Source organism: Janthinobacterium sp. GW821-FHT03C08, from assembly GCF_059420905.1.
On record NZ_JBWKUP010000021.1, the window covers coordinates 56,343 to 98,890 of the forward strand.

Sequence of the window (42,548 nt, forward strand, 5' to 3'; positions counted from 1 at the left end):
GCTTAGTTTCCTTTACCGGCAACGGCGGCGCTGCTGCTGGCGACGGCAGCCGCCGGCACGGCCTTGGCGGCCGTCAGCTCCACTTTCTGGCCATCCTTGAAGGTCGAGCCGGGCGTGCGCAGCACGGTGTCGCCGCTGGCCAGGCCGCTGGTCACTTCCCACTGGCCCGTGCGCACGTCGCGCGCGCCGATGCGCAGCGTGGTCTTATGCAAGGCCTTGTCCTTGACCTTCCACGTGTACGTCACGTCGCCCGCCTTCACGAGGGCCGAGTCCGGGATCATCAGGGCGCTGACGGTTTCCGTCTCGATGCGCCCTTCCGCATACAGGCCAGCCACGCGCGGCTGCTCCTTTTCGACGAAATCGACCAGCACGGCCACCTGGCGCGTGACGGCGTTGGCGGCAGGATCGACGCGGCGCACCTTGCCCGCAAAATCCTGTCCCGGATAACCATTAATGCGGAACAACACCGGCTGGCCCACCTTGACGACGCCGATCTTGTCGGCCGATACCAGGCCTTCCAGGCGCATGCTGGTCGGATCGATGACCTTGATCAATTCCTTGCCGATTTGCGCCGTATCGCCATTCGATACCTTGCGCTCGCTCACGATGCCGTCGAACGGCGCGCGCACGAGGGTGCGCTGCAGTTGCTGGCGGGCCTGGGCGGCGCGGCTCTTCGCGGCCGACAAATCGCTTTGCGCATTGTTGCGGCGGATTTCCGCGTCTTCCAGCGCCTGCGTCGACGTCATGCCCGAGGCGCGCAGGGTTTTCATGCGCTGGAACATGCGTTCGGACTGCTCCAGCACCTGGCCCGAGGCGCGGCTCGCCTCCTCGGCCGAATTGAGGCTGTCGCGGATGGCCGTCTCGTCCAGGCGCACCAGCACGTCGCCGCGTTTCACGGCTTCGCCATTTTCCTTCATGACCTGGATCACCACGGCCGATACTTCGGCGCGCAGGTCGGCATTGCGTTCAGGCTGCACGGAACCGGTGATGACGGGGCCCGAGGCCAGCGCATTGCTCTGGATGGTCAGCACGTCTTCCGGCGAAACGAGCAGGTTGACGGCGGCGCCGGCCTGTTCCTTGCCATCCTTGCCACTGCCTTTGCCAGGGTCCTTGGATTCTTTGCCACAGGCGGCCAAGGCAGAAGCGATTGCCAGAACAAACAGGGTTTTGCGCAACATGGGTAATTCTCCGGATAGATAGCACCGCCACCAGCCCGCCGGCCCGGATAGGGTGACAGGTGATGGCCGGCATTTATTTTTATTAAAACCACAAGCGCCAAAGTATCCATGAGCGTATCCGGCCATGTCAATCGGCGGATTCCTGTAATGCTTTAATCAATGGATGAAACGTAGTTTTTACGCCCTGAAACGCAAAACCCAGCCTTAAGCGGGGTTTTGCATGGCCGAAGAAGCGCGCTCAGCGGCTGAAAACGTAGTTGACCAGGAAGCCGATCGCCACGCCCGTGCACAGGCCGCCGGCGATTTCCACCAGGGTATGGCCCATGCGCTCGCGCAAGGTCTTGTGCGCGGCGCTGGACGCTTCCCCGGCCAGGCGGTTGATGGCGGCCGCCTGCTTGCCCACGTGCTGGCGCAGGCTGTTGGCGTCGATGATGACGATGAAGGCCAGGGTCACGGCCACGCCGAAGGCGGGATGGCCGATGCCTTCGCGCAGGGCGATCAGGGTGGCCATGCTGGAGACGACGGCGCTATGGTTGCTGGGAAAGCCGCCATTGCCGACCAGGCCGAAAGCCCATTGGCGCGTGCGGGCGCTGTTGATCAGGAATTTGATCGGTCCGACCAGGATCCAGGTGATCAGGGGCGTGACGAGGTAAGCGATATCCACGGGGTATTCCTTTTTATATATGTAGGGTGGGTGTGCCAGGGGAGGCAGGCGCGCCGCAATTATCGCAGATCGCCCGCGCCAGCAGAACTGTCCTGCCCCGCCGTATAAAACGCCGCCCCCGGCGGCAACTAATATAAAATCATGGCATATACAACAATTGACGTATATCAACACTGGGCACGCAGCGCGGCGCGGCGCCCACAGTCAAACGTCTTTCCACACAACGGGGTATCCATGCGGCATTTCAGAATTTCCTTTTTCGTTACTTTTGTCCTCATGGCGGTGTCCGGCTGGTGGGGCTACAGCCATGGCGGCACGGCAGGCATGATCCAGGCCCTGTGGATCACGGGCGTGCTGGGCATCATGGAAGTGTCGCTGTCGTTCGACAATGCCGTGGTAAATGCCTCGGTCTTGCGCCACTGGAATGAATTCTGGCAAAAACTGTTCCTCACGGTGGGTATCCTCGTTGCCGTCTTCGGCATGCGGCTGCTGTTTCCGCTCGTCATCGTGTCGGTGGCCACGGGCCTGGGCCTGGTCGATGTGTGGACCATGGCCACCACGACGCCGGACGTGTATGCCAAGCACCTGACAAACAACCACGCCCAGGTGGCGGCCTTCGGCGGCGCCTTCCTGCTGCTGGTGTTCCTGAACTTCCTGTTCGACGACGAGAAGGAATTGCACTGGCTGGGCTGGGCCGAGGAAAAAGTCAATGCGCTGGGCACCGAAAGCCTGGCCGTGCTGATCACCATGGGTGCCGTGGCCGCCTGCGTGGCCATGGGCCCTGCGGAAGAAAAATACAGCGTGCTGGCGTCGGGCATCGTCGGTATCGCCGTCTACATCGGCGTGAACTGGATCAGCGGCTTGCTGGAAGAAGGCGAACCGGACCTGCAGGATGACGGCGAAGAAGGCGCGGCGCCCGCGAAAAGCGGCAATGGCGACCTGGTGAAAACCGTGGCGCGCGGCAGCATCGGCGGCTTCCTGTACCTGGAAGTGCTGGACGCCTCGTTCAGCTTTGACGGCGTGATCGGCGCCTTCGCCATCACCAACGACGTCGTCATCATCATGCTGGGCCTGGCCATCGGCGCCATGTTCGTGCGCTCGATGACGGTCTTCCTGGTGCACAAGGGCACGCTGGACGAATTCGTCTACCTCGAGCACGGCGCCCATTATGCGATCGGCATCCTGGCCTTGATCATGCTGGCCTCCGTCAAGTACCATATTCCGGAGTGGTTCACGGGCCTGTCGGGCGTGGCCTTCATCCTGGTCTCGCTGTGGTCATCCTTGCGTTATCGCAAACGGCACGCGGCACAAGCTTGAAATCGGGGGTTTCGCCCCCAATTGAGAGAGTGATGGCACGAGCGCCCTGCGCTCTTCCCATGCAGGCATGTTTAAGTAACTTACTGAAAAGGAGCACCACATGGCAATCAGTTTGCAAAAAGGCGGCAACGTCAACCTGAGCAAGGAAGCACCGAACCTGAAGAAGATCATCGTCGGCCTCGGCTGGGATCCTCGTTCGACCGACGGCGCCACCTTCGACCTTGACGGCAGCGCCTTCCTCCTGAAAAGCGACGGCAAGGTCCGTGGCGACTCTGACTTCATCTTCTACAACAACCTGAAATCGACCGACGGCGCCGTCGTCCACACGGGCGACAACCAGACCGGCGAAGGCGAAGGCGACGATGAGCGCATCGAAATCGACCTGACCCGTGTGCCGGCCGACATCGACCGCATCAGCATCACCGTGACCATCCACGACGCCGACGCGCGCCGCCAGAATTTCGGCATGGTCTCGAAAGCCTTCATCCGCTGCCTGAACGCGGAAGGCGAACGCGAAATCGCCCGCTATGACCTGTCCGAAGACAGCTCGACGGAAACGGCGATGATCTTTGGCGAAATCTACCGCTACAACGGCGAATGGAAGTTCAAGGCCATCGGCCAGGGCTTCAACGGCGGCCTGGGCCCCCTCGCCCGTTCGTTCGGCGTGAATGCCTAAGATTCACGCTCGGTAAACCTGCTGCGCCGCTCATGGAGCGTGCCCGCGACGGTTTTCCGCGGTGAATTGTACTTTTGTCATATCACTACTGCCGCCTGCACAGTTCAGGCGGCTTTTTTTTGGAGATTTATCATGCCAGTATTTAGTGTCACCGGCGACGTCGATCCTTTCCTCCACGTCAGCATGAAACAGGGCGAAACCATCTATTGCGAGTCCGATGCGATGGTGATGATGGAAACGGCGCTCGATTTGAAGGGCAAGATGACCGGTGGCCTGGGCAGCGCCATCATGCGCCGCTTCGCCAATGGCGAGTCGTTCTTCCAGCAGCACATCGAAGCGGTGCGCGGCAGCGGCGACTGCCTGCTCTCGCCCACCCTGCCGGGCGCCATCGAAGTGGTCGACGTGGGCGCGCGCCAGTACCTGCTCAACGACGGCGCCTTTGTCGCCGCCACCTCGGGCACGGAGATGAAGGTGCGCACGCAAAGCCTCGGCAACGCGCTGTTCGCCCAGTCGGGCGGCTTCTTCGTCATGGAGACGGCCGGCACGGGCCAGGTGGTGGTGTCGGGCTTCGGTTCCATGTTCCAGCTCGACGTCGAGCCGGGCAAGGATGTCGTGATCGACAATTCCCACGTGGTGTGCTGGGACAGCAGCCTGAAATACGAGATTTCCATCACCACGGGCGGCGGCGCCAGCGGCGGCGGCATCGGCGGCTTCCTCGGCAATATCGTCAACAGCGTGACCAGCGGCGAAGGCATCGTGCTGCGCTTTTCCGGCTCGGGCAAGGTGTTCATCTGCTCGCGCAACCGCGATGCCTTCCTCAAATGGACAGCCAGCGGCAAGGCTAGCTAGAGGCACCTGACCAAACCTACTACGCGTCGGCATAGGCGGCCTGCGATGCTCACCGTACTTTAGTACGGTTGTGCTTCTCGGCCACCTCTTCCTTCCGCTCGCTACGGTTTTGTCAGGCGCTGTTAGTTTGTTGCTCAAAGTTGTAGTTCAAAAAAAATTCTAAGGCCAGGTTAAGTCTGGCTGGCTAGAATCCCCGCGCGCGCACCTGCGCGCGGCTTCCCCTTTCTTTACCCGGTCCCCGTACATGCAAAGAGTCTGGTTCAACAAAACATTTTCCTCGGTCGCCACGGCCATGCGCCTGATCCGCGAAGCCGATCTGGCCGCCACCGGCGGCCAGCCGCGCTATCACATCGTCTGCAGCAACACGAACGCGCATGCGGCCGCCTTCCTGGCGGCCCACGAATACGCCGTCGAACCGGCGGGGCTGACGGGTCTCAATTATGTCGAGTGGTGCCTGGAATTCTGCCGCGACAGGGGCATCACGATTTTCTGGCCCGGCAAGGAAGCGGGCCTGATCGGCAGCGCCAGCGCGCGCTTCGCCGCCATCGGCACGCGCGTGCTCAGCGTGGCCAGCGAAGCTACCTTGGCCTTGATGCACGACAAGGCGCGCTTCTGCGATGGCCTGGACCTGCCCATGGCGCGCCCGGCCGACTACCGCGCCGTGACCACCATCGCCGAATACGACGCCGCCTACGCCGAGCTGCGCCCCTTGCACGGCAAGCTGTGCATCAAGCCCTCGGAATCCGTGTATGGCCTGGGCTTTGCCGTGCTCGACGAAGAGCGTTCCAGCGCCCAGCTGCTGCTGGCCGGCGCCGCCTACCAGGTCAATGCGCAGGAGCTGCGCAGCGGCCTGGCGCAGATGGGAACCTTCAAGACGCTGCTGCTGATGGAATACCTCGATGGCCACGAATACAGCGCCGACTGCATCGCCGACCAGGGCACGCTCATGTGCGCCGTGCCGCGCAAGAAGCTGCACGGGGGCGGCAGCGGGCAATTGATCGAACTGCACGCCGACCTGCTGGACGCCTGCGCAAAGCTGGCGCGCGACTACCGCCTGAATGGCGTGTTCAACATCCAGTTCCGCGAAGGCGCGCACGGCCTGGCTTTGCTGGAGATCAATCCGCGCATGTCGGGCGGCATCGGCATGGCGTGCGCGGCCGGCCCCAACCTGCCCTACCTGGCACTGGCCGGCTTCGACCAGGGCTATGACAAGCTCACGGTGCCCGCCATCCGCGAAGGCATGCGCGTGGCCGAAGCCGCCTACGCCGTGGAGCTGCCATGAACCTCGTCAAGAAGCAGATGCCCACGGGCGAACTGACCCTGAAGGTGGACGAGGCGCGCTTTCCGCTGGACTGGCTGATCGGCTTTGCCGCGCGCGCCAACGCCAAGCGGGGCTTTCTGTTCCTGTCCAAGGTGCTGGGCAAGCACTGGCCCGTCACGCCGCGCGCCATGCAAGCCATCCACGACGACCTGGCCGCGCAGATCCCCCCCAGCCTGCCCGGGCCCGTCGTCTTCATCGCCATGGCGGAAACGGCCGTGGGACTGGGCCAGGGCGTGTTCGAGGCCTGGCTGCGTGCCAATCCGAACGGCAAGGCGCTGTTTTTGCACAGCTCGCGCTACCGCGTGGGCACTGTGCCCTTCTTCGAATTCGAGGAGTCGCACAGCCACGCGCCGCGCCAGTTCCTGCACCTGTCCGACGCGGCCAGCGCGCTGTTTTCCACGGCGCGCAGCCTGGTGCTGATCGACGATGAAGCGTCGACCGGCAACACCTTCGCCAACCTGGTGCAAGTGTGCCGCGCGCGCTACCCGCAGCTGGAAAAGCTGCACCTGGGCGTGATCACCAACTTCATGGGCCAGGCCGCCAACGCGGGCCTCACGCAGCGTTTCGGCCTGCCCACGACCATAGGCGCGGCGCTCTCCGGCCACTACGCCTTCCAGGCCGGCGCTGCGCCGGCACCCGTGGCGGCCAGCGCCCAGCGTTTCGAAGCGAATGCGGAACGGGGCGCCAGCCCGGCTTTCGGGCGCATCGGCGTGGGCCGCGCACTGAGTCCACCGCAAGGCCTGGCCGTGCAGCTGGCGCAGGAAATCGGCGCCGGCGACTCCGTGCTGGTGCTGGGCACGGGCGAATTCATGCACCCGTCCTTCCTGCTGGCGCGCGAACTGGAAAGCCTGGGCAAGAGCGTGGTGGTGCAGTCGACCACGCGCTCGCCCATCCTGTCGTGGGGTTCCGTCGGCCATATCGTCCACTGCAACGACAATTACGGCGAAGGCATCGCCAATTACCTGTACAACGTGGCGCCTGGCCAGTACCAGCACGTTTTCATCTGCCATGAAACCCCGGCCAGCCCCGCCCTCATGCAACTCGCCGGCCAGTTGAACGGCCGCCTGTTCCACTTTCAGTCAGAGACCAAAATTGAAGAAATTCCTGTTTGTTGACCTGGACGACACACTGTTCCAGACCCCGAAAAAATGCCCCGGCGAGACCGATTTGCAAGCGGCCGCCTATTTGAAAAATGGCGATGCCTGCTCGTTTACGACGGCGCGCCAGCGCGCCTTCTTTGAGTTTGCGCAAAGCGGCATGACCCTCATCCCCGCCACGGCCAGGAACGGCGACGCCTTCCGCCGCGTCGACCTGCCGTTTACCAGCTACAGCGTGCTCGATTACGGCGGCATCGTGCTGCAGCCGGGCGGCGCGCTCGACGCCGGCTGGCTGACGCTGATGCAGGACGACATGCAGACGGCCCTGCCCGGCCTGCGAGACGCCATGCGCATCATCGACGATTTCCAGGCCAAGGCGGGCATGCCCTCGCGCGCGCGCCTGATCGAGGACTACAACACGCCGTTCTACATCGTCGTCAAGGACCATGAAGCGCGCGGCGAACGCCTGGCCGACATCGAGGAACAGGTGCTGCAGCAGTGGATCGCCACCGAAGGGTCCGACTACTTCATCCACCGCAACGGCAACAACCTGGCCGTGCTGCCCAAGACCCTGAACAAGGCGCGCGCCGTGGCCTACCTGCGCGCGGAACTGGAAGCCGAGCACGGGCCCATCCTCAGTTTCGGCATGGGCGACAGCCGCTCGGACGCCCGCTTCATGGCCGCCTGCGACTACGCCATCGTCCCCAGCGGCACCCAGCTGGCAGCCCTCACCGTGGCGGCGCTATGAGCGAAGCCACGCAGCATTTCAGCGGCAGCTACCGCCAGGAAGACGTGGAGTTTCTGCTCACGCCCATGGCGCTCGAACCCATACTCGACCTGGCTGAAAAAGAGCGCTTGATCCAGTCGGGCCAGCGCCACTACAGCGAGATGCTGTCGCCCGAGTCCTTGCCCTCGCCCGCCTACCTGGCCCTGTTCCAGAGCGCGTTCGCGGCCAACCGCCTGCAGATGGCGCGCGACTGCCTGCGCCTGGCCGCCCTGATCGCGGCGCGCCGCGCGGGCCCCATCACCCTGGTGTCGCTGGCGCGCGCCGGCACGCCCGTGGGCGTCATCCTGGGGCACTTGCTGCGCCGGGTGTTCCAGCGCGAGTGCCGCCACTATTCCGTCTCCATCATCCGCGACCGCGGCATCGATGCCAACGCCCTGCACCACATCCTGGGGCAAGGCCATGCGCCGGAATCCATCGTCTTCGTCGACGGCTGGACGGGCAAGGGCGTGATCTCGCGCGAGCTGCGCCAGACCGTCCACGATTTCAACGCGGCCAATGGCACGGCCATCGATGGCGGCCTGTTCGTGCTGTCCGACCTGGCCGGCACGGCCGCCTGCGCCGCCTCGTCGGGCGACTACCTGATCCCGTCAAGCATCCTGAATGCCACCGTCTCGGGCCTCGTCAGCCGCTCGGTGTTGAATGAAGCCATCGGCCCGGACGACTTCCACGGCTGCGTGTACTACGCGCAGTTCGAGCAGCACGACCAGTCGCGCGATTTCGCCGACGGCCTGGTGGCCGACGCCGTCGCCATTGCCGCCAGCAGCGGCATCCCGCTGGCCGAGGCGAGCGATGCGCCGGCCATGGCGGCCCGCTCGCAAGCCTATATGGCGGCCGCGCAGCAGCAATACGGCATCAGCGACATCAACCTGATCAAGCCGGGCATCGGCGAAGCGACGCGCGTGCTGCTGCGCCGCGTGCCCGAGCGCCTGATCGTGCGCGACACGAATGCCCCGGACGTGGCACATTTGCTGCTCCTGGCGCAGGAAAAAGCCATACCCGTCACCGTAGAACCGGCGCTGCCTTACCAGGCGGTCGCCCTCATCAGGAGCGCAGTCGATGGATAACAACTCCCTACACCCGCAAAGCGAGCACAAGGCGGCGCTGGGCGCCTCCATGTACGTGCCGACCACGCACAAGGACTTGCTGGCGATCGCCAACGGCGACAAATTCAGCCATTTGCGCTCGGTCATCCTGTGCACGGAAGACGCCATCGCCGAGCGCGACCTCAGCTACGCGCTGTTCAACCTGTCGCTGGCGCTGCAAAACATGGGCGCCGCATCGGATACCCTGCGCTTCGTGCGCGTGCGCAACCTCGAGGTGCTGGCGCGCGTGCTGGCCATGCCCGGCGCCGACAAATTGAGCGGCTTCGTGCTGCCGAAATCCACGCGCCACAACTTCGCCGCGTATTTCGACCTCGTGCGCCATACGCATCACCTCTTGATGCCGACGCTGGAAACGGCGGAGGTGTTCGACGACGAGGAAATGAAGCTGTTCCGCATCGTGCTGTCGGCGCCCGAGGTGCGGCGCCGCATCCTGGCCCTGCGCATCGGCGGCAACGATCTGCTGGCCCTGCTGGGCCTGCGCCGCCCCACCAGCGGCACCATCTATTCGACGCCGCTGGGCCAGGTCATCGGCCGCCTGGTCACCATCTTCAAGCCGCACGGCTTCCAGCTGACGGCGCCCGTCTTCGAGCACCTGTCGCAGGGCAGCTGGCTCGATGCGGAAGTGGCGCAGGACATGGCGCACGGCATGATCGCCAAGACGGCCATCCACCCGGACCAGGTGCCGCAGATCGAGCGCCACTACCAGGTGGCGCAGTCGGACATCGAACTGGCGCTGCGCATCATCGACCCGGACAGCCCGGCCGTGTTCCGCATGCAGGAATCGATGTGCGAAGTGGCCACGCACAGCAGCTGGGCCCTGCGCATCATCGAGCAGGCGCGCCTGTTCGGCATCCGCCATGCCGGCGACAGCGCCGCGGCGCCCGCCCCCCATTTGCATCACTCCTTGAATACTCAACTTTCCAGCGACGAAGGGACTGCACGACCATGAGCAATTTCACACGTGGACAAAAAGGCAAACTGGCGGACCTGGGCTTGAACGGCCCGTTTGCCGTCACGCTCGATATCGCATCGGGTTCGATGGAAGTGGACGTCAGCTGCTTCGGCGTCGATGCGGCCGGCAAACTGTCGGACGACCGCTACATGGTGTTCTACAACCAGAAAAGCGCGCCGGACAACGCCGTCACGGTGGCGCTGAACGGCCCCCGCTCCGTGTTCCAGGTGGACCTGGCCCGCCTGCCCGCCTCGATCGACAAGCTGGTGTTTACGGCGGCGACGGAACAGGGCAGCATGCGCGCGCTGGGCAACTCCAGCATGACGCTGGGCCAGGCGGCCACGTTCGCCTTCACGGGAACGGACTTCCAGGACGAAAAAGCCGTCATCATCGGCGAACTGTATCGCCGCGACGGCAGCTGGCGCTTCGGCGCCGTGGGCCAGGGTTTCGCGGGCGGCCTGGCGGCGCTGCTGAAGCACTTCGGCGGCAGCGAGGCAGCGCAATCTTCTCCGGCGCCGGCTCCCGTGCCTACGCCGGCGGCACCGCCGCCGGCGAATAAAATCTCGCTCTCAAAAATTCGCCTGGAAAAGCGCGGCGACAAGATTTCGCTCGACAAGCGCGACAGCGGCGGCTATGGCCGCATCAGGATCAACCTGAACTGGAACCAGAACACCTCGCAAGGCCAGGCGCCCGCATCAAAACTGGACACGGGCTTCCTGGGCAAATTGTTCAACAAGCCGGCCAGCCGTTCCGGCGGCATCGACCTCGACATCGGCTGCCTGTTCGAGATGAGCAATGGCGCCAAGAGCGCCGTGCAGGCGCTGGGCAACAGCTGGGGCGCCTACGACCGTCCGCCGTACATCCACCTGGAAGGCGACGACCGCACGGGCAGCGTCAGCAGCGGTGAAAACATCTTCATCAACGGCAGCCATTTCGACCAGATCAAGCGCGTGCTCGTCTACGCCTTCATCTACGAGGGCGTACCGAAATGGGCCGCCACGGATGGCGTCGTGACGATCGAGATTCCCGGCCAGCCGACGGTGGAAGTGCGCCTCGATACAGACAGCCCGCACGCCATGTGCGCCATCGCCATGCTGGAAAACCACGGCGGCAACCTGCAGGTGACAAAATTGGTGGAATACTTCGGCGGCCAAGGTAAAATCACGGCGCACCAGGCCATGGACGAGCGATACAACTTTGGCCTGAACTGGAAAGCCGGCCGCAAGGACTGAGGGAACGCTTAAAAAAGTCCATGGCGGCGTTGCATTGCCTTGCCCTGAACATTTTTAAGCATCCCCATTTTTTTACCTAGACAACCCTACCATGACCCCTACGACCAAAAAAGTCACCTTCGCCTTCGTCATCTTCCTCGTGGCCGGCTTCCTGCTGCTGGCGGCCTACACGTGGATGGCCCTCAGCTTCTCGTACTCGGAAGGCGAACGGGCGGGTTACCTGCAAAAGTTCTCCAAGCGGGGCTGGATCTGCAAGACATGGGAGGGTGAGCTGCTGCTGACGGCCCTGCCGGGCACCATCCCGGAAAAATTCCAGTTCAGCGTGCGCGACGAGGAAGTGGCCAAGCAATTGACGGCTGCGGCCGGCAAGCGCATCCTCGTCACCTACAGCCAGCACAAGGGCGTGCCGACGCAATGCTTCGGCGAGACGGAATACTATGCCGACAAGGTCGTCCTGAGCCAGTAATAGAGACAGCAATACCACCGCAAGTCCAGCAACTTATGCAGCATCGCGCCGGCCAGCCCATCTCGCGCCGGCGCCCCTCCCCGCTCTCCAGCCGCATGGCGTGCCTCACGCATTCCCGCTTTCTTATACACTATCGCAATTAGTTCTGACTGGAACTGTTCATTGCTGTAGGAAAAACACACGCTGCTTGCGCTAGCGCAGCACGTCCAGCCAGCCTGCCGTTAGCGTGTATCACCACTCCCGGAAATACCATGCGCATACGCCCCGTCGCCCTGGCCTTGCTGGCCGCCTCGCTTCCCCTGTCCGCCCAGGCACAGGATATCTCCGGCATGGCCGGCGTCCTGCAAGTCAACGCGACCAATGAGCGCACCTTTGTCGCCGCCATCAGCTACACGCAGCCCGTGGGCAACTACAGCGCCGTCAGCCTGTCGTATATCAACGAGGGACACCCGCAAAACCATCACCGCGACGGCATGGCGGGCCAGTTCTGGCTGCGCACGAAAAAGGTGGACGAGGGCCTGATGCTGGGCGCCGGCGTGGGCCGCTATTTTTTCTTCGACACGGCCAGGATCGACGACGGCCTGCACAATTTCGACAATGACCACGGCTGGGGTTCCATCGTCAGCCTGCAGGCGCGCTGGCAGTTCGACAACCGCTGGTATGCGCAAGCGCAGCTCAACCGCATCAAGCCCGACGGCAAGGACAACACCACGCATCTGCTGATCGGCGCCGGCTACCGCTATGAGGGCGTGCCGGGCGCCAAGCTGCACTTGCAGAACTGGGCGCACGACGACACCTTGACCTTATCGAGCGGCCACACCATCATCAACAGCTTGCGTTCGGAAAGCGCGCGGCCGTTCACGCTGGAATACCGGCGCGCGGCGGGAAAATACGTGGACTGGACCGTCACCGCACTCGATGAAGGCAACACCGACCTGGCGCACCGGCGCGGCGCAGCAGCCCAGCTGTGGCTGATCCGCTCGCTCAATGAAAAGGTGGAATTCGGCATGGGCGGCGGGCCGTATGTGGCGTGGGATACGCGCGACACGCAGGGCCACGGCATGCGCCTGACCGGCTTGCTGTCGGCCGTGGCCCGCTACCACATCGACCGCCGCTGGGTGACGCACGTGGCGTGGAATCGGGTCATCACCGATTATCATCGCGATGCGGATGTGTTTTTGGTGGGGGTAGGACGGAAGTTCTGATGGAAAAACGTAAAAAATCTCGCTCTTCCGCTAAAGTAACGATACCGAACAAAACCGTAGCGAGCGGCAGTGATTTGTGGCTGAGAAGCGCAACCGTACTTCCAGTACGGTGAGCATCGCCAGCTGCAAAGCGCGCCGCGCAGTAGGTTTGGTTCGGTATCCTGCCTAGCGCGAACGCCAGACCGCGCCCGCTTCATTCGGCTGCGTCAGGCGCTCGATCACTTCGCGCGTCAGGCTGGCCGAGCTGACTTGCTCCGCCTTGGCGCGGGCGGCGGCCAGGGAGCTGGAAAACGCGCCTTGCTGCTGCTCCAGGCTGGCGCGCAGGGCGGCCAGTTCGCTTTCCTGCTGCTGCGCGCGGGCCATGTCCCGTTCCAGCAATTGCTGCTTGGCCGCGGCCATGGCGCGCGTGGTGTCGGCCGCCTTGCGCTGCAGGGCCGCATGGGCCTGGGCGCTGGCCAGCAAGGCTTGCTGTGCTTCCAGCTTGTCGCCGGCGGCTTGCTGCGCCGCCAGTTCCAGCTGCTCGCGCTGGCGCATGGCGTCGAGCGCCTGCTGTTCCATGAGCGCGCGCGCTTCGGCGGCCGCCGTCGCCTGCTTTTCCGCTTCCAGGCGGCCGGCGATGGCTTGGGTGGCGCGCTCCTCGGCGCTGCTCGTCTGGCGCTGCTGCACCAGTTTTTGCGCGATCAGGGCAAGCGACTCGCGCTCGGCGGCGACGAAATCGCGCTCGGATGCCAGCAGCGCTTCCGCAGCCTGCGCCTTGTCTTCTTCCACGCGGGCCCGTTCGCTGTGCACCTGGCCCAGCTCCACGGCCAGGCGCGCCTGCGCCTGCACGGCCTGCGCTGCCGCCGCTTTCTGTTCGCCTTCGACCAGCGCCTGGTCCATCAGGATGCGGATGGCGTTCGCCTCCTTTTGCGCCGCTTCCTGCAAGGCCTGTTCTGCCGCCTGCTGGCCGCGCAGCAATTCCGCCTGCGCCGCTTCGGCGGCGATGCGTTCCTGCGCCGCATTGCACGCCAGCGCTTCCGCTTCCAGTTTTTCTTTCAAGGCGGCGATGGCGGCCTGCTCGGCAGCCACTCTTTCCTGTTCCGCCTGCAGCAAGCGCGCTGCCTCATGGGCTTTTTCCTGCGCCAGTTGCGCTGCTTGCGCTTGCGCAGCCAGTGTCGCCTTGCCGGCATCGACCTCGACCTGCTCGGCTTCATTCTGGCTGGCGGCCAGTTCTGCCGCCTGGCGCGCCAGTTCGGCACGTTCGTGCGCCAGACTGGCGGCGCGCTGCTGCTCTTCCAGTTCGCGGGCCGCTGCCACGGCGGCCGCCTGCTCGGCAACTTCGCGGGCCTTGGTTTCTTCCAGGGCTGCCGTTTCCGCTTCCAGCCTGGCGTGGCCGGCGATTTCCGCATCCTGTTCGGCCGTCACGCGGGCCAGCGCCACGGCGCGCAGCTGGCGATCCACTTCGATGCGCGCTTCCGTGGCGGCCAGGATGCGCACGTCGGCATCGCGGCGCGCCTGCGCGCTGGCGGCGGCCACCATCTCCAGGCGCTCGCGGTGGATGGCCGCGTCGCGCAATTCCTTTTCCGTCTGCAGGCGCAGGTGCAAGGACTGCGCCGCATGGCGTTCCGATTCCGCCTGCGCCAGGGCGATGGCTTCGCGTTCCTGTTCCAGGTGGGCCAGCGCGCGCGCTTCTTCCAGCGCGCGCACTTCGGCGGCGGCGCGGTTGAAGGCCGATTCCAGCGCGATCTGGTCGGCGCGCTCGCGCTGCACCGTCAGTTCCAGCGCTTCGCTTTCCGCCTCGGCCAGCATCTGCGCCGTCTGGCGCGCGCCGTGGGCGTGGCGCTCGCGCTCGCGGGCCAGCACGGCGACACGGGCGTCGGCCGAAGCGATGCCCACCATTTCTTCCTTGGCCGCCTGCACGGCAGCGACGCGCTCGACGGCCTGCAGGCGCGCCTGCTCCGTCTGCAGCTGCAATTCCTCGGCGGCCCGGGCCGCCTGCTCGGCCAGTTCCGACTGCACGGCCACCTGCTCGCTGGCGCGCAAGCGGCTTTCCTGCTCGGCGCGGGCGCGCTGTTCGGCGGCCAGGCGGATTTCATTGTCCGATTCCACGCGGGCGCGCAGTTCGGCCGTTTCCTGCTTGACGGCTTCCAGGCGCGCCACGCTGGCCAGCGCGGCGGCGCGCATGGTGTCGAGGCGTTCGCGGTTGGCGGCGATGGCTTCCTCGGCCGCCTGCGCATTTTGCTGCGCGGCGGCAGCGGCGGCCGCGTCGATGGCGGCGCGGTCCTCGGCCAGTGAGCGCACGCGCGCCTCGGCCAGCGCCCGGCTTTCGGCCGCGCACGTGGCTTTCGCCTCCGCTTCCACGCGGGCGATGGCCTCGTGGATGGCCTTCAATTCCATTTTCTGGCGTTCGGCGGCGGGCGCCTTGGCCTCCGCATCCGGCGCGGCCTCAGCCTCAGCCTGCGGCTCGGCTGGCGCGACGGCCACCGGGGCTGGCGTCTCCACCTTGCGCTCCAGGTCCTTGAAATCATGCAGCGAAACGATGCTGTCCTGGTCGAACTCGTCGTCGGCGGAATACGCGACGGTGAGGGAAACGGCCTGGCGCTGATTTTGCTGTGCTTGCATGATTTCTCGCTTATTCGGGTGAATTCCGTTGCTTATGGGAATTTATTACCACCATTATCGAGCAGGCATGCATAAACCAGCGCGGCAAGAAGAGCCTCTTTTACCGCTCTTTTCATCATTTCACCAATCAAACCTACTGCGCGTCGCGCTTTGCGTCCGGCGATGCTCACTGGGCGTCAGCCCAGTTGCGCTTCTCGGACGCAAATCACTGCCGCTCGCTACGGTTTTATTGGCAAAATATGCATTCAGATGGGCCACAAAGGCGCTTCGTCCATCAGCGCCACCTGCTCGCGCAATTCCAGGATGCGGTCTTGCCAGTAGCGCTGCGTGTTAAACCACGGGAAGGCGACGGGGAAGGCGGGATCGTCCCAGCGGCGCGCCAGCCAGGCCGAATAATGGATCAGGCGCAGGGTCCGCAGCGCTTCGACCAGGTACAACTGGCGCGGGTCGAAATCGCAGAAATCCTCATAGCCGGCCAGGATGTCGCTCATCTGGCGCACCTGGTCGCCGCGCTCGCCCGACAGCATCATCCACAGGTCCTGGATGGCAGGACCCATGCGGCTGTCGTCGAAGTCGACGAAATGGGGACCGGCGTCCGTCCACAGCACGTTGCCGCCATGGCAATCGCCATGCGTGCGCAGCACGGCCACGTCGCCCGCGCGGTCGTAGCAGCGCTTGACGCCGTCGAGCGCCTGCTGCGCCACGCTGGAATAGGCGGCCAGCAGTTCGGGCGGCAGGAAGTTGCCCTCCAGCAAGAATTCGCGCGGTTCGACGCCAAACGTCTGGCGGTCGAGCGCCGGGCGTTCCTTGTAGGTCGACAGCGCGCCGACGGCGTGGATGCGGCCGATGAAGCGCCCTATCCATTCCAGGGTCGCCGGGTCGTCCAGCTCGGGCGCGCGGCCGCCGTGGCGGGGGAAGACGGCAAAGCGGAAGCCCTGGTACTGGTGCAGGGTGCTGCCGTTGATGGCCAGCGCGGGAACGACTTGAATTTCGCGCTCGACCAGCTCGGACACGAAGGCGTGTTCTTCCAGGATGGCGGCGTCGCTCCAGCGTTCGGGGCGGTAAAACTTGGCCACCAGGGGCGCGCTGTCTTCGATGCCCACCTGGTAGACGCGGTTTTCATAGCTGTTCAGGGCCAGCAGGCGGCCATCGCCGCGCAAGCCCACGCTGTCGAGGGCATCGAGCACGCAATCGGGGCTCAGGGCGGAAAAGGGATGGACGGGCCGGTCGTCCTCGTGCGGCTGGTTTTCATTGTGCATGAGCGACATTGTAAGGCGCGCGCGGGCCGCCGGTGCAAACACTTCGGTGATGAAGCGCCGCAAGGCGTATACTGGCGCCTTACATTTCATCAAAGAGCAAGCCATGTCACTCGAACAGCCATTATCAGAAAAAGAATTTGACGAATTAGACCAATTCCTGTTGTCGGACCGGTGCTCCGAAGATGCCATGACCATGGATATGCTGCACGGCTATCTGACGGCCGTGGCCATCGGCCCGGAACCGATCATGCCGGCAGAGTGGTTGCCGCGCGTGTGGGGCGAAAATGCCGAAGATGCGCCGAAATTCAAGAACAGCAAGGAAGAAGAGCGCATCGTCAACCTGATCATGCGCTTCATGAACGAAGTGCTGGTGACGTTTGAAGTGGCGCCCAAGGAATTCGAGGCCCTGTTCGTCGAACACGACTACGAAGGCCAGACCCTGATCGACGCCGAAGCATGGTGCTGGGGCTTCTGGGACGGCATGGAACTGCGTCCCGGCTCGTGGAACGAAATCTGGGATTCCGAAGTGGCCGCGCTGATGCAGCCGATCTACCTGCTGGGCGCCGACGAAATCAAGGAAGAAGAACTGAAACTGGTGGAAGACCCGGTCAAGGCGCACAAGCTGGCGCAGGAACTGGAAGCGAACCTGCCGGCCATCCACCGTTTCTGGGTACCGCGCCGCAAGGCTCCCGTGCAAACCATGAAGCGCGACGAGCCGAAAGTGGGCCGCAACGACGACTGCCCTTGCGGCAGCGGCAAGAAGTACAAAAAATGCTGCGGCGCCGAGCCGGCAGCCGAGTAATACCGCAGTAGCACTCCCCCTGCGCCGGCGTCCTGCCGGCGCAGCGCTGGCGCTGCCCCCCCGGGCTATAATCGCCGCATGAAACTCCCCGACCTGAATCTGCTCGTCGCCCTCGACATCCTGCTCGAGGAAGGCAGCGCCGTGGCCGCCGCGCGGCGCATGAACCTGAGCGCGCCGGCCATGAGCCGCACCCTGGCGCGCATCCGCGACGCCATCGGCGACCCCGTCTTCGTGCGCTCGGGACGGGGCCTGGCGCCCACGCCGCGCGCGCTGGAACTGCGCGAGCAGGTGCGCGGCGTGGTGGAGCAGGCGCACGCCGTCTTCACGTCGGGGCGCGAAATCGACTTGCGCACCCTGGAACGCACCTTCAGCCTGCGCGCCAACGACGTGTTTGTCGGCGCCTACGGCGGCAAGCTGCGCGACCTGCTGGCCAGCCATGCGCCCAATACGGTGCTGCGCTTCGTGCCTGAAGGCGATGGCGAGTCGGACGGCGACGCCTTGCAGGCGGGCCGCATCGACCTGTATATCAGCTCCCGGCGCAGCTTCGCGCCCGACATCAAGCTGCAAAGCCTGTTTACCACCTCCTTCGTCGGCATCGCGCGCACTGGCCATCCTATCTTTGACGCCCCCGTCGACCTGGCCCGCTTCACTGCCTACGACCATGTCAGCGTCTCGCGCCGGGGCCTGGCGCGCGGGCCGTTCGATACGCGGCTGGCCGAGCGGGGCCACGCGCGCCGCGTCTCGCTGATCACGGCCAATTTTCACTCCGCCCTCTTCGCCGTCGCCGATTCCAACCTGATCCTGCCGCTGATGCCGCGCCACATGCTGCCCATCGTCGAACGCCTGGGACTAAAACTCACGTCGTTCGAGCTGCCGCTGCCCGTCGACAGCGTGGAAATCGTGCAGGCCTGGCACCCGCGCCTGGACAACGACCACGCGCACAAGTGGCTGCGCCGGATGCTCAAGGACGTGTGCAGCGCCGGCTGACAGCGCAAGCAATCATTGCGCCAGACGCAATTGAACATTCCTTAATTATCAATTTTCACAAGATTAACGGCTACCTATACTGCGTGGACTGATCCCCATCCACGGAGTTCCCTGTGTCCGCTGTACCGCTACCCGGCGCCGCCCCCGCGGCCGCGCCATCCCCTCCTGCCGCCGTGCCACCGGCACCGGCCGCCTTCGGCCCGCGCCTGGCCACGGGCCTGGCCGGCGTGCTGCTGGCCGTGCTGGTGGCCGGCCTGAATGAAAACATCACCAAGATCGCCCTGGCCGACATCCGCGGCGCCATGGGCATTTCGCGCGACGACGCCAGCTGGCTCGTCGCCCTGTACGCGGCCGCCTCGGTGTCCGCCATGGCGTTTGCGCCCTGGTGCTCCGTCACGTTTTCGCTGCGGCGCCTGACGGCGGCAGCCATCATCACCTGCATGGCCGCCGGCCTGCTGTGCCCCTTCGCGCCGAACCTGCCCGTGCTGATCGTCCTGCGCGTGGTGCAGGGCGCGGCCGGCGGCGCCCTGCCGCCCATGCTGATGACGGTGGCGCTGCGCTTCCTGCCGCCGCACATCAAGCTGTATGGCCTGGGCGGCTATGCGCTGAGCGCCACCTTCGGCCCCAGCCTGGGCACGCCGCTGGCCGCCTTCTGGACCGAGTACCTGGGCTGGCGCTGGGCTTTCTGGCAAGTCGTCCCGGGCAGCATTGCCGCCCTGCTGATGGTGTCGTGGGGCTTGCCGCAAGACCCGCTGCGCCTGGAGCGCCTGCGCCAGTTCGACTGGCGCGGCCTGCTGCTGGGCCTGCCCGCCATCAGCATGCTGGTGGTGGGCCTGCTGCAGGCCGAACGCCTGAACTGGTTCCACTCGCCCCTGGTCTGCGTGCTGCTGGGCGGCGGCCTCCTGCTGCTCGTCTTGTTCTTCATCAACGAATGGTCGCACCCGCTGCCGTTTTTCAAGCTGCAGCTGCTGTCGCGGCGCAACCTCAGCCACGCCCTGCTGACCCTGGGCGGGGTGCTGTTCGTGCTGCTGGCCGTGATCCTGATCCCCTCGTCCTACCTGGCGCAGGTGCATGGCTACCGACCGCTGCAGACGGCGCCCGTGATGCTGATGGTGGCGCTGCCGCAGCTGGTCGCCCTGCCGCTGGTGGCCGCCCTGTGCAATATCCGCGCCGTCGACTGCCGCTGGGTGCTGGCCATCGGCCTGGCCCTGCTGGCCCTGTCCTGCGTGCTGGGCGCGCGCATGTCGCCGGACTGGATCCGCACGCATTTCTACCTGCTGCAAGCCGTGCAGATCTTCGCCCAGCCCATGGCCGTGATTCCCTTGCTGCTGCTGGCCACCACGGGCCTGGCGCCGCAGGATGGCCCGTTTGCGTCCGCCTGGTTCAACACCATCAAGGGCATGTCGGCCGTCGTCGCCGGCGCCGTGCTCGATGCGCTGGTCACGCGCCGCAACCATTTTCACTCGACGGTGCTCAGCGAACGCCTGGGCAACCTGCCCGGCGCCGTGGACGTGCCGGGCCTGAGTGCGCGCATGCATGCGCAAGTCGTCACCCTGACCTCGTCCGACCTGTACCTGACCGTGGCCGCCATCGCGCTGGCCATGATCCTGATCATCCCCATCCTGCCGACGCGCGTCTTTCCGCCGCGCGCCGCCTGATTTTTATTTCAAGAAAGAGCATCCCCATGCAAAAAAACATACTGCGCTCACGCGCCTTTCTGCTCGGCCTGGCCCTGCTGGCCTGCGCCCTCGCCTTTTGCGCCTGGCAGCTGCTGTTTGCCCGCAGCGACGAACAAGCCACCGACGACGCCTTCGTCAGCGCCGACTACACCGTGCTCTCGCCCAAGGTGGGCGGCATCGTGCGCGAAGTGCTGGTGGAAGACAACCAGGCTGTCACTGCGGGCCAGCTGCTGGCGCGCATCGACGACCGCGACTACCAGGCAGCAGCTGCCTCCGCCCGCGCCGAAGTCGCCGGCGCCGAAGCGCAGCTGGCCAATGCCCGCGCCACCGTGCAGCGCCAGCAAGCCGTCATCGACCAGGCCAGCACCCTGGTCGATGCCAACCAGGCGGAAGACACGCTGGCGCAGCAGGAACTGGCCCGCTCGACGCACCTGGCCGGCCAGGGCGCGGGCAGCGTGCAGAATGCGCAGCAGGCGCGATCGCGCGCCGACGTGAGCCGCGCGCGCCTGGCACAGAACCGCGCCGCCCTCGTCGCCACGCGCAAGCAAACGGAGATCCTGCTGGCGCAGCAAGGCGCGGCTGACGCGGCCCTGCTGCGCGCGCAGGCCAGCCTGCAGCGCGCCGAACTGGATCTGTCGCATACCCAGCTGCGCGCCCCCATCGACGGCATCGTGGGACGCCGCGCCGTGCGCGTCGGCGCCCTGGTGGCGCCCGGCGCCAGCCTGATGGCCGTGGTGCCCCTGAACCGCAGCTTTGTCGTCGCCAACCTGCAGGAAACCCAGCTCACGCACGTGCGCCAGGGCCTGCGCGCCAGCATCGCCATTGACGCCTATCCGGGCGCGCCCCTGCGCGGCACCGTGCACAGCATCGCCCCCGCCACGGGCGTGACGTTTGCCGCCGTCGCGCCGGAAAACGCCACCGGCAACTTCACCAAGGTGGTGCAGCGCATCCCCGTCAGGATCGCGCTCGATCCCGGCCAGGATGGCGAACACCGCCTGCGCGTGGGCATGTCGGCGGAAGTGCGCATCGATACGGCCGTGCGCCGCCAAGCCCCGGCACAGGTGAGCGCGCGATGAAAGCACTGATACTCTTCACCGCCCTTGGCCTGGCCGGCTGCGCCAGCGTCGGCAGCGATTTCCAGCGCCCGCACAACGACCTCGGGCAGCAATGGCGCCAGGCGGCGCATGCCCGTTTCGCCGCAAGCGAGGATGGCGCCATCGAGCAGCGCTGGTGGGACAGCTTTGGCGACGCCACCCTGTCTTCCCTGCTGCAGCGCGCCGCCGGCGCCAACCTCGACCTTCTGGCGGCCGGCAGCCGTCTCGAGCAAAGCCGTGCCGCGCGCGGCGTGGCCGGCGCCGCACAAGGCCCGTCGCTGGGCGCGAATGGCGGCGCCAGCCGCGCGCGCAACAGCGCGCAAGGCTTGAGCGACCCGTCGCGCCTGAACGGCCAGTCCGCCTACAGCCTGTGGCAAGCCAACCTCGATGCGGCCTGGGAACTGGATTTGTGGGGCCGCGTGCGGCGCGAAGTGGAAGCGGCGGACGCGCACGTCGACGTGGCGCTGGAGACGCAGCGCGGCGTGCTGCTGGCCGTGCTGGCCGAGACGGTGCGCGACTACATCGAGCTGCGCGGCGCGCAGCAGACGCTGGCCATCACGCAGCAGCTGCTCGCCATCGCCCGCCATACGCTGGACCTGACCCGCATCCGCCTGCGCGAAGGCGTGGCGACGCAGCTCGACGAAGCCGAAGCGGCGGCCCACGTGGCTACCATCGAAGCGCGCCTGCCGCAGCTGCAGCAGCGCGAAGCGCGCCTGGGCAATGCCCTCGCCCTCTTGCTGGCCCTGCCGCCGCAAGCCTTGCAGGCGGAACTGGCGGCGACCCGGGACGTTCCCGCCATGGCCATGCCGGTGCAGGTGCAGCTGGGCGTGCCGAGCAGCCTGGCCGAACGGCGTCCCGACATCCGCCGCGCCGAAGCGCAGCTGCACGCGGCCACGGCCAATATCGGCGTGGCGCACGGCGATTTTTATCCGCGCATCACGCTCTCGGGCAGCATCGGCCTGCAGGCCATGCAGCTGTCCGACATCGGCTGGGATGCCAAACGCTTTGCCTTCGGTCCCGGCTTCAGCGTGCCCCTGTTCGATGGCGGCCGCCTGCGCGGCAAGCTGCAATTACGCGAGGCACAGCAGCAGGAAGCAGCCATCGCCTACCGCCAGACCGTGCTGGCCGCCTGGCACGAGGTGGAAGATGCGCTGTCCGCCTACCAGGCCAACGAACGGCGCCAGGCCAGCCTCGCCGAAGCCGTCAGACAGGGGCGGCGCGCGCTGGACAGCGCGGAACTGCGGTACCGCCAGGGCGGCACGGACTTGCTCAACGTGCTGCACGTGCAAAACACCTTATTGAACAACGAAGCGGCGCTGGTCGACAGTCGCGCCACCGCGTCGCTGTCGCTGGTCCAGGTCTACAAGGCGCTGGGCGGTGGCTGGCAATCCCTCTCATCCACAACGGAAGGCAATACACCATGAAACCGCATCCCGCGCATTTTTCCATCCACGACGTCAGCGACTTTCCCGTCGTGCGCTTTCGCCCTGAAACGGCCGTCGCCGGCTATGCCCCGCTGTGGGAAAACGACATGGACGCCCTGCTGCGCCACGGCGAGCCGTTCGTCCTGCTGTTCGAAGCAGAGCGCAGCGACGAGGCTCACGTCGACCGCAAGCGCCGCGGCCTGTGGCTCAAGCATAACAAGGTGGCGCTGGGGGCCCTTTGCCGCGGCCTGGTCTCCATCGAGGCCAATGCCGAGGAACGCGCGCGCCTGCAGGCGCTGGCGGCCGGCGCCATGAAGGCCTTCGGCATCCTGCAAGAGGTGGCGGCCACGCGCGAGCAGGCCGATGCCCTGATGGTATGGCTGCTGGGCAGCGGCCGGATGGCGCGGCCGCGCGCGGCGGACGTGTGGTGAGTGGATTCAGGCGGCCCTGCGCACGGCGCTTCTGGCAGGGATGACGCACACGTGGCCATCGCTGCTGGTCGCCGTCGTCAGGGCGATGCCATAGAGGTCCGCCAGGGCGGGCACGGCGCCGGCATCGCTGGCGATATCGGCGACCAGCTGGCCCGAACGCACCAGCAACAGGCGGTCAAATCCCGGCAAGGCGTGGTTGATGTCGTGCAGGATGGCGATGACGGCATGGCCGCGCGCGGCGCAAAACGTTTCCAGGCTGTCGAGCAGGTCGAACTGCAGGCCGGGATCGAGCGCCGCCAGCGGTTCGTCGACGAGTATCAGGCCATCCTCCACATCCCACATCTGCGCGAAGATGCGCGCCAGCTGCACCCTGGCCTGTTCGCCGCCGGACATGGTGTCCAGGCGCCGCCCCAGCAGATGCGTGGCGTGCGCCAGGGCGGCCGCTTCCTGCACGATGCGCTCCAGTTGCGGATCGACGAGGCGCGCGACCCGCCCCAGGCCGATCACCAGGTCCGACAGCAGGCCGAAGGCCACGTTCGAGCCTTGCGGCAGGACGGCGCGGCGCAGGGCCAGGTCCGCCAGCGGCCACTGCGCCAGCGGCCGGCCGGCAAACGCCACCTGGCCCGACTGCGGATGGAGTTCGCGCGCCATCAGTTTGAGCAGGGTCGACTTGCCCGCGCCGCTGGGGCCGAGGATGGCGATGCGCTCGCCGGGCGCTACCCGCACATTGAAGGGGCCGAAATACTGCTGACCCAGGCGGGTGGTGGCGAAGCGCAGTTCAAGTAGAGGCGTCATGGTCGTTCCTGCTAGGCCGTGCCGTGGCGGAAGCGCCGCAGCAGCAAGAGGAAGAATGGTCCGCCCAGCAGGGCCGTAAAGATGCCGACGGGGACTTCCGCGGGTATGGCCACCGTGCGCGCCAGGGTATCGGCCAACAGCAGCAGCAAGCCCCCCATCAGCATCCCCAGGGGCAGTACCTTGCGCTGGTCGGCGCCCAGCCAGGTACGCACCAGGTGCGGCGCGATCAGGCCGATGAAGCCGATGCCGCCGCACCAGGCGACGGCAAAGCCCGTCAGCGCGGCCACGAGCACGATGACCTGCGTGCGCAGGCGGCCCACGTCGACGCCCACGTGCAAGGCTTGCGCCTCGCCCAGCGCCAGCGCATTCAATGAGCGCATGAGGAAACGCGTGGCCCACAGGGCGCCCGCCAGCACCAGCAGCAGGGCCGCCACCTGGCGCCAGCTGCCGGCCGACAGCGAGCCGAGGGTCCAGAACGTCAGGGTGCGCAACTGCTCGTCGCTGGCCAGGTAGATGCACAGGCCCATGACGGCCACCGTGATGGCGTTCAGCGCCACGCCCGTCAGCAGCAGGCCGACGATGGAACCGGGCGTGGCCCACAGGGCCACCCGGTCGAGCAGCACGCAGATGAGCATGGCGCCGGCAAAGGCGGCGGCAGGCAACAGCCACACGCGCAGCTCGGGCGCCACGTGCAGGCTGGCCGCAAAGACGATGGTGGCCGCGCCCGCGCAGGCGGCGCCGCTGCTCACGCCCAGCAGGCCGGGGTCGGCCAGGGGATTGCGGAACAGGCCCTGCGTCAAGCCGCCGGCCAGCGCCAGCGCGGCGCCGATCAGCACGGCGAACAGGGCGCGCGGCAAACGGATATGCCACAGCACGTAGGCGCCGCCGGACAGCGCCGCGTCGCCCGCCTGAAACGGCGCCAGCCAGTCGGCCAGGGCCACGGGCACGGCGCCCGCCTGCACGGCGAGGAGCAGGCCGCAAGCCAGGGCGGCGGCCAGCAGGCCGGCGGCGCCCCAGCGCCGCATGTGCCAGGACATGCGCCAGGAGCGGCCGCGCGCAGGGAGCAGCGCCGCCACGTTCATGCGGCCATGGCTTGCGCAAAGGCGGCATCGAGGTCCGCCAGCGCCTGCGGCATGCGCGGTCCAAAGCCCAGCAGCAGCATGGCTTCCTGCGAGACGATGCGGTGCTTGCGCCCGGCCGGCGTCTGCGCCAGGCCCGGCAGTTTGAGGATGCCGTCCACGCCGCCCGACGCCTTCAAGCCCTGGTCCGTGACGAGGACGATATCGGGCCGCGCGGCGATCACCGCTTCCGGCGTGAGCGGCTTGTAGCCGGTGAATCCACCCTGGCCGCCCTGCCCGCCCATCACGTTGACGGCGCCCGCATACGCCAGCATGGCGTCGGCGCCCGTCTCGCGCCCGCCCACCATCACCTGGTTCGGCGCATGGGCAAGGATGAACAGCACGCGCACAGGCGCATGCTGGCGCTGCCGGACTTTCGCCAGGACGCCGCTCCACTGCTGCTGCAGGCTTTGCGCCAGGCGCGCGGCCGGATCGGGCCGTCCCGTGATCTGGCCCACCTGCTTCACCCGTTCGAGCAAGCCTTCGAATCTGTTATTCGCATTGAGCACCGCCACCGGCACGCCCGCGTCGCGCACCTGGCGCAGCACCGTCTGCGGCCCCGCTTCCTCGGTGGCGATCAGCTGCGTGGGCGCCAGCGACAGCACGCCCTCGGCAGACAGGGTGCGCGCATAGCCCACCTGCGGCAGCTGCTGCGCCACGGCCGGATACAGCGATGTCGTATCGACGCCCACCAGCTCGCCCTGCGCCTCGAGCGCATAGACGATTTCCGTCAGGGCCCCGCCGACGCTGACGATGCGCCGCGCTTTCACCTGCGGCTTGCCCGCGTCGGACACGGCCGCCAGCACCTGCATCGGCGCGGCCAGGGCCAGGGCGCCCGCCCCCATTTTTTTCAGCGCGATGCGACGCGCCACGCTGGCGGCGATCATGCGGCGCATAATTCGCCCTCCTGCGCCACTTTTTCGACGATATGGCGCCACTCGCACAGTTCATGCACGCCCGGCTTGCGTTCGCCGAAGAACATGACGATGGTGTCGCCCTTCGCGTCGAACAGTTCGACGGACGTCACCAGGCCATCGACGGTGGGCTTTTTCACCACCCAGGCGCTGGCGACATGGTCTTCGCGCAAATGCAGGTTGAATCGTGCATCGAGGATATTGATCCATGGTCCCATCACGGCGATCTTGTGCACGGGGCCGGAATGGATCTGGATTATGCCCGGGTTGCCGACGAAAGCCATGATGGCGACTTTTTCGCGGGCCGCGTCGTTGAGCAGGTCGAGCACGCAGGATTTGTCCAGCGGCTGCACGAAGCGGGACTCGGCCAGGCGCAGGCCCTGCAGGCGCGAGACCGAGTATTTTTTCAGCAGAGTGAAAAACTCATGCGTGTCGCGCAGGTCGGCCCAGCCGGCGCGAAAGCCGGCCACGTCGATCTGCGCGTCGGGCAGTTCCGCCGGCGGCGCGGCCGGCGCCGTCACGGCGATGCCGGCCGCCTGGTCCGCGTCGGCAAAACGCGCCACCAGCGCATCGTAGGCCGTCAGCTCGCTTTGCGGCTGCATGAAAATCTTGTGCACGGCGTTGCCGGCCGCATCGAAGAACTGCAGGCTGCGCTGCACCTCGTGTTCGCCCATCTCGCGTACGGCGAAGCCATGCGCCCACTGGCGGTAGAACACGCGCAGGTCGATGTCGCCACCGAGGACCAGGCCGACATGGTTGTTGTGGCTGGCCTTGCGGTAGACACCCGTCTTTTCATGCACGCACGAGGCGTTGCGCGTGAGCGCCATGACTTCGCCCAGCGGCTCGAGCGCGGCGACGATGGCGGGCCAGTCGCCCCGCAGGCGCTCGGCGCCCAGCAAGGCGCCATCGGCCAGCGACAGGCCCGCGTGCGCGGCGATCAGCTCGCCCTCGGAAATGGCCAGTTCCTCGCCGATGTCGCGGTGGCGGGCTTTCTTTTCGCGGCGCAGACGGGCGAACTCGCCAGCGATCAACTCGGTATTGCAAACAGGGGGCATGCTCGACACGGTGTCTCCTTTCAAGGCGTACACTGGCTGGCATGCAGACGGCTGGCTGGTGGTGGGGAATCTTGACATCGATTATAAATGAGAATCATTCGCAATCAAGACTTATTTGTGTCCGCGTGCCGCGCCAGGGGCGATATGAAAAAAAAGCGCCGCGACAGGAAACCCGTCGCGGCGCAAAGGAGACCGATCGACGCAGCCGATCAGTTCAGGAAAAACAGGGATCAGGCGCTCGCTTGCGCGCCTGGCATGGCGGCAGGCGTCGCTGCCTGCTTCGGAGTGGAGCGCTGGGCCAGCAGGATCACGGCCGTCAGCACCATGGCGCCACCGAGCAATTGGGTGCCGCTGACGGATTCCTTCAGCAGGGTCACGCCGAAAGCCATCGTGATGACGGGCTCGAACGTGGAAATGATGGACGCCTTGGCCGCGCCGATCTGCGCCACGCCGGCAAAGAAGGCGGCAATCGCAATGGCCGTGGAAAACAGGGCGATGGCGCTGACGGCCAGCCAGCCCGTCGCCGTGCCCGGCAAGGACACGCCTTGCCACGTGGCAATCGCCGTATTCGCCAGGCCGGCCGTGCCCAGGATCACCACGCAAGCGGCCAATGGGTGAATATTCTCGGGGCTTTTCGCCAGGCTGTTGCCAAACAGGATATACACGGCGTAGACGCCGGCGGCCATCAGCGCCAGGGCGATGCCGATGGGCTGGCCCTGCAGCTTGCCGCCCAGGGTGGTGGCCATGCCGGCGATGGCCAGCGCCAGCAGCACCAGCATGCGCCGGTCCAGCTTTTCCCAGCCCAGCGCCAGCGCCAATATCGTCACCAGCACGGGATACACGTACAGCAGCATGCCGCACAGCCCGCTGCTGGCATACATGAGCGCATTGAAATAGCCTTGCGACTGGGCCGTGTACATCAGGCCCATCAGCATGTAGCCGGCCAGCAGGCGGCCGCGCGGCAGGCGCCAGCCGCCCAGCCACACGAGGGGCAGCAACAGCATGGCGGCGATGACGAAACGCAAGGCCAGCATGGTCGACGGGTTGACCCCGGACGCATAGGCCGCCTTGGCAAACACGGCGGAACTGCCGAAACCGGCGGCAGACAGCAACACCAGCGCAACGGCGCGGCGATCAGACATGACTAAACCTCTATGAGTACGCCAGGGTAAACCTGCTGCGTAGCGCGACGGTTTTCCCAGGCGTTGTAACGTTGTAAATATAAATGCCCAGCAGGGCCGGGAGATGTGCATGCGTGAATCCTATTGCGGGTCGCTTCACGCAATGACGGCATCATATTCGCTTGCGCAAAATGAAACAAACCAATATTCTTCACGGATAGGCCGAATATTACTGAGGCTCAATCTCTTGAAGAGTGCCATGTCACGTCCCTTGCCACCACTTGCCGCCCTGCACGCCTTCGAGGCGGCCGCCCGCCATGAAGGCTTCCAGCGCGCGGGCGAGGAATTGCACGTCTCGGCCGGCGCCATCGGCCACCATGTGAAGCAGCTGGAAGCGTGGCTGGGCATCGTGCTGTTCCAGCGCCTGCCGCGCGGCGTCGTGCTGACGAATGCGGGCCAGCGCTACGCGGCCGCGCTGGGGCCGATACTCAACCAGCTGGCCGACGTGTCCGAGCAGGCGCGGCGCCAGGGCGACGACAAGGTGGTGACGGTGACGGCCACCAGCTCGCTCGTCTCGCGCTGGCTGATGCCGCGCCTGGGGCGCCTGCGCGACCGCTACCCGCAGATCGAGCTGCGCGTGCTGGCGTCCATGCACCCGGTCGACCTGGCGCGCGACGGCGTGGACGTGGCCATCCGCCTGGGACCGGGCCGCTATCCGGGACTGAAAGTGGATCTGTTGATGGAAGAATGGTTTTCCGCCGTCTGCAGCCCCGATTTCCGCGCCAACGCGGCCAGCCTGCGCCAGCCCGCCGACCTGCTGCGCTACCCGCTGCTGCACGACGAGCCGGAAGTGCACCTGCCCGGCGAAATCGACTGGACGCGCTGGCTGCACAGCTGCGGCGTGCATTACAGCGGCAATAGCGGCAACAGCGGCGCGCGCTTCTCGCATACCTATCTGTGCCTGGACGCGGCCGCCAGCGGCCAGGGCGTGGCCATCGCCGCCAGCCCCCTGATCGGCGACGATCTGCGCTCGGGCCGCCTGGTGCGCGTGTTCGAACACGCCGTGCGCGGCCCCCACTGCTACTATCTGCTGCGCTCGCCCCAGGCGGAAACCCGACCCCTCGTGCATGCCTTCTGCGAATGGCTGATCGCCGAGGCGCGCGCCGACCAGGAAACCGTCTGGCCTACCGTGGAGACCGCATGACGACACACGAACTGGCGCGCAGCGCCGACTATATTGTGCAGCACGAATACGAACATGCCAGGGTAACGGCCGCCGATGGGCGTCACGCCAGCCTGGGCGAATTCTATGGCGACCCGGCCGTGGCCTTGATCGATCTCAATGAGCAATGGTGCGCCGTGGCGGGCGAGGGATTGGTGTTGTGCCGGCTGGGGCAGCCGTTCGGCCAGTGCACGACCTATTTTCGCCAGCCGGGCGAAGTGCGCTGGATTACGGCTCTACGGCAAACGGAGCCGTTTGCGCTGGAGTGGCGGGATGAGGATGGGGCTTGGCACAGCCTCGAATTCGACTTTGAAACGATTGTAACGGAAACTTCGCGACGCCTCGCAAAACCGTAGCGAGCGGAAGGGAGAGGTGGCTGAGAAGCGCAACCGTACGAAGGTACGGTGAGCATCGCAGGCCGTCTATACCGACGCGCAGCAGGTTTTGCGAGGCGTCTTCACATCACAGCTTGATGAAGTGCTCGCGGTAGTACTTCAGCTCTTCGATCGACTCGAGGATGTCGGCCAGGGCCGTGTGCTTCTGGTGCTTCTTGAAACCGGTGGCGATTTCCGGCTTCCAGCGCTTGCACAGTTCTTTCAGCGTCGATACATCAACATTGCGATAGTGGAAGAATGCTTCCAGCTTCGGCATGCCGCGCACCATGAAGCGGCGGTCCTGGCCAATGGTATTGCCGCACATGGGCGACTTGCCTGCCGGGACGTATGTCTTCAGGAACGCGATCAGCTCCGCTTCCGCCTGCGCTTCCGTCACGGTCGACGCTTTCACCTTGTCGATCAGGCCGGAGCGGCCGTGCGTGCCCTTGTTCCAGGCATCCATCTTGTTCAGGGTTTCATCCGACTGGTGGATCACGAACACGGGGCCTTCGGCCAGCAGGTTCAAGTGCATGTCCGTCACCACCACCGCCACTTCGATGATGCGGTCGGTATCGGGCTCCAGGCCCGTCATTTCCATGTCGACCCAGACCAGGTTCATCTCGTTGGGACGTGCCGGGACGACGGGAGCGGAGGTGGATGCGGTTAAGTCGGTCGCTTGTGACATAATTCTCTCTTGGCCTAATCAAACTAAATAATCAGCCATTTTCTCACAGGCACAGAATGTATTCACTCGCGTTTTCGATTTTGTTTGTATCCGTCCTCGTTTTGACCCTGGCCGTGCGCTTCTGGCTGGCGTCGCGGCAGATCCGCCACGTGCTGGCGCACCGGGCCGCCGTGCCCGCCGAATTCGCGGAAAAGATCCCCCTCGCCGCGCACCAGAAGGCGGCCGACTACACGGTGGCGAAGACCAAGTTTGGCTTGCTGACCCTGCTGGTCAACTATGCCGTGCTGATCGGCTTTACCCTGCTGGGCGGCCTGCAATGGCTGGCGCTGCACCTGAATGAATGGACGGGCGCGGGTTCACCCATGCTGTACCAGATCGGCCTGATCGCCGCCTTTGCGGCCATTTCCGGCCTGATCGACCTGCCCTTCGATTACTACCGCCAGTTTGTGCTGGAACAACGTTTCGGCTTCAACACCATGCCACGCAAGCTGTTCTTCACGGACATGCTCAAGGGCGTGCTGCTGGGCGCGGCGATCGGCCTGCCCCTCATCTGGGTCGTGCTGACCCTGATGGCCAAGTCGGGCGGCCTGTGGTGGCTGTACGCGTGGTTCGTCTGGAGCGGCTTCCAGCTGCTGATGATGGTGCTGTTTCCTACCGTAATCGCTCCCCTGTTCAACAAATTCACGCCGCTGGCCGACGAATCCTTGAAAAGCCGCATCGAAGGCTTGATGCAGCGCGTCGGGTTCGCCTCGAAGGGCCTGTTCGTCATGGATGGTTCGAAGCGCAGCGCCCACGGCAATGCGTATTTCTCGGGTTTTGGCGCCAACAAGCGCATCGTCTTCTTCGACACCCTACTGTCGCGCCTGGCGCCGCAGGAAATCGAAGCCGTGCTGGCGCATGAACTGGGCCACTTCAAGCTCAAGCACATCGTCAAGCGCATCGCCATGATGTTCGCCGTCTCGCTGGGCTTTCTGGCGCTGCTGGGCTTCCTGAAGACGCAGCCGTGGTTCTATGCAGGCCTGGGCGTCGATCCCGTGGCCCTGGCCCTGACGGGCCAGCCGACGGATGCACTGGCCCTGCTGCTGTTCATGCTGGTGCTGCCCGTCTTCACCTTCCTGCTGGGACCGTTGACCTCGCTCAGCTCGCGCAAGCACGAATTCGAGGCCGATGCCTTCGCCGCCACCCACACGCAGGCGGACGACCTGGTCTCGGCCCTCGTGAAAATGTACGAAGACAATGCGTCGACCCTGACGCCCGACCCGCTGCACTCGGCCTTCTACGACAGCCATCCGCCGGCCAGCGTGCGCATCCGCCACCTGAAAGGGGCTACGACATGAATACGCCATCGACCCTGCAAGACCTGGCCCAACTGTCCTGCGCACCGCGCCAGCAGGCGCTGGGCGACACGGATATTGCCACCCTGCACGCCCTGCTGCCCCAGTGGACGCTGCAAAATGGCAAGCTGTGCCGCGATTTCGGCTTCAAGAATTACTACCAGACCCTGGCGTTCGTGAACGCCCTGGCCTATATGACCCACACGCAAGACCATCACCCGGAGCTCATCATTACTTACAAAACCTGCGCCGTGCGCTACGACACGCACTCGGTCAACCAGGGCGCCGGCGGCCTGTCCGAAAACGACTTCATCTGCGCCGCCAAGGCAGACCTCATCTACCAGAGCAGCCAGGTGGCCCCATGAGCGAAGGCAAGTTGACGGGCGTCATCATCGCCGCCCACGGCCGCCATTACCTGGCCGACGTGGACGGCGCCAAGCTGCAATGCGTGACGCGCGGCAAGAAAACCAATGTGGCCGTGGGCGACATCGTGCACCTGACTCGCACCTCCAACGACCAGGCCGTCATCGACCGCATCGAGGAACGCAAGACCCTGCTGTACCGCTCCGACCAGTACAAATCGAAATTACTGGCGGCCAATTTGACGCAGCTATTCATCGTCGTCGCGACGGAACCGGGCTTTGCCGACGACCTGATCTCGCGCTCGCTGGTGGCGGCCGACGCGGCCGGCATCGAGGCGCGCATCATCCTCAACAAGACGGACGTGACGGCCTCGCTGGAAAAAACCCGCGAACGCCTGCTGCCGTATTCCTCGCTGGGCTACCCGGTACATGAAGTGTCGGCGCGCGCCGAACCGGAACATGCCGTGGCAACCCTGGCGCCCCTGCTGGCGGGCCAGTCGTCGATTTTGATCGGCCAGTCGGGCATGGGCAAGTCGTCCCTGATCAACCTGCTGGTGCCGGACGCCGACATCGCCGTGCGCGAAATCTCGGCCGCGCTGGACACGGGCAAGCACACGACGACGTTTACGCGCCTGTACAAGCTCAACGAACTGGCCGCGAACAGCTCCATCATCGATTCACCCGGCTTCCAGGAATTCGGCCTGTACCACCTGTCCGAAGGCATGCTGGAGCGGGCCTTCCGCGAATTCCAGCCCTATCTTGGAGGTTGCAAGTTTTACAATTGCCGCCACCTGATCGAGCCGCAGTGCGCCATCCTGCAAGCTTTGTCCGAAGGCAAGATCGCCAAGATGCGCCATACCCTGTATGGCCAGCTGCTGCACGAATCGGCGCAGACGCTGTACTGACCCCGGTGCCGGGGGCAGCCCCGGCATCGAATATCACGCCACCAACAGACGGCCTGGCAAAATTTAATTTTGCAGCCGAGCCTGCTTTCCACGTTTAATCCCAAAAACCGTTCACCACCGCTTTTCTGCATTCCAGCGCATGAAACGGGCGCTTCATCGCCTGGCGCTGGCGATGGCGACGGGCGTTTGCTACCTTGACATCTGTCCCTGCAGGAAACCTCGCAGTGACGCCCCGGTCTAATCCCTTATCCTCAACCCTGATTGAAGGTGAATGTCATGCAAAACTCACGTCTCTTCCCGATTGCCGCCGCCGTCCTGCTGTCGCTGGCCAGCACTGCCGCCCTGGCGCAAAGCGCCCCCACCCCGACCGACAGCGTACGCGTCAGCGTCAGCTCGCCCTACCGCGTTACTGCCGAGGAAGCCGGGCAGATCGAACAGGTGTATCAGCTGTCGAACGAACAATTGCTCGTCGTGCGCGAAGATAACCTGCACTTCTTTGGCCGCCTGAGCGACAAGCTGGAACACCACGACAAGGCGGAAGTGGAACTGTTCCCGCAGGGACCAGGGGTATTCGTCACGCGGCGCGGCGCCTCTTTCGCTTTCAGCAACGCCGGCGAACATGTGGTCATCGACGACGCCCAGGTGCTGCCAGGCCTGCGCATGCCCGCCGACAGCCGCAGCGCCATGCGCCTGGACGGCACGCAATCCGTCCGCCTCGTGTCGCGCTAAGCGGGCCAGCATGCGCAGGGAGCCACCGCTCGCCCTGCGCTGCGCCGGCAGTGAAACCTGTCCGGCACACTGAACAATTACCCCCGTTTGCAGCTTACAATGCGATGGAGTACAGCCTGATCCCTTGCAGGCTGGCGCCGCGGGGAGATTTGTCGAATGGAAATGTTCGCGCTCGAACACGAAATAGCGCAGTGGGAAAATACATTGCAGCCCTTGCGCGGCACCGAGCGCGTGCCCCTGCTGCTGTTGCTGTCCTGGCACTTGCGGCAACGCGATTGCGTGCGGGCAAGTGAACTGGGCGCAGAAGCGGGCCAGCTGCTGCCGCTGGCCGGGCTGGCACCGGGCGCCCTGGCGCAGGCACAGGCACGCCTGCAACTGGTGCAGGCGGAAGTGGCCTGGCTGCAAGGCGCGCTGGATGCAGCGGAAAACCTGGCCCTGGCGGCACACGCCACCCTGTGCGCGCACGGCGACGGCGCCGGCTGCGCCGACGTGCACTGGCTGCTGTCCTCGATCGCCGTCGACCGCGGCGACCATGCCCGCTGCGACGCCGAACTGCAGGCGGCAAGCGAACAGGCGCGCGGCGCCGGCGACACGGCGCGCGCCAGCCTGGCCGACGCGGCCACGGCACGCTGGGCCGTCCTGCGCGACGCGCCGGCCGCCCAGGCCCAGTGGGGCGCCCGCTTCCTGCCCGACAACGGCAAGCTGCCCGCGCCGCTGGCCACCTGGGTGCATGACTTCCGCGGCTTGCTGGCGCACACCTCGCGCGACCTGGGCGCGGCCGCCGGCCACTACATGCAAAGCTATGAAGCGGCCCTGGAAAGCGGCCAGATGCGAGGAGCCATCACGGCCGCCATCAATATCGGCGACTGTTTCGCCAGCCTCAACGACCACGAATCGGCGCTGGAATGGATGCAGTGCGCGCTGGACCTGGCGCGCCCGACGGGCTGGCCCCGCAGCATCGGCGCCTGCCAGACGCATACGGCGGAAACCATGCGCAAGCTGGGCCGCCTGAGCGCCGCCGAAGACTTGCTGCGCGAAGCGCTGCACATCCTTGCGCCCGTGTCCGGGGCGCGCACGTATGCGAACGCGCTGTTCCACTTGGGCGAGCTGAGCCTGGACAAGGGCGACTACGACACGGCGCTCGACGCCTTCAGCCGCCTGGCACAGCGGGCCGAAGCGCTGGGCCAGGCCGACTTCCGCAGCATGGCCCAGCGCGGCAGCGCCCACGCGCTGTCCTACCTGGACCGCCCGGAGGAAGCCCACCAGGCGGCGCAGCGGGCGTGCCAGCTGGCCACGGCGCAGGGCGACGCCATGCACCAGGTGGCGGCCCTGCGCGTGCTGGCGATGCTGCATGCGCGCCACGAGCTGCCGCCGCCGCCGGGCATGCTGGAGCGCAATCCCGCCCTGCATTTCCTGCACCAGGCCCTGCAGGTAGCCGCCTCCATCGACGGCTATGTACCGCCCGGCGAGCTGCTCGACGCCCTGGCGCGCGAGTATGCGCATGCGGGCGACTACGCGCGCGCCTACGATATCGCCCTCGACGCGGGCGTGGCGCGGGAAAAGAGCCACACGCAGCAAGCGACCAACCGCGCCATCGCCATGCAGGTGCACCACCAGACGGAACATGCGCGCTCGGAAGGCTATCACCACCGCGAACTGGCCGCCTCCGAGGCGCGCCGCGCCGAAGTGCTGCAGCAGACCAGCGACACCCTGGAGCGGCTGTCGGCCATCGGCCAGGAAATCACCACCCACCTGGACGCCAGCGCCGTGTTCCAGGTGCTCGACCGCCACGTGCACGCCTTGCTTCCCGTCAACACGTTCGCCGTCTACATGCTCGATGCGCCCGGCACGGCGCTGCGGCGCGCGCACGGCATGGAAGCGGGCCGGCCCCTGCCCGACAACGCCATTCCACTGAGCAATCCACGCGCCTACTCCGTGCGCTGCCTGCTGGGCCGGCGCGAAGTGTACATCGCCCAGGTGCCCCTGAAGCGCCATGCCTACACCGTGCCCGGCACCCTGCATAACCAGAGCGTGCTGTACGTGCCGCTGATGGTGGGCGAGCGCGTGCTGGGCGTGATGACGGTGCAGGCCTGCCATGCCAACGCGTATGGCGAACGCGAGCGGCTGATCTTCCGCACCCTGTGCGCGTACGGCGCCATCGCGCTCGACAACGCCAGCGCCTACCGCCAGCTGCAAGATGCCCAGACGCAACTGGTATCGCAGGAAAAGCTGGCCGCCCTCGGGTCCCTGATGGCCGGCGTGGCGCATGAACTGAATACCCCGATCGGCAACAGTTTATTGATCGCCAGCACCATGCAGCAGAAGACGGAAGACGTGGAACGCCTGATGAACGGCCCCGGCCTGCGCCGCTCCGACCTGGCCAGCTATATCGAGGACGCGGGCAAGGCGTCGGCGCTGGTGATGCGCGGCCTGCACAGCGCCGCCGAACTCGTCAACAGCTTCAAGCAGGTGGCCGTCGACCGCACCACCGAGCAGCGGCGCCAGTTTGATCTGCAGCAAGTGAGCAATGAAATCATCGCCACCGTCATGAACCGCATCCGCAGCTCGGGCCACCGCATCGAAACGGACATCGCTTTCGGCATCGCCATGGACAGCTATCCGGGCCCGTTCGGCCAGGTGATCACCAACCTGATCAACAATGCCCTGCTGCATGCCTTCGACCAGCGGCACAACGACGGCAGCGCCGGCACGGGCTGCATGCGCCTGTCCGCCACGGTGGAAGCGGCCCGCGTGCAGATCGTGTTTGAAGACAATGGCGGCGGCATCGCGGAACAGTACCTGTCGCGCATCTTCGACCCCTTCTTTACCACCAAACTGGGCCAGGGCGGCAGCGGCCTGGGGCTGTCGATCAGCTACAACATCGTCACGGCCCTGCTGGGCGGCACCATCCAGGTGGCCAGCAGCCCCGCCGGCACGCGCTTCACGCTGGACCTGCCGCTCGTGGCGCCCCAGCTGGACGGGGCCGCGCCGGCCAGCATCTATTAGCGCGGCGCAAGGGTCCGCGTGCTTGCCTATACAAGTACGCGGCCGGACGGTCTTTCCAATCTAAAAGCAAAACCCTTATAATTGAACGGCTGAAGTACTTGCCATTGCATTATTCTCAACTTGGCAAACCGCATCGGCCCGCGCGACAAACCGGCACGGGCACCGATCAACACAGCAGCGCGCCGGGCGAGGCAGTCATCAGCACGAGATGTTGTACGCTGATGCAACCCGGCGGGAAAGGCACGCCGCCGGCGGCCTGCGCATCTTCAAGTGGTCATTATGTCGACAAAAAAACCGATCAAGCACTACCTCCAGTTCTCCGATTTCACGTTGGAAGAGTATGAATATGTGATCGAACGCGCCCATCTGATCAAGCGCAAGTTCAAGAACTACGAAATCTACCATCCGCTGATCGACCGCACCCTGGTGATGGTCTTTGAAAAGAACTCGACCCGCACGCGCCTGTCCTTCGAGGCCGGCATGCACCAGCTGGGTGGCGCCGCCATCTACCTGAACACGCGCGATTCCCAACTGGGCCGCGGCGAGCCGGTGGAAGACGCGGGCCAGGTCATGTCGCGCATGTGCGACATCATCATGGTGCGCACCTTCGGCCAGGAGATCATCGAGCGCTTCGCCGCCAATTCGCGCGTGCCCGTGATCAATGGCCTGACGAATGAACACCACCCGTGCCAGGTCTTTGCCGACATCTTCACCTACATCGAACACCGCGGCTCGATCGCCGGCAAGGTCGTCGCCTGGATCGGCGACGCCAACAACATGCTGTACTCATGGCTGCAGGCGGCCGAAGTGTTCGGCTTCCACGTCAACGTCTCGACGCCGAAGGGCTACGACATCGACCTGTCGCAAGTCAAGACCGAGCGCTACACCTTCTTCGACAACCCGTCCGACGCCTGCGAAGGCGCGCACCTGGTCAACACGGACGTGTGGACCAGCATGGGCTACGAAGCGGAAAACGCGGCCCGCATCGCCGCCTTCGACGGCTGGATCGTCGATGGCGCGAAGATGGCCCGCGCCGCGCCCGACGCCCTGTTCATGCACTGCCTGCCCGCCCACCGCGGCGAGGAAGTGGCCGCCGAAGTCATCGACGGCCCGCAATCGGTGGTGTGGGACGAGGCGGAAAACCGCCTGCACGTGCAAAAAGCCCTGATCGAATACCTGTTACTCGGTAAAATCAGCTAATTCGCCAGGCACTGCAGAAAACCTGGCAGCATCGCACTACATACATAGACAACGACAACTGGAAGCAATATGAGCGACATTAAAAAAGTAGTCCTGGCCTATTCGGGCGGACTGGACACCTCCGTCATCCTGAAATGGCTGCAAGATAACTACCAGTGCGAAATCGTCACCTTCACGGCCGACCTGGGCCAGGGCGAAGAACTGGAACCGGCACGCGCCAAGGCCATCAAGTTCGGCATCAAGCCGGAAAACATCCATATCGAAGACGTGCGCGAAGAATTCGTGCGCGACTTCGTCTTCCCGATGTTCCGCGCCAATACCGTGTATGAAGGCGAATACCTGCTGGGCACCTCGATCGCCCGTCCGCTGATCGCCAAGCGCCTCATCGAAATCGCCAACGCCACGGGCGCCGACGCCATCTCGCACGGCGCGACCGGCAAGGGCAACGACCAGGTGCGCTTCGAACTGGGCGCCTACGCGCTGAAACCGGGCGTGAAGATCATCGCCCCGTGGCGCGAGTGGGATTTGCTGTCGCGCGAAAAACTGCTGAAGTACGCGGAAGACGCCGGCATCGAAATCGACATGAAGCACAAGAACGGCGGCGCGCCGTACTCGATGGATGCCAACTTGCTGCACATCAGCTTTGAAGGCCGCCACCTGGAAAACCCGAGCGCCGAAGCGGAAGAAACCATGTGGCGCTGGACCGTCAGCCCTGAAAAGGCGCCGGACGAAGCGGAATACCTGGACATCGAATACGAAAAAGGCGATATCGTCGCCATCAACGGCGTGCGCATGTCGCCCGCCACCGTGCTGGCCGAACTGAACAAGGTTGGCGGCAAGCATGGCGTGGGACGCCTGGACCTGGTGGAAAACCGCTACGTCGGCATGAAATCGCGCGGCTGCTACGAAACCCCGGGCGGCACCATCATGTTGAAAGCCCACCGCGCCATCGAATCGATCACGCTGGACCGCGAAGTGGCCCACCTGAAAGATGACCTGATGCCGCGCTACGCGTCGATGATCTACAACGGCTACTGGTGGGCGCCCGAGCGCGTTGCCCTGCAAACCCTGATCGACCACACGCAGCAGACCGTGAACGGCTGGGTACGCATCAAGCTGTACAAGGGCAATGTCATCGTCGTCTCGCGCGACTCGAAGACGGATTCGCTGTTCGACATGAACATCGCCACCTTCGACGAAGACGGCGGCGCGTACAACCAGGCCGACGCCGGCGGCTTCATCAAGCTGAACGCCTTGCGCATGCGCATCGCCGCCATCGCCCGCGAGAAGCGCGGCCAGAAGTAAGCAGGACGGGGGGCGGCAACGCTTCCTTTCCTCCCAGCAAAAGCCGCCTTCGGGCGGCTTTTTTGCATTTACAGCGCACTCGTCCGCGATTTACGCCCCGCCACGTCCCCGGATTGTCCCCATTTTGCTGTACGCATGGCAAAATGCTACAGTGCAATTGTGCTGACCTTCCCGCTTCCGGAGCCCTCCCATGTTCAAAGACCTGAGTATCAAGAATAAACTGTACCTGGGCTTCGGCTCGATCGTGGCCATCATCCTGATCCTGCTGGGCGTGGCCTACAATAGCTTTTCGCGGCTGTCGGAAGCCAATGCCTGGGACCGCCACACGATGGAAGTGCTGGTCGAGATCGACAAGATCCACAATTCCATCCTGCAAATCCAGGTGGAAACGCGCGGCTATATCCTGACCGGCAATGAAGCCACGCTGACGCCGGAAACGGACGAAGCAGCCGTGCTGAGCCAGCACACGCAAAAAGCCATCACCATGACGGCCGACAACAAGGTGCAGACGGAACGCTTCCGCCAGATCGACCAATTGAGCTCCACCTGGGTCAAGGACTGGATCAATCCCCTGATCGAAAAACGCCGCGCGCTGGGCAATGCCCCGGGTGCCACGGAAACGGTGGCGCGCCTGCTTCCGCCCGCCGGCTCGCCCGGCATCGTGCAAGCCAACAAGCTGCTCGACGACGCGGCCGCCGAGGAAAACCGCCTGCTGGCCGAACGGACGAACACCACCGGCCGGCTGCAGGAAACCATGCTGCTGACCCTGTCGCTGGGCGGCCTGCTGTGCGTCGTGCTGGCGCTGGGCATCGCCTACCTGCTGGGCCGCTCCATCCTCGGTCCGCTGAACAACCTGACGGATGCCGTGGGCCGCATCGCCGCCGGCGAACAGGGCGCGCGCGCCGCCATCATCTCGCGCGACGAGCTGGGCAAGGTGACGGAAGAATTCAACCGCATGGCGCAAACCATCCAGGACAACCAGGCCAATGAACTGGCCGCCACCAATACCTTGCGCGCCAAGGTCGATTCCCTGCTGGAAGTGGTCTCAAAAGCGGCATCGGGCGACTTGACGGGCAAGGTCGGCATCACGGGCAGCGACGCCATCGGCCAGCTGGGCAACGGCCTGGCGAAGATGTTTGAAAACCTGCGCAGCCTGCTCAACAACGTACAAAAGGCCGGCATCCAGGTAACGACGTCCGCCACGGAAATCGCCGCCTCGGCGCGCCAGCAGGAAGCCACGGGCATTGAGCAGGCGCAAACCAGCGTGGAAATCCTCAGCACCACCAAGGAAATCTCGGCCAACACGAGCCAGCTGCTGAAAACCATGGAAGACGCCACCGCCGTCGCCGACTACACGACGAATGCCACGGCCGAAGCGCAGAATAACCTCAAGCGCATGGATTCGACCATGCAGCACATGGTCTCGGCCACCGACTCCATCAATGCCAAGCTGGCCGCCCTGTCGGAAAAAGCCAGCAATATCAATAGCGTGCTGATCACCATCACCAAGGTGGCCGACCAGACCAACATCCTGTCGCTGAACGCCGCCATCGAGGCGGAAAAGGCGGGTGAAGCGGGTCGCGGCTTCTCCGTGGTGGCGACCGAGATCCGCCGCCTGGCCGACCAGACGTCCGTCTCCACGTGGGATATCGAGCAAATGCTCAAGGAAATGCAGTCGGCCGTGTCGGCCAGCGTGATGGGCATGGATAAGTTCTCGGAGGAAATTCGCCGCAGCGTGGGCGAGGTACGGCAAGTGGCCGAGCAGCTGTCGTCCGTGATGGACCAGGTGCAGAAGCTCACGCCGCAATTTGATGCCGTACTGCAAGGCATGCAGTCGCAGGCCATCGGCGCCTCGCAGATTTCCGACACCATGATGCAGCTCAATGACGCCACGCAGCAGACGGTGGAATCGCTGAAAGCCACCAGCGAGGCGGTGCACCAGCTGCAATATGCGGCGGGCGACCTGCAGTCGAGCGTCTCGACCTTTGCCGTGACCATCTGATCCCATGAAAGTACTGGTCTTTCACATCGGACGCGACCGCTACGGCCTGCCCCTGGCCGCCATCGTGCGCGTGCTGCCGCTGCTGGAGCTCAAGCAGCTGCCGCTCACGCCCGACTACGTGGCCGGCCTGATGGACTTGCACGGCGCGCCTGTGCCCGTGATCGACTTGTCGCGCCTGGCAGGCTTGCCGGCGGCGGCGGCCCAGTTTGACACGCGCATCGTCGTCGTCGACTACCGCGCGCCCGATGGCGCCACGCATGCGCTGGGGCTGCTGGCCTCGCAGGTGCGCGGCATCGCCGACATCGCCCCGCACAAGCTGGGCGACAGCGGCGTGGCCACGGCGCCCTTCCTGGGCCAGGTGGCCAGCGACGCGGACGGCATCGTGCAACTGGTGGAACTGGCCCACCTGCTGTCGCCGGACGTGCGCGCGCTGCTGTTTCAAGGTGGGAGCGCGGCATGACGGCGCAATCGCTGCTGCGCCGCGCCACCGGCCTGTCCGTCTCGAAATCGGTGGCGGAACGGGCCGTGAGCCAGCGCATGGAGCAGACGGGCTTTGCCGACAGCCAAGCCTACCTGCAGGCGCTCACGCCGGCCGAAATGACGCAACTGATCGAGCTGGTGGTGGTGCCCGAGTCGTGGCTGTTCCGCGACCCGCAGGCGTTCTACGCCACCGTCGAACTGGTGCAGGAGCGCTGGGCACGGGGACGCGCCACGCGCATCCTGTCGATTCCCTGCGCCGGCGGCGAGGAACCATATTCCATGGCCATGGCGCTGCGCGACGGCGGCGTGCCGAAACAGGCCTTCAGCATCGACGCCTATGACCTGAGTCCCGGCTGCATCGAGCGGGCGCAGGCCGGCATCTATGGCCGCAACGCCTTCCGCGCGCAGGACGTGGCCTTTCGCGAGCGCTATTTCACGCACGTGGCCGACGACGCCTACCGCATCATCGATGCCCTGCGCGAGCAGGTCACGTTCAGGCAGGGCAACCTGCTGCAGTTCGACACCGCCACCTACAGCCGCCATTACGACGTGATCTTCTGCCGCAACCTGCTGATTTATTTCGACAAGCCGACCACGCGCGCCGCCATCGCCAACCTGTCCGCCCTGCTGGCCGACGACGGCATGCTGCTGGCCGGCTATGCGGAAGTGCCGTCGTTCTGCCAGAACGGCTTTGCGCCGCTGCAGTTCCGCCAGGCCTTCGCCCTGAAAAAGGACGGCACGCCGCCGGCGGCCGTCATCCAGGTGGCCGCCTTGCCGCCCGCGCGCGCGCTGCGCAGCGTGCCGCCCACCCCGCGCC

General features: G+C 65.4%; 39 protein-coding genes. 29 read left to right on the top strand and 10 right to left on the bottom strand.

Features of this window, described 5'->3' with window-relative positions:
- Positions 1-2: 2 nt before the first annotated feature.
- Together AC07VL_RS24715 and AC07VL_RS24720 are read right to left on the bottom strand one after the other, a co-directional pair.
- A complete protein-coding gene (locus AC07VL_RS24715; RefSeq protein ID WP_494808178.1) occupies positions 3-1,178 on the bottom strand; it encodes an efflux RND transporter periplasmic adaptor subunit in 1,176 nt (391 codons plus the stop codon).
- A 238-nt stretch (positions 1,179-1,416) separates the two neighbouring features.
- Entirely contained in the window at positions 1,417-1,842 is a 426-nt protein-coding gene (locus AC07VL_RS24720) for a divergent PAP2 family protein (protein ID WP_494808179.1), read from the bottom strand.
- 234 nt (positions 1,843-2,076) lie between these two features.
- Here AC07VL_RS24720 and AC07VL_RS24725 point away from each other — a divergent pair, with 234 nt between their 5' ends.
- The 11 genes from AC07VL_RS24725 (at position 2,077) to AC07VL_RS24775 (ending at position 12,847) form a co-directional block, all read left to right on the top strand.
- Positions 2,077-3,159, top strand: coding sequence for a DUF475 domain-containing protein (locus tag AC07VL_RS24725; protein WP_494808180.1), 1,083 nt, complete (start codon positions 2,077-2,079; stop codon positions 3,157-3,159).
- A 100-nt stretch (positions 3,160-3,259) separates the two neighbouring features.
- A complete protein-coding gene (locus tag AC07VL_RS24730; RefSeq protein WP_494808181.1) occupies positions 3,260-3,835 on the top strand; it encodes a TerD family protein in 576 nt (191 codons plus the stop codon).
- A gap of 132 nt (positions 3,836-3,967) precedes the next feature.
- Positions 3,968-4,684, top strand: coding sequence for a TIGR00266 family protein (locus tag AC07VL_RS24735; protein WP_494808182.1), 717 nt, complete (start codon positions 3,968-3,970; stop codon positions 4,682-4,684).
- A 244-nt stretch (positions 4,685-4,928) separates the two neighbouring features.
- On the top strand, positions 4,929-5,966 hold the full coding sequence (locus tag AC07VL_RS24740) for an ATP-grasp domain-containing protein (RefSeq protein ID WP_494808183.1): 1,038 nt from the start codon (positions 4,929-4,931) through the stop codon (positions 5,964-5,966).
- Complete coding sequence (locus tag AC07VL_RS24745; protein WP_494808184.1) at positions 5,963-7,120, top strand: phosphoribosyltransferase domain-containing protein; 1,158 nt, start codon at positions 5,963-5,965, stop codon at positions 7,118-7,120. Before AC07VL_RS24740 ends, AC07VL_RS24745 begins: the two co-directional genes overlap by 4 nt.
- Positions 7,098-7,850 (top strand): HAD family hydrolase, encoded by a 753-nt coding sequence (locus AC07VL_RS24750; RefSeq protein ID WP_494808185.1) that lies wholly within the window; start codon positions 7,098-7,100, stop codon positions 7,848-7,850. Before AC07VL_RS24745 ends, AC07VL_RS24750 begins: the two co-directional genes overlap by 23 nt.
- Complete coding sequence (locus AC07VL_RS24755) at positions 7,847-8,953, top strand: cysteine protease StiP family protein (protein ID WP_494808186.1); 1,107 nt, start codon at positions 7,847-7,849, stop codon at positions 8,951-8,953. The genes AC07VL_RS24750 and AC07VL_RS24755 overlap by 4 nt, the downstream gene beginning before the upstream one ends.
- Positions 8,946-9,941 (top strand): HpcH/HpaI aldolase/citrate lyase family protein, encoded by a 996-nt coding sequence (locus AC07VL_RS24760; protein WP_494808187.1) that lies wholly within the window; start codon positions 8,946-8,948, stop codon positions 9,939-9,941. Before AC07VL_RS24755 ends, AC07VL_RS24760 begins: the two co-directional genes overlap by 8 nt.
- On the top strand, positions 9,938-11,176 hold the full coding sequence (locus AC07VL_RS24765; protein WP_494808188.1) for a TerD family protein: 1,239 nt from the start codon (positions 9,938-9,940) through the stop codon (positions 11,174-11,176). Before AC07VL_RS24760 ends, AC07VL_RS24765 begins: the two co-directional genes overlap by 4 nt.
- Before the next feature lie 91 nt (positions 11,177-11,267).
- Positions 11,268-11,642, top strand: coding sequence for a DUF8785 domain-containing protein (locus AC07VL_RS24770; protein WP_092804187.1), 375 nt, complete (start codon positions 11,268-11,270; stop codon positions 11,640-11,642).
- Between the two features lie 251 nt (positions 11,643-11,893).
- Positions 11,894-12,847: a hypothetical protein gene (locus AC07VL_RS24775; RefSeq protein ID WP_494808189.1), complete on the top strand. Its 954-nt coding sequence runs from the start codon at positions 11,894-11,896 to the stop codon at positions 12,845-12,847.
- Positions 12,848-13,012: 165 nt separating this feature from the next.
- Here AC07VL_RS24775 and AC07VL_RS24780 read toward each other — a convergent pair whose 3' ends face one another.
- Positions 13,013-15,448, bottom strand: coding sequence for a coiled-coil domain-containing protein (locus AC07VL_RS24780; RefSeq protein ID WP_494808190.1), 2,436 nt, complete (start codon positions 15,446-15,448; stop codon positions 13,013-13,015).
- 245 nt (positions 15,449-15,693) lie between these two features.
- Positions 15,694-16,707 carry a serine/threonine protein kinase gene (locus tag AC07VL_RS24785; protein WP_494808191.1) on the bottom strand — a complete coding sequence of 338 codons (1,014 nt, stop codon included), beginning with the start codon at positions 16,705-16,707 and terminating at the stop codon, positions 15,694-15,696.
- Between the two features lie 103 nt (positions 16,708-16,810).
- Between AC07VL_RS24785 and AC07VL_RS24790 the strand changes: the two genes are divergently transcribed.
- From AC07VL_RS24790 to AC07VL_RS24815, 6 genes are all read left to right on the top strand, one after another.
- A complete protein-coding gene (locus AC07VL_RS24790; RefSeq protein ID WP_494808192.1) occupies positions 16,811-17,509 on the top strand; it encodes a UPF0149 family protein in 699 nt (232 codons plus the stop codon).
- 78 nt (positions 17,510-17,587) lie between these two features.
- A complete protein-coding gene (locus AC07VL_RS24795; RefSeq protein WP_494808193.1) occupies positions 17,588-18,496 on the top strand; it encodes a LysR family transcriptional regulator in 909 nt (302 codons plus the stop codon).
- Between the two features lie 113 nt (positions 18,497-18,609).
- Positions 18,610-20,154, top strand: coding sequence for an MFS transporter (locus AC07VL_RS24800; protein ID WP_494808194.1), 1,545 nt, complete (start codon positions 18,610-18,612; stop codon positions 20,152-20,154).
- Between the two features lie 26 nt (positions 20,155-20,180).
- Positions 20,181-21,251, top strand: a complete 1,071-nt coding sequence (locus tag AC07VL_RS24805; RefSeq protein ID WP_494808195.1) for an HlyD family secretion protein — start codon at positions 20,181-20,183, stop codon at positions 21,249-21,251.
- Positions 21,248-22,693, top strand: coding sequence for an efflux transporter outer membrane subunit (locus AC07VL_RS24810; protein WP_494808196.1), 1,446 nt, complete (start codon positions 21,248-21,250; stop codon positions 22,691-22,693). The genes AC07VL_RS24805 and AC07VL_RS24810 overlap by 4 nt, the downstream gene beginning before the upstream one ends.
- Positions 22,690-23,124 carry a hypothetical protein gene (locus tag AC07VL_RS24815; RefSeq protein WP_494808197.1) on the top strand — a complete coding sequence of 145 codons (435 nt, stop codon included), beginning with the start codon at positions 22,690-22,692 and terminating at the stop codon, positions 23,122-23,124. Before AC07VL_RS24810 ends, AC07VL_RS24815 begins: the two co-directional genes overlap by 4 nt.
- A gap of 6 nt (positions 23,125-23,130) precedes the next feature.
- Here AC07VL_RS24815 and AC07VL_RS24820 read toward each other — a convergent pair whose 3' ends face one another.
- The 5 genes from AC07VL_RS24820 to AC07VL_RS24840 all read right to left on the bottom strand — a co-directional run bounded on the left by AC07VL_RS24820 (position 23,131) and on the right by AC07VL_RS24840 (position 28,148).
- Positions 23,131-23,919 carry an ATP-binding cassette domain-containing protein gene (locus AC07VL_RS24820; protein ID WP_494808198.1) on the bottom strand — a complete coding sequence of 263 codons (789 nt, stop codon included), beginning with the start codon at positions 23,917-23,919 and terminating at the stop codon, positions 23,131-23,133.
- Between the two features lie 11 nt (positions 23,920-23,930).
- Positions 23,931-24,956 carry a FecCD family ABC transporter permease gene (locus AC07VL_RS24825; protein WP_494808199.1) on the bottom strand — a complete coding sequence of 342 codons (1,026 nt, stop codon included), beginning with the start codon at positions 24,954-24,956 and terminating at the stop codon, positions 23,931-23,933.
- A gap of 41 nt (positions 24,957-24,997) precedes the next feature.
- A complete protein-coding gene (locus tag AC07VL_RS24830) occupies positions 24,998-25,933 on the bottom strand; it encodes a heme/hemin ABC transporter substrate-binding protein (RefSeq protein WP_494808200.1) in 936 nt (311 codons plus the stop codon).
- On the bottom strand, positions 25,921-27,006 hold the full coding sequence (locus AC07VL_RS24835; RefSeq protein ID WP_494808216.1) for a hemin-degrading factor: 1,086 nt from the start codon (positions 27,004-27,006) through the stop codon (positions 25,921-25,923). The genes AC07VL_RS24830 and AC07VL_RS24835 overlap by 13 nt, the downstream gene beginning before the upstream one ends.
- A 230-nt stretch (positions 27,007-27,236) precedes the next feature.
- Entirely contained in the window at positions 27,237-28,148 is a 912-nt protein-coding gene (locus tag AC07VL_RS24840; protein ID WP_494808201.1) for a DMT family transporter, read from the bottom strand.
- A gap of 238 nt (positions 28,149-28,386) precedes the next feature.
- On the opposite strand from AC07VL_RS24840, the gene gcvA reads away from it, so the two are divergent.
- Positions 28,387-29,331 (top strand): transcriptional regulator GcvA, encoded by a 945-nt coding sequence (gcvA, locus tag AC07VL_RS24845; RefSeq protein ID WP_494808202.1) that lies wholly within the window; start codon positions 28,387-28,389, stop codon positions 29,329-29,331.
- The gene (locus AC07VL_RS24850; protein ID WP_494808203.1) at positions 29,328-29,705 is read left to right on the top strand and encodes a hypothetical protein; all 378 of its coding nucleotides are present in this window, start codon (positions 29,328-29,330) and stop codon (positions 29,703-29,705) included. The genes gcvA and AC07VL_RS24850 overlap by 4 nt, the downstream gene beginning before the upstream one ends.
- 106 nt (positions 29,706-29,811) lie before the next feature.
- Here AC07VL_RS24850 and orn read toward each other — a convergent pair whose 3' ends face one another.
- The gene (orn, locus tag AC07VL_RS24855) at positions 29,812-30,408 is read right to left on the bottom strand and encodes an oligoribonuclease (protein WP_494808204.1); all 597 of its coding nucleotides are present in this window, start codon (positions 30,406-30,408) and stop codon (positions 29,812-29,814) included.
- A gap of 56 nt (positions 30,409-30,464) precedes the next feature.
- Between orn and AC07VL_RS24860 the strand changes: the two genes are divergently transcribed.
- From AC07VL_RS24860 to AC07VL_RS24905, 10 genes are all read left to right on the top strand, one after another.
- Entirely contained in the window at positions 30,465-31,745 is a 1,281-nt protein-coding gene (locus AC07VL_RS24860; RefSeq protein WP_494808205.1) for a M48 family metallopeptidase, read from the top strand.
- A complete protein-coding gene (locus AC07VL_RS24865; RefSeq protein ID WP_494808206.1) occupies positions 31,742-32,107 on the top strand; it encodes a 4a-hydroxytetrahydrobiopterin dehydratase in 366 nt (121 codons plus the stop codon). Before AC07VL_RS24860 ends, AC07VL_RS24865 begins: the two co-directional genes overlap by 4 nt.
- Positions 32,104-33,009: a ribosome small subunit-dependent GTPase A gene (gene rsgA, locus AC07VL_RS24870; protein ID WP_494808207.1), complete on the top strand. Its 906-nt coding sequence runs from the start codon at positions 32,104-32,106 to the stop codon at positions 33,007-33,009. The genes AC07VL_RS24865 and rsgA overlap by 4 nt, the downstream gene beginning before the upstream one ends.
- A gap of 276 nt (positions 33,010-33,285) precedes the next feature.
- A complete protein-coding gene (locus AC07VL_RS24875; protein WP_494808208.1) occupies positions 33,286-33,738 on the top strand; it encodes a hypothetical protein in 453 nt (150 codons plus the stop codon).
- Between the two features lie 156 nt (positions 33,739-33,894).
- Positions 33,895-36,744, top strand: a complete 2,850-nt coding sequence (locus tag AC07VL_RS24880) for an ATP-binding protein (RefSeq protein ID WP_494808209.1) — start codon at positions 33,895-33,897, stop codon at positions 36,742-36,744.
- Positions 36,745-37,023: 279 nt separating this feature from the next.
- A complete protein-coding gene (gene argF, locus AC07VL_RS24885; protein ID WP_494808210.1) occupies positions 37,024-37,944 on the top strand; it encodes an ornithine carbamoyltransferase in 921 nt (306 codons plus the stop codon).
- Positions 37,945-38,013: 69 nt separating this feature from the next.
- Entirely contained in the window at positions 38,014-39,249 is a 1,236-nt protein-coding gene (locus AC07VL_RS24890; protein WP_086140762.1) for an argininosuccinate synthase, read from the top strand.
- Between the two features lie 190 nt (positions 39,250-39,439).
- Positions 39,440-41,251, top strand: coding sequence for a methyl-accepting chemotaxis protein (locus AC07VL_RS24895; RefSeq protein WP_494808211.1), 1,812 nt, complete (start codon positions 39,440-39,442; stop codon positions 41,249-41,251).
- Positions 41,252-41,255: 4 nt separating this feature from the next.
- Positions 41,256-41,711 carry a chemotaxis protein CheW gene (locus AC07VL_RS24900; protein ID WP_494808212.1) on the top strand — a complete coding sequence of 152 codons (456 nt, stop codon included), beginning with the start codon at positions 41,256-41,258 and terminating at the stop codon, positions 41,709-41,711.
- Positions 41,708-42,548: CheR family methyltransferase (locus AC07VL_RS24905; protein ID WP_494808213.1), on the top strand; the 841-nt coding region annotated here is incomplete at its 3' end. The genes AC07VL_RS24900 and AC07VL_RS24905, both read left to right, overlap by 4 nt.

Bases quoted from the DNA above. Each gene is read 5' to 3' on its own strand.
- AC07VL_RS24715 (WP_494808178.1), bottom strand. From the start codon at position 1,178: ATGTTGCGCAAAACCCTGTTTGTTCTGGCAATCGCTTCTGCCTTGGCC.
- AC07VL_RS24725 (WP_494808180.1), top strand. From the start codon at position 2,077: ATGCGGCATTTCAGAATTTCCTTTTTCGTTACTTTTGTCCTCATGGCG.
- AC07VL_RS24730 (WP_494808181.1), top strand. From the start codon at position 3,260: ATGGCAATCAGTTTGCAAAAAGGCGGCAACGTCAACCTGAGCAAGGAA.
- AC07VL_RS24735 (WP_494808182.1), top strand. From the start codon at position 3,968: ATGCCAGTATTTAGTGTCACCGGCGACGTCGATCCTTTCCTCCACGTC.
- AC07VL_RS24740 (WP_494808183.1), top strand. From the start codon at position 4,929: ATGCAAAGAGTCTGGTTCAACAAAACATTTTCCTCGGTCGCCACGGCC.
- AC07VL_RS24745 (WP_494808184.1), top strand. From the start codon at position 5,963: ATGAACCTCGTCAAGAAGCAGATGCCCACGGGCGAACTGACCCTGAAG.
- AC07VL_RS24755 (WP_494808186.1), top strand. From the start codon at position 7,847: ATGAGCGAAGCCACGCAGCATTTCAGCGGCAGCTACCGCCAGGAAGAC.
- AC07VL_RS24760 (WP_494808187.1), top strand. From the start codon at position 8,946: ATGGATAACAACTCCCTACACCCGCAAAGCGAGCACAAGGCGGCGCTG.
- AC07VL_RS24765 (WP_494808188.1), top strand. From the start codon at position 9,938: ATGAGCAATTTCACACGTGGACAAAAAGGCAAACTGGCGGACCTGGGC.
- AC07VL_RS24770 (WP_092804187.1), top strand. From the start codon at position 11,268: ATGACCCCTACGACCAAAAAAGTCACCTTCGCCTTCGTCATCTTCCTC.
- AC07VL_RS24775 (WP_494808189.1), top strand. From the start codon at position 11,894: ATGCGCATACGCCCCGTCGCCCTGGCCTTGCTGGCCGCCTCGCTTCCC.
- AC07VL_RS24780 (WP_494808190.1), bottom strand. From the start codon at position 15,448: ATGCAAGCACAGCAAAATCAGCGCCAGGCCGTTTCCCTCACCGTCGCG.
- AC07VL_RS24785 (WP_494808191.1), bottom strand. From the start codon at position 16,707: ATGCACAATGAAAACCAGCCGCACGAGGACGACCGGCCCGTCCATCCC.
- AC07VL_RS24790 (WP_494808192.1), top strand. From the start codon at position 16,811: ATGTCACTCGAACAGCCATTATCAGAAAAAGAATTTGACGAATTAGAC.
- AC07VL_RS24795 (WP_494808193.1), top strand. From the start codon at position 17,588: ATGAAACTCCCCGACCTGAATCTGCTCGTCGCCCTCGACATCCTGCTC.
- AC07VL_RS24805 (WP_494808195.1), top strand. From the start codon at position 20,181: ATGCAAAAAAACATACTGCGCTCACGCGCCTTTCTGCTCGGCCTGGCC.
- AC07VL_RS24810 (WP_494808196.1), top strand. From the start codon at position 21,248: ATGAAAGCACTGATACTCTTCACCGCCCTTGGCCTGGCCGGCTGCGCC.
- AC07VL_RS24815 (WP_494808197.1), top strand. From the start codon at position 22,690: ATGAAACCGCATCCCGCGCATTTTTCCATCCACGACGTCAGCGACTTT.
- AC07VL_RS24820 (WP_494808198.1), bottom strand. From the start codon at position 23,919: ATGACGCCTCTACTTGAACTGCGCTTCGCCACCACCCGCCTGGGTCAG.
- AC07VL_RS24825 (WP_494808199.1), bottom strand. From the start codon at position 24,956: ATGTCCTGGCACATGCGGCGCTGGGGCGCCGCCGGCCTGCTGGCCGCC.
- AC07VL_RS24830 (WP_494808200.1), bottom strand. From the start codon at position 25,933: ATGCGCCGCATGATCGCCGCCAGCGTGGCGCGTCGCATCGCGCTGAAA.
- AC07VL_RS24835 (WP_494808216.1), bottom strand. From the start codon at position 27,006: ATGCCCCCTGTTTGCAATACCGAGTTGATCGCTGGCGAGTTCGCCCGT.
- AC07VL_RS24840 (WP_494808201.1), bottom strand. From the start codon at position 28,148: ATGTCTGATCGCCGCGCCGTTGCGCTGGTGTTGCTGTCTGCCGCCGGT.
- gcvA (WP_494808202.1), top strand. From the start codon at position 28,387: ATGTCACGTCCCTTGCCACCACTTGCCGCCCTGCACGCCTTCGAGGCG.
- AC07VL_RS24850 (WP_494808203.1), top strand. From the start codon at position 29,328: ATGACGACACACGAACTGGCGCGCAGCGCCGACTATATTGTGCAGCAC.
- orn (WP_494808204.1), bottom strand. From the start codon at position 30,408: ATGTCACAAGCGACCGACTTAACCGCATCCACCTCCGCTCCCGTCGTC.
- AC07VL_RS24860 (WP_494808205.1), top strand. From the start codon at position 30,465: ATGTATTCACTCGCGTTTTCGATTTTGTTTGTATCCGTCCTCGTTTTG.
- AC07VL_RS24865 (WP_494808206.1), top strand. From the start codon at position 31,742: ATGAATACGCCATCGACCCTGCAAGACCTGGCCCAACTGTCCTGCGCA.
- rsgA (WP_494808207.1), top strand. From the start codon at position 32,104: ATGAGCGAAGGCAAGTTGACGGGCGTCATCATCGCCGCCCACGGCCGC.
- AC07VL_RS24875 (WP_494808208.1), top strand. From the start codon at position 33,286: ATGCAAAACTCACGTCTCTTCCCGATTGCCGCCGCCGTCCTGCTGTCG.
- AC07VL_RS24880 (WP_494808209.1), top strand. From the start codon at position 33,895: ATGGAAATGTTCGCGCTCGAACACGAAATAGCGCAGTGGGAAAATACA.
- argF (WP_494808210.1), top strand. From the start codon at position 37,024: ATGTCGACAAAAAAACCGATCAAGCACTACCTCCAGTTCTCCGATTTC.
- AC07VL_RS24890 (WP_086140762.1), top strand. From the start codon at position 38,014: ATGAGCGACATTAAAAAAGTAGTCCTGGCCTATTCGGGCGGACTGGAC.
- AC07VL_RS24895 (WP_494808211.1), top strand. From the start codon at position 39,440: ATGTTCAAAGACCTGAGTATCAAGAATAAACTGTACCTGGGCTTCGGC.
- AC07VL_RS24900 (WP_494808212.1), top strand. From the start codon at position 41,256: ATGAAAGTACTGGTCTTTCACATCGGACGCGACCGCTACGGCCTGCCC.